General features: G+C 66.7%; 53 protein-coding genes and 2 pseudogenes (1 of these 55 running past the window's edge). 29 read left to right on the top strand and 26 right to left on the bottom strand.

The features are described 5' to 3' along the window. Positions 1–400: the start of a chromosomal replication initiator protein DnaA gene (gene dnaA / locus ASF89_RS01030; protein WP_055799026.1), read on the bottom strand. 1016 nt of this gene lie to the left of the window's left edge; 400 of the gene's 1416 nt are visible here — the first part of the coding sequence; it begins with the start codon at positions 398–400; the stop codon falls past the left edge of the window. 367 nt (positions 401–767) lie between these two features. Between dnaA and rpmH the strand changes: the two genes are divergently transcribed. The 8 genes from rpmH (at position 768) to ASF89_RS00990 (ending at position 6095) form a co-directional block, all read left to right on the top strand. Further along, positions 768–905, top strand: coding sequence for a 50S ribosomal protein L34 (rpmH, locus tag ASF89_RS01025; RefSeq protein ID WP_043595303.1), 138 nt, complete (start codon positions 768–770; stop codon positions 903–905). A 9-nt stretch (positions 906–914) separates the two neighbouring features. Next, positions 915–1250, top strand: coding sequence for a ribonuclease P protein component (gene rnpA / locus ASF89_RS01020; protein ID WP_055799022.1), 336 nt, complete (start codon positions 915–917; stop codon positions 1248–1250). Beyond that, positions 1247–1609 carry a membrane protein insertion efficiency factor YidD gene (gene yidD, locus ASF89_RS01015; protein WP_055799019.1) on the top strand — a complete coding sequence of 121 codons (363 nt, stop codon included), beginning with the start codon at positions 1247–1249 and terminating at the stop codon, positions 1607–1609. The genes rnpA and yidD overlap by 4 nt, the downstream gene beginning before the upstream one ends. Before the next feature lie 10 nt (positions 1610–1619). After that, on the top strand, positions 1620–2576 hold the full coding sequence (gene yidC, locus ASF89_RS01010) for a membrane protein insertase YidC (RefSeq protein WP_055799017.1): 957 nt from the start codon (positions 1620–1622) through the stop codon (positions 2574–2576). 23 nt (positions 2577–2599) lie between these two features. Beyond that, a complete protein-coding gene (locus tag ASF89_RS01005; RefSeq protein WP_235476524.1) occupies positions 2600–3208 on the top strand; it encodes a R3H domain-containing nucleic acid-binding protein in 609 nt (202 codons plus the stop codon). Positions 3209–3229: 21 nt separating this feature from the next. Next, positions 3230–3871, top strand: coding sequence for a 16S rRNA (guanine(527)-N(7))-methyltransferase RsmG (rsmG, locus tag ASF89_RS01000; RefSeq protein WP_055811290.1), 642 nt, complete (start codon positions 3230–3232; stop codon positions 3869–3871). Positions 3872–4218: 347 nt separating this feature from the next. Continuing rightward, positions 4219–5145, top strand: coding sequence for a ParA family protein (locus tag ASF89_RS00995; protein WP_055811286.1), 927 nt, complete (start codon positions 4219–4221; stop codon positions 5143–5145). Next, complete coding sequence (locus ASF89_RS00990; protein WP_055811282.1) at positions 5145–6095, top strand: ParB/RepB/Spo0J family partition protein; 951 nt, start codon at positions 5145–5147, stop codon at positions 6093–6095. Before ASF89_RS00995 ends, ASF89_RS00990 begins: the two co-directional genes overlap by 1 nt. 1476 nt (positions 6096–7571) lie before the next feature. Here ASF89_RS00990 and ASF89_RS00985 read toward each other — a convergent pair. The 6 genes from ASF89_RS00985 to ASF89_RS00960 form a co-directional block, all read right to left on the bottom strand. Continuing rightward, a complete protein-coding gene (locus tag ASF89_RS00985) occupies positions 7572–8531 on the bottom strand; it encodes a D-alanine--D-alanine ligase (RefSeq protein WP_055811278.1) in 960 nt (319 codons plus the stop codon). A 58-nt stretch (positions 8532–8589) separates the two neighbouring features. Continuing rightward, positions 8590–9897: a PLP-dependent aminotransferase family protein gene (locus ASF89_RS00980; RefSeq protein WP_055799004.1), complete on the bottom strand. Its 1308-nt coding sequence runs from the start codon at positions 9895–9897 to the stop codon at positions 8590–8592. A 115-nt stretch (positions 9898–10012) separates the two neighbouring features. After that, positions 10013–10339 carry a thioredoxin gene (trxA, locus tag ASF89_RS00975; RefSeq protein WP_055799001.1) on the bottom strand — a complete coding sequence of 109 codons (327 nt, stop codon included), beginning with the start codon at positions 10337–10339 and terminating at the stop codon, positions 10013–10015. 68 nt (positions 10340–10407) lie between these two features. Further along, on the bottom strand, positions 10408–11406 hold the full coding sequence (trxB, locus tag ASF89_RS00970; protein ID WP_055800628.1) for a thioredoxin-disulfide reductase: 999 nt from the start codon (positions 11404–11406) through the stop codon (positions 10408–10410). Between the two features lie 184 nt (positions 11407–11590). Continuing rightward, positions 11591–13342 (bottom strand): murein biosynthesis integral membrane protein MurJ, encoded by a 1752-nt coding sequence (murJ, locus tag ASF89_RS00965; RefSeq protein ID WP_235483948.1) that lies wholly within the window; start codon positions 13340–13342, stop codon positions 11591–11593. Further along, positions 13339–15687 carry a DUF6049 family protein gene (locus ASF89_RS00960; protein ID WP_055811275.1) on the bottom strand — a complete coding sequence of 783 codons (2349 nt, stop codon included), beginning with the start codon at positions 15685–15687 and terminating at the stop codon, positions 13339–13341. Before ASF89_RS00960 ends, murJ begins: the two co-directional genes overlap by 4 nt. Before the next feature lie 172 nt (positions 15688–15859). On the opposite strand from ASF89_RS00960, the gene ASF89_RS00955 reads away from it, so the two are divergent. The 7 genes and pseudogenes from ASF89_RS00955 to dnaB all read left to right on the top strand — a co-directional run bounded on the left by ASF89_RS00955 (position 15860) and on the right by dnaB (position 22716). Then, positions 15860–17290 carry a CCA tRNA nucleotidyltransferase gene (locus ASF89_RS00955; RefSeq protein WP_055811272.1) on the top strand — a complete coding sequence of 477 codons (1431 nt, stop codon included), beginning with the start codon at positions 15860–15862 and terminating at the stop codon, positions 17288–17290. Positions 17291–17365: 75 nt separating this feature from the next. Further along, positions 17366–18805, top strand: coding sequence for a sugar ABC transporter substrate-binding protein (locus ASF89_RS00950; RefSeq protein WP_082489689.1), 1440 nt, complete (start codon positions 17366–17368; stop codon positions 18803–18805). A 116-nt stretch (positions 18806–18921) separates the two neighbouring features. After that, a pseudogene (rpsF, locus tag ASF89_RS00945) lies at positions 18922–19284 on the top strand (30S ribosomal protein S6); the annotation flags it as partial. Positions 19285–19386: 102 nt separating this feature from the next. Beyond that, positions 19387–19944 (top strand): single-stranded DNA-binding protein, encoded by a 558-nt coding sequence (locus ASF89_RS00940; RefSeq protein WP_055798988.1) that lies wholly within the window; start codon positions 19387–19389, stop codon positions 19942–19944. Positions 19945–20011: 67 nt separating this feature from the next. Beyond that, positions 20012–20272 (top strand): 30S ribosomal protein S18, encoded by a 261-nt coding sequence (gene rpsR, locus ASF89_RS00935; RefSeq protein WP_043595327.1) that lies wholly within the window; start codon positions 20012–20014, stop codon positions 20270–20272. A gap of 25 nt (positions 20273–20297) precedes the next feature. Beyond that, complete coding sequence (rplI, locus tag ASF89_RS00930) at positions 20298–20750, top strand: 50S ribosomal protein L9 (RefSeq protein ID WP_055798983.1); 453 nt, start codon at positions 20298–20300, stop codon at positions 20748–20750. A 580-nt stretch (positions 20751–21330) separates the two neighbouring features. Next, positions 21331–22716, top strand: a complete 1386-nt coding sequence (gene dnaB / locus ASF89_RS00925; protein ID WP_055798980.1) for a replicative DNA helicase — start codon at positions 21331–21333, stop codon at positions 22714–22716. A gap of 234 nt (positions 22717–22950) precedes the next feature. Here dnaB and ASF89_RS15250 read toward each other — a convergent pair. Beyond that, a pseudogene (locus tag ASF89_RS15250) lies at positions 22951–23350 on the bottom strand (recombinase family protein); the annotation flags it as partial. 325 nt (positions 23351–23675) lie between these two features. Here ASF89_RS15250 and ASF89_RS00920 point away from each other — a divergent pair. Continuing rightward, positions 23676–24164, top strand: coding sequence for a DUF1269 domain-containing protein (locus ASF89_RS00920; RefSeq protein WP_055811265.1), 489 nt, complete (start codon positions 23676–23678; stop codon positions 24162–24164). Between the two features lie 378 nt (positions 24165–24542). On the opposite strand, the gene ASF89_RS00915 is transcribed toward ASF89_RS00920, so the two are convergent. Then, entirely contained in the window at positions 24543–24950 is a 408-nt protein-coding gene (locus ASF89_RS00915; protein ID WP_055811262.1) for a pyridoxamine 5'-phosphate oxidase family protein, read from the bottom strand. A gap of 618 nt (positions 24951–25568) precedes the next feature. Here ASF89_RS00915 and ASF89_RS00910 point away from each other — a divergent pair. Both ASF89_RS00910 and ASF89_RS16260 read left to right on the top strand, forming a co-directional pair. Then, positions 25569–26138 (top strand): recombinase family protein, encoded by a 570-nt coding sequence (locus tag ASF89_RS00910; RefSeq protein ID WP_055811259.1) that lies wholly within the window; start codon positions 25569–25571, stop codon positions 26136–26138. Further along, positions 26138–26617, top strand: coding sequence for an HIT family protein (locus tag ASF89_RS16260; protein WP_369814531.1), 480 nt, complete (start codon positions 26138–26140; stop codon positions 26615–26617). The genes ASF89_RS00910 and ASF89_RS16260 overlap by 1 nt, the downstream gene beginning before the upstream one ends. Before the next feature lie 145 nt (positions 26618–26762). Here the strand turns inward: ASF89_RS16260 and ASF89_RS15560 are convergent, their stop codons facing one another. The 3 genes from ASF89_RS15560 to ASF89_RS00890 form a co-directional block, all read right to left on the bottom strand. Further along, the gene (locus tag ASF89_RS15560) at positions 26763–27557 is read right to left on the bottom strand and encodes a hypothetical protein (RefSeq protein WP_156463285.1); all 795 of its coding nucleotides are present in this window, start codon (positions 27555–27557) and stop codon (positions 26763–26765) included. A gap of 951 nt (positions 27558–28508) precedes the next feature. Continuing rightward, positions 28509–28940 (bottom strand): hypothetical protein, encoded by a 432-nt coding sequence (locus tag ASF89_RS00895; RefSeq protein ID WP_235483947.1) that lies wholly within the window; start codon positions 28938–28940, stop codon positions 28509–28511. Between the two features lie 221 nt (positions 28941–29161). Beyond that, a complete protein-coding gene (locus ASF89_RS00890; RefSeq protein WP_055811249.1) occupies positions 29162–29725 on the bottom strand; it encodes a TetR/AcrR family transcriptional regulator in 564 nt (187 codons plus the stop codon). Between the two features lie 164 nt (positions 29726–29889). On the opposite strand from ASF89_RS00890, the gene ASF89_RS00885 reads away from it, so the two are divergent. Together ASF89_RS00885 and ASF89_RS00880 are read left to right on the top strand one after the other, a co-directional pair. Further along, positions 29890–31044 (top strand): FAD-dependent monooxygenase, encoded by a 1155-nt coding sequence (locus ASF89_RS00885; protein ID WP_235483946.1) that lies wholly within the window; start codon positions 29890–29892, stop codon positions 31042–31044. A gap of 313 nt (positions 31045–31357) precedes the next feature. Further along, complete coding sequence (locus ASF89_RS00880) at positions 31358–31855, top strand: helix-turn-helix transcriptional regulator (RefSeq protein WP_055812942.1); 498 nt, start codon at positions 31358–31360, stop codon at positions 31853–31855. Positions 31856–32033: 178 nt separating this feature from the next. Here ASF89_RS00880 and ASF89_RS00875 read toward each other — a convergent pair whose 3' ends face one another. Next, on the bottom strand, positions 32034–32435 hold the full coding sequence (locus ASF89_RS00875) for a MarR family winged helix-turn-helix transcriptional regulator (RefSeq protein ID WP_162240674.1): 402 nt from the start codon (positions 32433–32435) through the stop codon (positions 32034–32036). 184 nt (positions 32436–32619) lie between these two features. On the opposite strand from ASF89_RS00875, the gene ASF89_RS00870 reads away from it, so the two are divergent. Continuing rightward, positions 32620–34446, top strand: a complete 1827-nt coding sequence (locus ASF89_RS00870; RefSeq protein WP_156463284.1) for an NAD(P)/FAD-dependent oxidoreductase — start codon at positions 32620–32622, stop codon at positions 34444–34446. Between the two features lie 177 nt (positions 34447–34623). Beyond that, positions 34624–34866, top strand: coding sequence for a hypothetical protein (locus tag ASF89_RS15555; RefSeq protein WP_156463283.1), 243 nt, complete (start codon positions 34624–34626; stop codon positions 34864–34866). Between the two features lie 136 nt (positions 34867–35002). On the opposite strand, the gene ASF89_RS00865 is transcribed toward ASF89_RS15555, so the two are convergent. Genes ASF89_RS00865 through ASF89_RS00845 form a run of 5 tightly spaced genes read right to left on the bottom strand, consistent with a single transcriptional unit; the run spans position 35003 to position 40399 of the window. After that, complete coding sequence (locus tag ASF89_RS00865; RefSeq protein WP_200913506.1) at positions 35003–35944, bottom strand: DMT family transporter; 942 nt, start codon at positions 35942–35944, stop codon at positions 35003–35005. A gap of 48 nt (positions 35945–35992) precedes the next feature. Next, positions 35993–36955, bottom strand: coding sequence for an N-acetylglucosamine kinase (locus tag ASF89_RS00860; RefSeq protein ID WP_156463282.1), 963 nt, complete (start codon positions 36953–36955; stop codon positions 35993–35995). Between the two features lie 2 nt (positions 36956–36957). Then, entirely contained in the window at positions 36958–38121 is a 1164-nt protein-coding gene (locus ASF89_RS00855; protein ID WP_055811239.1) for an SIS domain-containing protein, read from the bottom strand. Next, positions 38114–39442 carry a D-tagatose-bisphosphate aldolase, class II, non-catalytic subunit gene (locus ASF89_RS00850; protein WP_055801531.1) on the bottom strand — a complete coding sequence of 443 codons (1329 nt, stop codon included), beginning with the start codon at positions 39440–39442 and terminating at the stop codon, positions 38114–38116. The genes ASF89_RS00855 and ASF89_RS00850 overlap by 8 nt, the downstream gene beginning before the upstream one ends. A 54-nt stretch (positions 39443–39496) precedes the next feature. Further along, positions 39497–40399: a class II fructose-bisphosphate aldolase gene (locus ASF89_RS00845; RefSeq protein WP_055811236.1), complete on the bottom strand. Its 903-nt coding sequence runs from the start codon at positions 40397–40399 to the stop codon at positions 39497–39499. 104 nt (positions 40400–40503) lie between these two features. On the opposite strand from ASF89_RS00845, the gene ASF89_RS00840 reads away from it, so the two are divergent. Beyond that, positions 40504–41328: a DeoR/GlpR family DNA-binding transcription regulator gene (locus tag ASF89_RS00840; protein WP_235483945.1), complete on the top strand. Its 825-nt coding sequence runs from the start codon at positions 40504–40506 to the stop codon at positions 41326–41328. A 211-nt stretch (positions 41329–41539) separates the two neighbouring features. On the opposite strand, the gene ASF89_RS00835 is transcribed toward ASF89_RS00840, so the two are convergent. Next, entirely contained in the window at positions 41540–43990 is a 2451-nt protein-coding gene (locus ASF89_RS00835; protein ID WP_055812930.1) for a beta-glucosidase, read from the bottom strand. A gap of 205 nt (positions 43991–44195) precedes the next feature. Here ASF89_RS00835 and ASF89_RS00830 point away from each other — a divergent pair, with 205 nt between their 5' ends. Beyond that, a complete protein-coding gene (locus tag ASF89_RS00830; RefSeq protein WP_055811231.1) occupies positions 44196–44789 on the top strand; it encodes a TetR/AcrR family transcriptional regulator in 594 nt (197 codons plus the stop codon). A gap of 111 nt (positions 44790–44900) precedes the next feature. On the opposite strand, the gene ASF89_RS00825 is transcribed toward ASF89_RS00830, so the two are convergent. Next, the gene (locus tag ASF89_RS00825; RefSeq protein ID WP_156463281.1) at positions 44901–46178 is read right to left on the bottom strand and encodes an MFS transporter; all 1278 of its coding nucleotides are present in this window, start codon (positions 46176–46178) and stop codon (positions 44901–44903) included. 333 nt (positions 46179–46511) lie between these two features. Here ASF89_RS00825 and ASF89_RS00820 point away from each other — a divergent pair, with 333 nt between their 5' ends. The 3 genes from ASF89_RS00820 to ASF89_RS00810 are packed head-to-tail and all read left to right on the top strand — an operon-like array spanning position 46512 to position 50011. Continuing rightward, positions 46512–47933, top strand: a complete 1422-nt coding sequence (locus ASF89_RS00820) for an MFS transporter (RefSeq protein ID WP_200937084.1) — start codon at positions 46512–46514, stop codon at positions 47931–47933. Positions 47934–47975: 42 nt separating this feature from the next. Beyond that, on the top strand, positions 47976–48671 hold the full coding sequence (locus ASF89_RS00815) for a TetR/AcrR family transcriptional regulator (RefSeq protein WP_055801516.1): 696 nt from the start codon (positions 47976–47978) through the stop codon (positions 48669–48671). After that, positions 48668–50011: an NtaA/DmoA family FMN-dependent monooxygenase gene (locus ASF89_RS00810; RefSeq protein WP_055811225.1), complete on the top strand. Its 1344-nt coding sequence runs from the start codon at positions 48668–48670 to the stop codon at positions 50009–50011. Before ASF89_RS00815 ends, ASF89_RS00810 begins: the two co-directional genes overlap by 4 nt. 137 nt (positions 50012–50148) lie before the next feature. On the opposite strand, the gene ASF89_RS00805 is transcribed toward ASF89_RS00810, so the two are convergent. The 5 genes from ASF89_RS00805 to ASF89_RS00785 form a co-directional block, all read right to left on the bottom strand. Further along, on the bottom strand, positions 50149–50490 hold the full coding sequence (locus ASF89_RS00805) for a cupin domain-containing protein (RefSeq protein ID WP_055811222.1): 342 nt from the start codon (positions 50488–50490) through the stop codon (positions 50149–50151). A gap of 46 nt (positions 50491–50536) precedes the next feature. After that, entirely contained in the window at positions 50537–51391 is an 855-nt protein-coding gene (locus tag ASF89_RS00800; RefSeq protein WP_055811219.1) for a helix-turn-helix transcriptional regulator, read from the bottom strand. 80 nt (positions 51392–51471) lie between these two features. Beyond that, positions 51472–52215, bottom strand: a complete 744-nt coding sequence (locus ASF89_RS00795) for an SDR family oxidoreductase (protein ID WP_055801504.1) — start codon at positions 52213–52215, stop codon at positions 51472–51474. A gap of 226 nt (positions 52216–52441) precedes the next feature. Next, positions 52442–53278, bottom strand: a complete 837-nt coding sequence (locus ASF89_RS00790) for an alpha/beta fold hydrolase (RefSeq protein WP_055801500.1) — start codon at positions 53276–53278, stop codon at positions 52442–52444. 342 nt (positions 53279–53620) lie between these two features. Further along, positions 53621–54106: a DUF2254 family protein gene (locus ASF89_RS00785; protein ID WP_055801497.1), complete on the bottom strand. Its 486-nt coding sequence runs from the start codon at positions 54104–54106 to the stop codon at positions 53621–53623. A 355-nt stretch (positions 54107–54461) separates the two neighbouring features. Here ASF89_RS00785 and ASF89_RS00780 point away from each other — a divergent pair, with 355 nt between their 5' ends. Beyond that, positions 54462–54734 carry a hypothetical protein gene (locus tag ASF89_RS00780; RefSeq protein ID WP_055801493.1) on the top strand — a complete coding sequence of 91 codons (273 nt, stop codon included), beginning with the start codon at positions 54462–54464 and terminating at the stop codon, positions 54732–54734. Positions 54735–55175: 441 nt separating this feature from the next. Here ASF89_RS00780 and ASF89_RS00775 read toward each other — a convergent pair whose 3' ends face one another. Beyond that, positions 55176–55454, bottom strand: coding sequence for a hypothetical protein (locus ASF89_RS00775; RefSeq protein ID WP_055811217.1), 279 nt, complete (start codon positions 55452–55454; stop codon positions 55176–55178). A 1096-nt stretch (positions 55455–56550) separates the two neighbouring features. Here ASF89_RS00775 and ASF89_RS00770 point away from each other — a divergent pair. Continuing rightward, positions 56551–56772, top strand: a complete 222-nt coding sequence (locus tag ASF89_RS00770; protein ID WP_055801486.1) for a hypothetical protein — start codon at positions 56551–56553, stop codon at positions 56770–56772. Positions 56773–57186: the final 414 nt, after the last annotated feature.

Raw genomic sequence — 57186 nt, 5'->3', positions numbered from 1 at the left:
ACTTCGGGTTCAGCCGCGAGTCGTTGCGCTTGCCCGTCGTCGGCGACTCGACGGGCGTCGGGACGAAGGGGGCCTCGATGTAGTGGGCCGGCTCGGTCTGCTCGGGCTGCTGCGTGAGGGTGTCGGGGGTGATGTCGGGGTTGACCGTGATCGCGAAGCTGGCGACCGAGTCGTCGCCGAGGGCGGCGATGGACTCGAGCAGAGGACCGCGGATGCGCTGCTCGAGCATCCCGCGGGTCAGGTCGTTGGGCACCTCGAGGTAGAGGGTGCCGCCGAGCACGCCCTTCGGCTCGACGAGGCTGATGAAGCCGTGCAGCTGAGGCGTGATGCGGTCGTCGGTGGTCAGGCTCGCGAGCACGGACCGCCAGAGGTCCTGGACCGGATCGACGGTGTTCGCCACGGGGGTTTCTCTTTCTGCCGGTGATCTGCGTGCTGGGCGCGCCTTGCCCGGTGGGGGGCCTCGGCATCTCGGCGGACCGACTTATGCACAGCTTTCTCCACGGGTCGGCGGTGGCCGGATCGTCCGTGAGTGGTGCTCGTTCCCCGGATTTACGCGGATCTTGAGCGGGAGGTACCCACCCTAGTTCGGATGAGTATGTCTGCCGCAATCGGAGTTTTCAACACTGTGGATAAACTCCTCCGAGGCTGCCGTTTGACCGCAGGGCGGATGCCGCGTACTTTTAATCAGTTGATTTCAGCCAGTTGGGCTGTACAAGACTTCTCGGATCATGGCAGCAGGCCAGGTCCGCATCCCTGGAGAAAACACCATGAGCAAGAGAACGTTCCAGCCGAACAACCGCCGCCGCGCCAAGAAGCACGGTTTCCGTGCCCGCATGCGCACCCGTGCGGGTCGCGCCATCCTCGCCGCCCGTCGTGGCAAGGGTCGCACCGAACTCTCCGCGTAGTCGCACCCGGTGTTGGCCAGAGCCAACCGGATCGTCCGCGCAGACGACTACCGAAACACCGTGCGCCGTGGCCGCAAGTCGGCCACGGCGCACTCGGTCGTCTACGTGCGTCGTCATGACGACGCCGGAGTCCGGTTCGGGTTCATCGTGGCCAAGACCGTCGGCAACGCCGTCGTCCGCAACACGGTCCGTAGGCGGTTGAAGCACGTCTGCCATGAGCTGCTGCCGTCGATGCCCCCGGGGACCGACATCGTCATCCGCTCTTTGCCAGGCAGCGACTCCGTTCCGTGGTCTACCCTGCTGAAGGACATCTCAGGGGTCGTCGACAAGGTCGTGAAAGCGTGAGAGAACTCGTACTGTTCGTGGCGTTGCTTCCCCGCAACGCGGCGATCGTCGTGCTCCGCGCCTATCGGGCGGTCATCTCGCCTCTGTACGGCGAGGTCTGCCGATACCATCCCTCCTGCTCGCGATACGCGCTCGAGGCGATCCAGCGGTACGGCGTCGTAGCCGGCTCCGCGCGGGGCGCCTGGCGCATCGCCCGCTGCAACCCCTGGTCGGCGGGCGGGATCGACGACGTCCCCGAACGACCGGCCCAGAACATCACGATCACGGGCTTCGGCTTCGTGATCCCCCGTCGCCCGGCTCGAGCCTCCGCTCCCGTCGGTTCGAACGGTCTCCTCGTACAGAGCCACGGAAAGGGCTGACCCGAACACCATGGGCTTCATCGACACCATCCTCTGGCCCCTCAAGTGGGTCGTCGAGGCGATCCTCGTCGGATTCCACGAGCTGCTGACCAGCGCCGGGATGGGCTTCGACTGGGGTGGAACCTGGGTGCTGTCGATCGTGGGTCTCGTGCTCGTGGTCCGGGCCCTGCTGATCCCCATCTTCGTCCGGCAGATCAAGAGCCAGCGACGCATGATGGAGATCGCTCCCAAGCTCAAGAAGATCCAGGACAAGTACAAGGGCAAGCGCGACCAGTTCAGCCGCGAGGCCATGTCGCGCGAGACCATGGCGCTCTACAAAGACACGGGCACCAACCCGCTGAGCTCGTGCCTGCCGCTGCTCATCCAGATGCCGATCTTCTTCAGCCTGTTCTCGGTGCTGCAGAACGCCCAGCGCGAGGGCGTCGGCGTCGGCCTGCTCAACCAGGCGCTGTCCACCTCGTTCGGCGAGGCCACGCTGTGGGGCGCACCGCTGAAGGAGACCTTCCTCAGCGCCACCACCTGGGAGGTCCGGCTCATCGCCGCCGGCATGGTCGTCGTCATGACCGCGTCGCAGTTCATCACCCAGCTGCAGATCGTCTCGAAGAACATGTCGCCCGAGACCAAGGCGAGCCCCATGTTCAAGCAGCAGCGCATGCTCCTCTACGTGCTGCCCCTCGTCTTCGTCTTCTCGGGTCTGTCGTTCCCGCTCGGCGTCATGTTCTACTGGCTGACCTCGAACATCTGGACGATGGCGCAGCAGTTCATCGTCATCCGGAACATGCCCACCCCGGGCAGCGAGGCGGCACTCGCCCGTGAGGAGCGCCTCGCCCGCAAGCAGCAGCGCAAGGGTCTGCCGACCATCACGGTGACCGAGATCGAGTCGGCCCCTCCCGTTCCGAAGACCACGCAGCGCACGCAGCCGGTGGGGAAGAACCGGGCGAAGAAGCAGAACGGCAACAAGAAGTGACGAGCGAGACGGATGACCACGACGTGACGAACCCGCAGCCCATCGACAGCGAGACGGCGACCACGCGGGACGCGGCGGCCGAGCCCGCAGCACCCGCAGACGCCTCCCCCGAGGAGGCGCGGGTCGAGCCGACCGGTGCCGTCACCTCCGACGACGACGCGACCGGCGCCTCCTCGACCACCGATCTCGACGAGGGCGAGATCGCCGCGGACTACATCGAGGAGCTCCTCGACATCTGCGACTTCGACGGCGACATCGACATCGAGGTGCGGGCCGGCCGGTCGTACATCTCGGTCGACTCGACCGGTGAGGGCAACCTCCGCGTGCTGTCGAAGCCGGACACGGTCAACGCCCTGCAGGAGCTCACGCGCATCGCGGTGCAGACCAAGACGGGCGAGTTCTCGCGCCTGATCCTCGACATCGGCGGGTCGAGGGCGATCCGCGAGGCCGAGCTCGGCGCGCTCGTCGACCGTGCCGTCGAGAAGCTCGAGGAGGGCGGCACCGCAGCGTCGCTGCCTCCCATGTCGTCGTACGAGCGCAAGCTCGTGCATGACATCGTGGCCGCTCGCGGCTTCACCTCGGAGTCCGAGGGCGAAGGCCGCGACCGCCACACCGTCATCACCCGGGCCTAGCCCGCACACCCCGAGCCGCCGATGCCTGACCTGAGCACCCTCGAGCCCGAGCCCGCCGTCGCGGCCGACATCTTCGGCGACCGTCTCGACGTGGTGCGGCAGTACGCCGCAGACCTCGCGCAGTACGGCGAGGAGCTCGGTCTCATCGGCCCGCTCGAACTCCCCCGCCTGTGGACTCGGCACATCGTCAACTCGGGATTGCTGGCGCCGCTGCTCGTCGACGGTCGCGTGGGCGACGTCGGCTCGGGCGCCGGACTGCCGGGTCTCGTCCTCGCCGCGGCACGACCCGGGGCCACGCTCGTCCTCATCGAGCCCATGGAGCGTCGCACCGACTGGCTCCGGGCCGAGGCCGATCGCATGGGCCTCACCAACGTCGAGGTCGTGCGCGCTCGCGCCGAGGAGGTCGAGCTCGACGGCTGGCTCGATCAGGTCACGGCGCGTGCAGTGTCGGCGCTGTCGAAGCTGATCCCCCTGACGGCTCCCCTGGTGAAGACCGGCGGACAGCTGCTGCTGATGAAGGGCGCCCGAGTCGACGCCGAGGTGGACGCGGCTCGGAAGGTCATCGCCAAGAACCACCTGGTCGATGTCGAGGTGCTCGAGCTCGGGGTCGGCGTCGTCGACCCGGCCGAGACCACCCGCGTCTTCCGCGCCACCTTGGGTTGACGACTCGTCGCCGGTACGTCTCGTGGCCGGCTCGTCTCGACGCCGGTGGTGACCGCCGAGGAGGCGCGATCCGGCTCCACAGGAGCCGATCTGAGTGAGATGGTCGCCGTCCGGCCTATCCTGTCGTGATCTGGGCCCCTCAGCTCGCAGCCTGACCAGACGACACTCGAGCAGGTCCGCATCCAGGGCGTGATCAGGGGTTATGAGAGAACGTCGGCTCGAGTCGCTGTTCTCCCGGCATTGTCGGTGCTGCAAGCTAAAGTTGAGCCAGTGCTCGACCGGTCGCCGCGCCTCCTCGGCGTGCGACCTCGCTCGTCGGGCTGCATCCACGTTGTTCCACGTGAAACATGGCGATTCGGAGAATCCATCCGGTGAGTTCCTCCACTGACTACGACGGCACCACTCCCCTGGCCCGGGAGCTCGCCGACCTGAATCGGCGCAAGCGTGCGCTGTCGCGGGAGCCCCTGCCGCCGCCGGCGCAGACACGCGTGCTCACAGTGTCGAACCAGAAGGGCGGCGTCGGCAAGACGACGACCACCGTCAACCTGGCTGCAGCCCTGGCGCGCAGCGGAACACGGGTGCTGGTCATCGATCTCGACCCGCAGGGCAATGCCTCGACGGCATTGGGGGTCGACCACCGCGCCGATACACCGAGCGTGTACGACGTCATCGTCAACGACGGGAACATGGACGATGTCGTCCAGCAGAGTCCGGAGTTCGAAACCCTCTTCTGCATCCCGGCCACCATCCATCTCGCCGGCGCCGAGATCGAGCTGGTCTCGCTGGTCGCTCGCGAGCAGCGACTGCGGACGGCGCTCGAAGCGCACCTCGAACGGACTGAGGCTGCTGGTGAGCGGTACGACTACGTGTTCATCGACTGCCCGCCGTCGTTGGGGCTGCTGACCATCAACGCGTTCGTCGCTGCAGGAGAAGTGCTGATCCCGATCCAGTGCGAGTACTACGCGCTTGAGGGCCTCAGCCAGCTCCTGCGCAACATCCAGCTGATCGAGAAGCACCTCAACCCCCGTCTGGCCGTCTCGAGCATCCTGTTGACGATGTACGACGGCCGGACGAACCTCGCTCAGCAGGTCGTCGCCGATGTCCGCGAGCACTTCCCCAAGGAGGCGCTGCAAACGTTGATCCCGCGGTCCGTACGGATCAGCGAGGCTCCCGGTTACGGGCAGACCGTGATCAGCTATGACCAGAACTCGCCCGGGTCGATCTCGTACCTCGAGGCGGCCGCCGAACTTGCACGTCGAGGAGCACCCCAGTAGTGGCTACGAAGAGAACCGGACTCGGGCGCGGCATCGGCGCCCTCATCCCCGTCAATGACGAGACGCAGGGTCGCCCTGTCGACGTGTTCTTCCCGACGGCGCAGCAGACGGCCGAGGATCTCGTCGCGGTCCCGGGTGCGCGACTGGCGAACCTGAACCCCCTCGATGTCGTCCCCAATGCGAAGCAGCCGCGCACGGAGTTCCGCGATGAGGAGCTCGCCGAGCTCGTCTCGTCGATCCGTGAGGTGGGCGTGCTGCAGCCGATCGTCGTTCGGCCTCTCCCCTCGAAGGGCAAGAAGGCGTCGACGCCTGTGCAGTACGAACTCGTCATGGGAGAGCGTCGACTGCGGGCCACCAAGGAGTTGGGGCTGGCCACGATTCCGGCCATAGTCAAAGACACGGCCGATGACGCCATGCTGCGCGACGCCCTTCTCGAGAACCTGCACCGTGCGGAGCTCAACCCTCTCGAAGAAGCGTCGGCCTATCAGCAACTTCTCGCCGACTTCGGCATTACGCAGGATGAGCTGGCGACTCGCATCGGTCGAAGCCGTCCTCAGATCACGAACACGCTTCGTCTGCTCCGGCTGCCGGCGAGCGTGCAGCGGCGGGTCGCCGCCGGCGTGCTGTCGGCCGGACATGCTCGTGCAATCCTGTCGACCGGTGATCCCGTCCTCATGGAGCGCCTGGCCGACAAGATCGTCAACGAAGATCTGTCCGTGCGTCAGGCGGAGGCCATCGCGGCGGGCTCCCCTGCCAAGGCGAAGACCACGAAGGCTGCTGGTCGTCACCAGGCGCATCTCGATGAGATCGCCGAGGGTCTCGGTGACCGGCTCGAGACGCGGGTCAAGGTGAACCTCGGAGCGCGGAAGGGCTCGATCACGATCGACTTCGCATCGATCGATGATCTCAACCGCATTCTCGGGGAGTTGGGCCAGGATCCCGTCGGCTGATCGTCTGCGGTCATGTCGACTGTTGTTTCACGTGAAACGCCCCCACTCACGGGGCGTTTCGTCGTTCTCCGTCAGATAGGTGTCTTGGAACATCTTTGTACCCGGTGGAGATGGATTCTCCGGGTTGGTGAGGATGCGACGTCTCTTGGTTGCCTTCCCGCGGATACAGGTCTGGAGCGAAGAATCGGGGCGACACGTGGTCCACGTGGCCTAGACGGTGGCGTAAGGACGACTTCCGGCTATGGGATCATGTCGCAGGTACGGCGGCGCGTTCATCGAGTCAACCGCGGCTGTTTCACGTGAAACGTGTCCCCCTGTCGCGTAAGTGTGATTTGACCGTGGCAGCGTGGCAGCGTGGCACAGCGTGGCAGCGTGGCAGCGTGGCAGCGTGGCAGCGTGGCAGCGTGGCAGCGTGGCAGCGTGGCAGCGTGGCAGCGTGGCAGCGTGGCAGCGTGGCACTGGGGTACCTCAGCACATCGGTGCCTTGACGCATTGCAACGTGAGACTCTGAGGATGCCGGTGTGCCGAGTTCGACCTGACTCCTTGTAGATACTTCCTGCTGAGCAGGTAATACGTCCTGCAAGTCGACTTCGCCAGGTTGTAATCGCCAGGAGCTAATGCATTAGCGGACCCCGGAAGGGCGGGGTGGCCGGTGCAGCTACTCATCCCATCGCGACCGTTCCCGCACTGGGTGTGTTTCACGTGAAACGAAGAGAGAGAGCCTGTCCCTGCCCCCGAGAGCTTCGACGTCGTGCTGCATTTGGCCTGTCGTCCTCCGAGGGCAGGTCTGAGTCCGTGCGCCTCGCTGTACCTGCCGTCATCGGGCGATCGATGTCGAGAGGATCTTCTCAATCGGCTGCAGACTCCGGGTGGTCAGGTCTCGCCGGGTGGGGCGGATCACGAGTCCGTGAGTCCGATCGCACAGCTCGCCGTGATCGGAGCGACGACGAAGAAGCCCATGACCGCGCCATATGTCGCGCCGGTACGGGCGGCAAGTCGTCCGCGACGCTCTCGGACCTCACGCGATCTTTCACTGCGACTCTGCGATACGGCATCGCCTGCGCTGCCGAGTTACGACACCGCCTGCCCTGTCTCGTTACGACACCGCCTGCGCTCCCGCGATACGACACCGCCTGCCCTGCAGCAATATGGCGCTACTCGCGATGCTTCCCGGCTGGACTTCTCGAGACTTCGTCTCCCTCGACTGGCAGTTCTGGCCACGCACCATGAGCAGGCAGGAAGGCGACACTCCCCTCGAGAGGAGCACCTCCTGACGAAATCGAGCGATCGCAGTCGGTGTCTCATCACTGGTGACTGCAGGGCATGCCGAGGCCGGATAGACCGACCGAGCACGAGCCTCGATGAGGCCGGCACCGGTCACGGGGTGGGGGCAGCCTCAGTCCGTCGCGACCAAGGCATCCTCCACAGCATGCGGGCGAGGTTTCACGTGAAACGTGGGCCCGGAGGCCGGTGGGTCTACTGGTGGTCGCGGACGGCCTTCTCGGCCAGGGCTGCATAGACCAAGCCGAGCTCGTAACCGGCGGCATCGAGGGCCATCGGTACGAGCGAGGTCTCCGTCAGCCCCGGCAGCACGTTCACCTCGAGGAACCAGGCCTTGCCGGTGGCATCGACGATCAGGTCGACACGTGACAAGTGCCGCAGCCCCAAGGCCTCGTGAACCGCGACCGCCGCCTGGGCGGCTGACGCCGCTGCCTCATCCGACAACCGAGCCGGCGTGAAGAACGTCGTCTCACCAGCGTTGTACCGCGCGTCGAATCCGTAGATCCCACTGCGCGGCACGATCTCGACGGCCGGCAGGGCGGTGGGCCCGTCGCCCGTGTCGATGACACCCACGGCGATCTCGGTGCCGGTGATCTTCTGCTCGACGATGACATCGTCGCAGTACGTGTACGCGTCGACCATCGCCCGGGGGAGGCCGTCTGCGGTCTCGACGACCGTGACTCCCTGCGCCGAGCCTCCTCGGGCGGGTTTCACCACGACGGGCACCGGGTGCTCGTCGGCGATGGCCGCGAGGACGCCGGCTGCTCCGAGCTCGCGGAACGCATCGTGCGACAGCGTCAGGCCCCGGGGCGTCGAGACGCCGGCACGACGGGCGAGCTCCTTCGCCGTCGGCTTGTCCCATGCGAGACGCGCCGCGGCCGAGGTGCTGCCCACGAACGGGATGTCGAGTGCCTCGAGCAGGCCTCGCAGCGCGCCGTCCTCACCGCTGGCGCCGTGCAGCACCGGCCAGACGACGTCGGGGTGCGTCTCGGTGAGGTGCGCCAGCAGCGTCGCATCCGGGTCGCGGAGTTCGACGGCGATGCCGTGCGACGTCAGGCTGTCCACGACGCGTCGGCCCGACCGGAGCGACACGTCGCGCTCGTGCGAGATGCCGCCGGCGAGGACGGTGACGTTGCGCAGGGCGCTCGAGTTCATGACGGATGATCCTTCGAGATGATGGCGAGAAGAAGACGCGAGAGACGATAAACGCTGATCAGGACATGTTCGGCGGCGGCATGGTGACGCCTTCGCGCTGCGTCGCCGGCTTGCCCAAACGAGCACCGGAGAACGTGTTCAGCAGGTCGAGCTCGCCGTTGATCACCGTCGCGAGGCGCGCCACGCCGACCTTGATCATCTCGGACGTGGGGTAGCAGAACGACAGACGGATGTTCTGCCGCCCCCCTCCGTCGGCGTAGAAGGCCGTTCCGGGCGTGTAGGCCACCAGCTCCTTCACCGCACGCGGCAGCATGGCCTTCGAGTCGAGCTCGTCGGGCAGCGACAGCCAGACGAAGAAGCCGCCCTCGGGTCGCGTCCACGTCAGTGAGGGCAGGTACTCCCCCAGGGCCGACAGCATCGCATCGCGTCGTTCGCGGTAGAGGTCGCGGAAGATGTCGATCTGGCCGCGCCAGTCCGCCTGGTCGAGGTACTCGGTGATCACGAACTGACCGAAGGAGTTGGGCGACAGGGTGGCCGACTCGTTCGCGAGGATCAGTTTCTCGCGGATGGCGTGCGGGGCCAGGGCCCAGCCGACGCGGAACCCGGGGGCGAGGGTCTTCGAGAACGAACCGAGATAGATGACGCCCTCGTCGTCGACCGAGCGCATCGCCTGCGGAGCCGGCTCGTCGAACGACAGGAGGCCGTAGGGGTTGTCCTCGAGCACGAGGATTCCGGCGCTGCGGCAGATCTCGAGGATCTCGAGCCGGCGGGCCCACGACAGCGTGACTCCGGCCGGGTTGTGGAAGTTGGGGATCGTGTACAGGAACTTGATCGTGCCGCCCCGGGAGGTGACGGCCGTGATCGCCTCTCTCAGCGCCTCCGGGACCAGCCCCTCGTCGTCCATAGCGACGTGCTGGACGTCCGCCTGGTAGGCCTTGAAGACCCCCAGAGCCCCCACGTAGCTCGGCGACTCGGCCAGGACGACGTCGCCGGGGTTGATGAACAGCCGCGTGACGAGATCGAGGGCCTGCTGCGAGCCGGTCGTGACCACCACGTCGTCGGCGCTGCCGCGGATGCCCTCCATCGCCATGATCTGCATGATGTGCTCGCGGATCGCGGGGGTGCCCTGACCCGAGCCGTACTGCAGGGCCATCGCTCCCCCGCCCTTCGACATGACGCGGTCGATCGACCCCGTCACGAGCTCGCGCGGCAGAGCCGAGACGTAGGGCATGCCCCCGGCCAGGGAGACGACCTCGGGACGCGAGGCGACGGCGAACAGGGCTCGGACCTCGGAGGCGCTGAGTCCGGCCGTACGGTCGGCGTACGAGTCGTACCACGGATCGAGGTTGGTGCCCTTGTCGGTCATCTGCTTCCCTGTCTGTCTGAGGGTGAATCGTCCAAGACTATGCCTGGTGCGGCGGTGAGACCACGAAAGCCCGCCCAGCGGGGTGCTGGGCGGGCTTTCGACGTGGTCGGATCGACTACGCGAGGAACTCCGCCAGGTCGGCCTCGAGGGCCTGCTTGGGCTTCGCGCCGATGACGGTCTTGACGACCTCGCCACCGCGGTAGACCTTCATGGCGGGGATCGACGTGATCTGGTACTTCGCCGCGGTCTGCGGGTTGTCGTCGACGTTGAGCTTGACGATCTCGATCTTGTCGGAGTGCTCGGCCGCGATCTGGTCGAGGATCGGCGAGACGGCGCGGCACGGGCCGCACCACTCGGCCCAGAAGTCGACGAGGATCGTCTTGTCGGAGGTGATGACGTCGCTCTCGAAGGACGCGTCGGTGACTGCCTTGGCGGTGCTCATGGTGGTTCCTTTCGTCGTGGGGACTGTTAGGGCTGTGGGGTTCGCGAGGCGGAGACCGGGGGCGCCGGTCAGACGCCCACGGCGACGGACTCGGCCGTGTCGATGCCCTCGGCCGCGCCCTCGGTGTTCTCGGCTAGAAACGTCTGGTCGAGGCTCGCCAGGAAGTGCTCGGCGTCGAGCGCCGCGACGACACCCGAGCCGGCTGCCGTGGCCGCCTGGCGGTACGTCGCGTCGATGACGTCGCCGGCGGCGAACACGCCGCGGAGGTTCGTCTTCGAGCTGCGGCCCTCGACGGCGATCGTGCCGTCGACCGTGAGGTCGAGCTGGTTGTGGACGAGGTGCACGCGCGGGTCGTTGCCGATCGCGATGAAGAGGCCGTCGAGGTCGAGGTCCGAGGTGCTGCCGTCGACCGTGTCGGTCAGCTGCACGCCCGTGGCCTTCTCGTCGCCATTGATCTTCGTGACGGTCTTGTTCCAGAGGAACTCGATCTTGTCGTTGGCGAAGGCCCGCTCCTGCATGATCTTCGACGCACGCAGCGAGTCGCCGCGGTGGATGACGTAGACCTTGCTGGCGAAGCGCGTGAGGAACGTCGCCTCCTCCATCGCCGAGTCGCCGCCGCCGACGACCGCGATCTCCTTCTGCTTGAAGAAGAAGCCGTCGCACGTCGCGCACCAGCTGACGCCGCGGCCGCTGAGGCGCTCCTCGTCGGCGAGGCCGAGCTTGCGGTAGGCGCTGCCCGTGGCGAAGATCACCGTGACGGCCTCTTCGACGGTGCCGCTGCCGAGGGTGACCTTCTTGACGTCGCCGGTCAGGTCGACGCTGGTCACGTCGTCGAGGAGGACCTCGGCGCCGAACTTCTCTGCCTGCTCTTGCAGCTTGAACATGAGGTCGGGGCCCATGATGCCGTCGGGGAAGCCGGGGAAGTTCTCGACCTCGGTGGTCTTCATGAGCTCGCCGCCGGCCTCGACCGAGCTGGCCACGATGAGCGGCTCGAGCCCGGCGCGGGCGGCGTAGATGCCGGCCGTGTAGCCGGCGGGACCGGAGCCGATGATGATGATCTGGCGCATGAGCACCTCTCTGAGGAACGGGGCGGATGTCGTGCCAGATGCGTTCGAGCCGTGATGCCCGATCGACGTTCTCGCCCGACCGTCTGAGTGAACACATCCTATCGACGGGCTATTCCGAGCGACCCGGGAGGCGCGGGTCGACCCCTCGGAGCGGCCCAGGGAGCCCCTGGGGAGGAGGCGCGGGTCAGCGCCTGAGGACGCGCGCGACCAGCGGCCGGGCCCGGGCCACCACCGGACCGGTCAGCGCCAGCAGCTCGGGCAGCCGGATCAGGGCGAGCAGACCGAGGTAGACGACGGCCATCACCGCGGCGGCGACCATGACGGTCAGCAGCCCGGGGATCCGGCCGCTGTGCGCGAAGCCATCAGAAACGAAACCACCCATGATGGTCACGACGACGAGTCCGACGGCACCGGCGACGAGCGAGAAGAACAGGAACTGCACGTAGCGGCGCAGCACCCAGCGGCCGTCCATCCCGCCGAGGCGGCGGCGGATGAGCACCAGGGCGACGACCGTCTGGGTCGAGCCGGCGATCGAGGTCGTGACGGCGATCGCGACGGCGACCTGGTCGTCGGGCACGACGGCGGAGGCGATCAGCGTGCCGACGACGAAGATGCTCGACTGGACGACCTGCATGAAGAACGGCGTGCGCTGATCGTGCAGCGCGTAGAAGACCCGCTGGACGACGAACAGCACGCTGAAGAGGATCAGCCCGGGCATGAACCCGAGGATGACCTGCGCCATCTGGCTGGCGCCCTCGAAGGTCCGCTCGAAGAAGCTCGCGAACGGGTACGCGACGACGCACATGGCCACGGTGGCGAAGACCATGAACATGCCGATGGTGCGGAGCGACTGCGACAGGTCGGTGCGCACGGCGCGGAGATCGCCGCGCGAGGCGTGGCCGCTCATGCGGGTGAAGTAGGCCGTCGCGATCGACACGGCCACGATCCCGTGCGGCAGCATGAACAGCAGCCACGAGTTGGCGAGCACGGCGTTCGAGGCCCCGGCGCCGCTGCCCTGCGACGCCACCCGGCTCTGCACGAGCCCGGCGACCTGGGTCACGAGCACCATGCCGAAGAGCCAGCCGGCCGCCTTGCCGGTCGCACCGAGTCCGACGCCGCGCCAGCGGAAGTCGGGGCGGAAGGTGAGCCCCGCGCGACGCCAGAAGAGCAGCAGGAACGCCGCCTGTGCCAGCACGCCGAGCGACGCCGTGCCGGCGATCACGGCGATGCGGTCGGCCGACCAGACGTCGACGGTCGAGTTCGCCTCGGCTCCCCCGAAGACCACCATGAAGGCGACGAGACCGGCGATCGCGACGACGTTGTTGAGCACCGGGGCCCAGGTGAACGGGCCGAAGACCTGGCGGGCGTTGAGCACCTCGCTGAGCAGCGAGTACATGGCGTAGAAGAAGATCTGGGGCAGGCACCAGTACGCGAACGCCGTGGCCAGCGCCAGGGACTCGGAGGTGTAACCCCCTTGACCGGATGCATCGGCCTGCTGGGCGTAGATCGAGACGAGCACCGGCGCCAGCAGGGTGCCGAGCAGACCGACCACCGCGAAGACGAGCGTGCCGAGGGTGACGATCTTGTTGATGAAGCGCTGGCCGCCGTCGTCGTCGTGCGTCGCCGCCCGGACGATCTGCGGCACGAGCACGGCGCTCAGCAGGCCGCCCGCGATGAGCGCGTAGATGTTGTTCGGCAGCTGGTTCGCCAGGGCGAACGAGTCGGCCGCACGGCTGGCGGACTGGCCGATGGCCGCGGCGAGGACGGCCGTCTTGACGAAGCCGAGCACGCGGGACACCATCGTGCCGGACGCGAGGAGGATGCTCGCGCGGCCGAGACCGCCGCGGCCCGCGGAGCCGGCGGGAGGGATCGGACCGGAGCCTCCCTGGTCGCCTCCCGCGCCTCCTGCGTTCCCCGTGCCCGTCGCGCCGCTCACGCGGCCGCGCCCGGGGAGGCGACGGGGCCGTCGGTCGGGCCGTCGGGGTCTCCCCCGGCGCTGCCGCCGCCGTCGGCGTCGCGACGGCGCTTGCGGATGGTGCGGTAGATGCCGCCGCCGAAGAGCAGGGCGAAGCCGATGCCGAACGCCCAGGTGATGGCGGTCTCCCACCCGGCCTGCACGTTGATCGAGACGACGGCCGGGGTGGCGATGGTGACCCCGGTGGAGCTGACGAGGGACATCGAGACGTCGACCGTTCCGTTGGCGATGGACTGCACGGGCACCCGCACGCGCGCCTGCGACTGCGCCTGCACGGTCACGGGGATGCGGTCCTCCTCGACGAGGAGGCGCGAGCTGGAGGGGGCGAGGGTGAGGAACACCGTCGCCGCCGAGTCGGAGGTGTTCTGCACGTAGAGCGGCAGCGACGACCGGTCGCCGAGGATCAGCTGGTCGCTGCCCTGCACGATCGAGACGAGTCGCGACGTGTCGGTGGCCGCCACGGCCGCGTCGGCGACCTCGGACGACAGACCGCCGGGGTTCGCCCGCCAGGCGTGCGAGGACAGCGCCAGCGTGCGGAGGCGGGCCGGGCCGGTCACGGTCTGCGGCTCTTCGAGGGCGGTCGAGAAGTCGGCGACCTGGCGGTCGGACCGGACGAGCGAGCGCAGGTCGCGGAGGCGCTCGGCCGACTCGGGTTCGTCGACGACCGTCGCGTCGGTCGCGTCGACCGCGAGGGTGTCGCCGAGGGCCGAGGGCGCCGACCAGGGCAGGTCGTCGAGGGCGCCGAGGGTCTGACGCAGCCGCTCGCCGTCGGTCGACCACGAGCGGCCGAGGGTGGCGAGCATGGTGCGGCCGTCGCTGGGGCGCTCCTTCGCGATGGTGGCGACGCTCGCGGACAGCTCGGCCATCGCGGACTTCCGGGAGGCGGTGCTGGTGGCCGCGGCCGCCTCGCGGACGAGACCCGACAGCGTGTCGTCCGAGACGAGACCGGTCGAGCCGCCGAGGTCGACGGGCGCGTTCTCGGTCGACTCGGACGCCACGTCGACGTTCGAGCTCGAGAGGATCGTCGAGGTGTAGTCGCGCTCGGTGATGGTGGCGATGTCGGAGGCCACCACGGTGTCGTCGACCGGCCAGGCGATCGACGACAGCGACCAGGGGAACGCCAGCAGCGACTCGGTGGTCGGCAGCGGAGGCGCCGTCGGCTCGTCGGTGGGTGTCGGGGTGGGCTCGTCGGCCGGCGGGGCGGTCGAGCCCGAGCCGCCGCCCGTGCCGACGCCCGGCGAGTCGGACGGACCCGCGCCGGGCGACGACTCCGACGAGGTCGACGAGCCCGACGACGAGCTCGTGCTCGAGTCCGACCCGTCGCTCGTCTCGTCGGTCGGCGCCGGGGTCGGCGCGTCGGTGGCCGAGGTCGAGGTGTCGAACCGCGACTCGTCGACCAGCGAGTCGAACGAGGTCGGTCCGGGCACCGAGGGGGCGCCCGCCTGGCTGAGCCCGGCGACGTCGGCGTCGGCGTAGGCGAGGGGGAACGTCTCGACGCCCGCCGCCGACAGGTCGTCGAGCCACTCGACCGCCGACTCGGGGGCCTCGCTGCCGAGCAGCCGGATCGACGCGATGATCATCGGGTCGACGGCCACCGTCGCCGACGTGCCGACCACCTGGCGCAGCTGCCGCGTGAGGGTGCCGTCGGGTGAGGTGTAGGCCTCGAGGGCGGCGGCGTCGAGCACGCCGTTCTCGGTCTCGGGGGTGGTGATCGGCACGGCGACCGACAGGCGCGTCGGCTGGAAGCTCTCGCTCGGGTACCAGACGACGCTGCTGCGGGCCTGCGCGACCTGCAGTCCGTCGGGGCCGAGGAGGCGCACCCCGAGCGCCCGCGCACCCCACGTCCACCCGTCGAGGGCCGTGCGGTCGGCGGGGATCGAGACGTCGTCGACGGTCACGGTCTCGCCGGCGGACACCGCGGGCACGTCGACCCGCGCCATGTAGAGGCCGAGGTAGTCGTCGCCCGTGGTCGTCTCGGGGGTGAGCCAGTCGGCGAGCTTCGACCGGGCGACGAACGAGTCGCGGTCGAGGTAGATGCGGGCGCTGCCCTCGTCGAGGTCGCTCTCCGTGCCGTTCGTCACGGTGAGCGTCAGATCGAGGTCGTCGCCCGAGCGCAGCACCCCGTCGGCCTCGGGCGAGACGGTGAGCGTGACGGAGTCGCCGTCGGCCTCGGCGGCCGACGACGCGGCGGACGCCGACGCCGACACGGTGCCCGCCGGTGCGGCCGACGCGGCGTCCGCGGGCAGCGCGGCGCCTGCGACGCCGAGCGTCGTCACGAGGGCCAGGAAGGCGGGAAGGAGTCTCATAGTGGTGTCGCTCGTCGGCGCCGGGGTCGCACGAGCATGCCGAGTCTAGGGAATCGTCCCCAGCCGTTCGAGGTGAGCGGCCCCCGACGGCCCCGTCGAGGCCCGGAACCAGCCCTGGGGAGGAGGCGCGGGTCGGCGATCCGCACCGCCCCGTATGGCAAAGTGGTCGCCCATGGACACCGTCGCCTCCGCCGTCGAGCGCCTGGATCGACTGGCCTCCACCCCCCGCATCGCCCGCCTCTCGGCCGCCTTCGCCGCCGCGGGTCACGAGTTCGCCCTGGTCGGCGGTCCGGTGCGCGACGCGTTCCTCGGGCACCGGGTGAACGACCTCGACTTCACGACCAGCGCCTCCCCCGACGAGATCCTCGAGATCGTCGTGCCCCTGGCCGAGGCCCACTGGGACGTCGGGCGCCAGTTCGGCACGATCGCGGCCCGCGTCGACGGCGAGGTCGTCGAGATCACGACGTACCGCAGCGACGTCTACGACGGCGAGACCCGCAAGCCCGTCGTCGAGTTCGGCGACACCCTCGAGGGCGATCTCGTGCGTCGCGACTTCACCGTCAACGCGATGGCGCTGCGGCTGCCCGAGAAGGTGCTGGTCGACCCGTCCGGCGGGGTCGACGATCTGCTGGCGCAGCGGCTCGCGACCCCCGGCGCGGCCGTCGACAGCTTCCGGGACGACCCGCTGCGGATGATGCGGGCGGCGCGGTTCACCGCTCAGCTCGGATTCGAGGTGTCGGACGAGGTGCGCGAGGCGATGACGACCCGCGCCTCCACCCTGTCCATCGTGTCGGTCGAGCGCGTCGCCGACGAGCTCTCGAAGCTGCTGCGCACCGCGACCCCGACCCCCGGGATCCGCCTGCTGGTCGACACGGGCCTCGCCGACCACGTGATGCCCGAGCTCGCCGCCATGCGCCTCGAGATCGACGAGCACCACCACCACAAAGACGTCTACGAGCACAGCCTCACCGTGATCGAGCAGGCGATCGGCTACGAGGCCGAGCGTCACCCCGGCGAGGCCCCCGATCTCACCCTGCGCCTCGCGGCCCTGCTGCACGACTGCGGCAAGCCGGCCACCCGCCGCCTCGAGCCGGGCGGGGTCGTGACGTTCCACCACCACGACGTCGTCGGCGCGAAGCTCGCCAAGAAGCGGCTGAAGGCGCTGCGCTTCGACAACGACACCATCGCCGCGGTTTACCGTCTGATCGAGCTGCACCTGCGGTTCTTCGGCTACACCGAGGGCGCCTGGACCGACTCGGCCGTCCGCCGCTACGTGCGCGACGCCGGCGACCAGCTCGAACGTCTGCACATGCTCACCCGGGCCGACGTCACGACCCGCAACCGCCGCAAGGCCGACCGCCTCGGCTTCGCCTACGACGACCTCGAGGCCCGCATCGCCGATCTCCGCGCCCGCGAGGAGATCGACTCGCTGCGCCCCGACCTCGACGGCGACGCGATCCAGCGCGTGCTCGGCATCGGCCCGAGCCGCGAGGTCGGCGAGGCGTATCGGTTCCTGCTCGAGCTGCGCACCGAAGAGGGCCCGCTCGGCGAGGACGAGGCGACCGCCCGCCTGCTGGCCTGGTGGGGCGCGCGCAGCCAGTAGCCGCTTCACGACGGCGGCGTCGAGCACAGGACGGTGCCGACCCGCGCCTCCTCGGAGTCCGGGTACTCTGCACCGGTGCCCAAGCCCTTGAACTCCGCGCTCGTCGCCGGGTCCGTCTGCGTCGCGATCGTCGCCGCATCGGCCCTCGGCATCACCGCGTTCGGTCTGTCGACCTCGGGTCAGACCGGGCCCACGCGTCCGGAACCCGAGGCGGATCAGACGACGGTCACCGTCCGCGTCTGGGACGACACCGTCGCCGCCGGTTACGAGAAGTCGTTCGCGACGTTCGAGCGCGACAACCCCGACATCGAGGTCGAGGTCGACGTCGTGCCCTACGACGAGTACTTCACGACCCTGGCCGACGACGTCGAGGCGGGCGAGGCCGACGACATCTTCTGGCTGAACAGCTCGAACTACACCGACTACGCCGATGAGGGCGCGCTGTTCGACATCGACCGCGTGCTCGGTCGCACCTCGCGCGCGGCGTGGTCCCCCGCGGTCGTCGACCAGTTCACGACCGACGACGGCCACCTCTGGGGCGTGCCGCAGCTCTCGGACGGCGGCATCGCGCTCTACTACAACGCGGATCTGCTGAAGCAGGCCGGCATCGATCCGGCGACGCTCGACGAGCTCGCCTGGGCGCCCGGCGGCGGCGAGGGCGACACGCTGCTGCCGGTGCTGAAGAAGCTCACCCGCGACGCGTCGGGGCGCACGGCCGACGACCCCGCCTTCGACGGCACCCCGGTGCAGTACGGCTACAACGCCGGCGACGACCTGCAGGCCATCTGGTACGACTACCTGGCCTCGGCCGGCGGCGCGTTCGAGAACGACGACTCGACGGCGTTCGCCTTCGACACCGAGGAGGCGCGGGTCGCCTTCCAGTACGTGGTCGACCTCGTGCAGCAGGCGCGGGTCGCGCCTCCCGCCGTCCTGACGAACGAGAACGCGGACTACAGCCGCGAGCAGTTCGTGGCCGGGAACATGGCGCTGTTCCAGTCGGGGCTGTACAGCCTCGCGCCCGTCGACGCGGGAGCCGACTTCGAGTGGGGCGTCGCGCCGATGCCCGCCGGGCCCGCCGGCCGCATCAGCGTGACGAACGGCATCGTCGCCGCGGGCAACGCGAACACCCCGCACCGCGACGACACCGCGAAGGTGCTCGCGTGGCTCGGCTCGACGGACGGCGCGAAGCACATCGGGGCCGACGGCGCCGCCGTGCCGGCCGTGCTCGGCGCTCAAGAGGGGTACTACGACCACTGGACGACGCAGGGCGTCGACGTCAGGCCGTTCTTCGACGTCATCGACGACGGGCCGACCATCGCCGCGCCGACCGGCATCTACGGACGCACGCAGAGCATCATCGAGCCGATCTTCGACCGGATGTTCACCGGCGAGCTCTCGGTGGCCGACGCGCTCGCGCAGGCGCAGAGCGAGGCGAACGCGGCGCTGACCGGGGTTCCGGTCGCCCGTGGCGGCGTCACTCCCCCGCCGGCCGACGATGACGAGGCATTGAACTAGGAGGCGCGAGCGGCTACCCTTACAAGGTTGCGTGCGCCTCACGGCGCCCGTGACCATGAATACCCTCCTGTCGCAGACCGTCTGCGACCGTTAAGTCCGAAGGAGGTGGGTTAGTCATGAACCAGTACGAACTGATGGTCATCCTGGACCCCGAGATCGATGAGCGCACCGTCGCCCCGAGCTTGGACAAGTTCCTCAACGTCATCCGCAACGATGGCGGCACGATCGACAACGTCGACATCTGGGGCCGCCGTCGTCTCGCCTACGAGATCAACAAGAAGACCGAGGGCATCTACGCCGTCGTCAACCTGACCTCGAACCCGGCCGCCACGGTCGAGCTCGACCGTCAGCTGGGTCTCTCCGAGGCCGTGCTGCGCACGAAGGTCCTCCGCGCCGAGGAGGCCATCGCGATGGTCGCCGCCGCCAAGAAGGTCTCCGACGAGAAGGCGGCCCGCAAGGCCGCCAACGCCGCCGCCGCACCCGCCGCCGCTCCTGCCTCCGCCTCGGCTCCCGCCGCGTCGGTCGCCGCCGCGTCGTCGGAGAAGCCCGCACCCGCCGCACCGAAGGCCTCCGAGTAGCCGATGGCTGGCGAGACCGTCATCACAGTGGTGGGAAACCTCACCAGTGACCCCGAGCTGCGTTACACGCAGAACGGGCTCGCGGTCGCGAACTTCACCATCGCGTCGACCCCCCGCACGTTCGACCGCGCGTCGAACGAGTGGAAGGACGGCGAAGCGCTCTTCCTCCGTGCCAGCGTCTGGCGCGAGTTCGCCGAGCACGTGGCCAGCAGCCTCACCAAGGGCAGCCGTGTCATGGCTCAGGGGCGGCTCAAGCAGCGCTCGTACGAGACCAAAGAGGGCGAGAAGCGCACCAGCATGGAGCTCGAGATCGACGAGATCGGCCCCTCGCTGCGTTACGCGACCGCTCAGGTGACCCGCGCCTCCTCGTCCCGCGACGGCGCTGCCGGAGGCTCCTTCGGGGGCAACCGCGGCGGCGGCCAGCAGGGTCAGGTCGGCGGCGGTCAGGCGCAGGAGCCGTGGGGTCAGCCCGCAGCCGCACCGCAGGGTGGCAGCACCTCGGGCGGCGACGTGTGGAACACCCCCGGCGGCGGCACCTACAACGACGAGACGCCCTTCTAGGCACCCTGCCTCAGGGCACGTCGTCCCCCTTCAGTACTTCTTCTTACTCATCTGAAAGCAGACCACAATGGCTGGAAAGAGCAGCGGCGACCGCCGCAAGCCCCTCCGCGGCAAGGGCGGCAAGAACGCCGCTCCCGCGAAGTCGATCCGCGTCGGCGTCATCGACTACAAAGACGTCGCGACCCTTCGCAAGTTCATCTCGGAGCGTGGAAAGATCCGCGCCCGTCGCATCACCGGCGTCTCCGTCCAGGAGCAGCGCCTCATCGCCCGTGCCGTGAAGAACGCCCGCGAGATGGCGCTTCTCCCCTACGCCGGCTCCGGCCGCTGATCAGCGCCGACTTAGGAGAGAACGCATGTCGAAAGTAATCCTCACGCACGAGGTCTCCGGCCTCGGCTCGGCCGGTGACGTCGTCGACGTCAAGAACGGCTACGCCCGCAACTACCTCGTCCCCCAGGGCTTCGCCGTGGCGTGGTCGCGTGGTGGCGAGAAGCAGGTCGCTCAGATCCGCACGGCCCGCGAGACCCGCGAGCTGAAGACGATCGAAGAGGCGCACGACCTCAAGGCCCGCCTCGAGGCCCAGAAGATCCGTCTCACGGTCAAGACCGGTGCCGACGGTCGTCTGTTCGGTTCGGTCCGCCCCGGCGACATCGCCGACGCGGTCACCAAGCAGGGTGTCGCCACCATCGACAAGCGGAAGGTCGAGATCCCCTCGGCCATCAAGCTCGTCGGTGAGCACGAGGCCACGCTGCGTCTTCGCGAAGACGTCATCGCCACGATCACCCTCACGGTGGTCTCGGCCAAGTAGCTCTCTGAGCTCAGTCGAGCGGCGCTCCTCCTCCGGGAGGGGCGCCGCTTTTCCGTGCGCCGGGGCCCGTTGGTCGTCCGCTCGCGCGTCGCCCGTCAGAGGGGCGCACAGGGGCTGCTGAGGGGCCGAGGAGGCGCGGGCCGGGGGAGTCGGACCGGGTTACGAGAAGCTGAACGAGAGCCGAGTCCGTATCGGGCGCCGTGACCCGTTGTCAAGTTCTCTGTGCACAGGCAGAAGTCAAATCGGGAGTCTCGACCCCGGGTTGAGACTAGTTTTTACACACAGGGTGAGTAAATCGAAATGCCTGGTCAGAGGCGGGTCTGGATGGTGAAGTATCTCTTTTTCCACAGGTTGATCCACAGTTCTCCCCAAGCGACCCCGGCGTTTCGCACGGGTTCTCCCCAGAGTTATCCACAGGCTCGTTTGCTGTGGAGAACTAGGTGTCCATATGGTGTACACGCGCTCGGAGGGGATGGGTCGCGGCGGTTCGGGCAGCGATGTCGGGGGTCCGCTGTAGAACAGTCCCGAGTGTCGTCCGTGCCCGTCGGCACGCGCCCGATCAGCTCTTGCAGGAGGCCCCATGTCGCTCGCCCAACTCGGTATCGCCAGCGATTCGCCGCGTGACCGCGATCGCCCGGCGATGGGTTCGGGCATGGACCGCGTCCCGCCTCACGATCTGCTGGCCGAGCAGAGCACGATCGGCGGCATGCTGCTGAGCAAGGACGCCGTCGCCGATGTCATCGAGACGGTGCGCGGCATGGACTTCTACGTGCCGAAGCACGAGGTCATCTACGACGCGATCCTCGGGTTGTACTCGCACGGTGAGCCCACCGACGTCATCACGGTCAGCGACGAGCTGATGAAGTCGGGCGATCTGTCACGTGCCGGGGGAGCGGAGTACCTGCACACGCTGACCGGTGTCGTGCCGACCGCGGCGAACGCCGGCTACTACGCGTCGATCGTGGCCGAGAAGGCGGTGCTGCGTCGTCTGGTCGAGGCCGGCACGCGGATCGTGCAGATGGGTTACGCCAGCGAGGGCGAGGTCGTCGACCTGGTCAACAACGCGCAGGCCGAGGTGTACAACGTGGCCGGGGGAGTCCAGACCGAGGACTACGTGCCGCTGAACGAGGCTGTGACGGTCGCGATCGACGAGATCGAGGCGGCCAAGGGTCGTGACGGTCAGATGACGGGTGTGCCGACCGGGTTCGCGCAGCTCGATGCGTTGACGAACGGGTTCCACCCCGGGCAGCTGATCATCGTGGCGGCGCGACCGGCGCTCGGTAAGTCGACGTTGGCGCTCGACCTGGCGCGGGCGGCGTCGATCAAGCACGGGCAGGCGTCGGTGTTCTTCTCGCTCGAGATGGGGCGAAGCGAGATCGCAATGCGTCTGATGTCGGCCGAGTCGAGTGTGCCGCTGCAGAACATGCGCAAGGGAACGGTGGATGCGCGTGACTGGACGAACATCGCGCAGGTGCGTGGTCGGATCAACGATGCGCCGCTGTTCATCGACGACAGCCCGAACATGACGCTGGTCGAGATCCGTGCGAAGTGCCGGCGGCTGAAGCAGCAGCACAACCTGAAGCTCGTGGTGATCGACTATCTGCAGCTGATGACGTCGGGCAAGCGCGTCGAGAGCCGTCAGCAGGAGGTGTCGGAGTTCTCGCGTGCGCTGAAGCTGATGGCGAAGGAGCTGCAGGTGCCCGTGATCGCGCTGTCGCAGCTGAACCGTGGCCCCGAGCAGCGTGCCGACAAGAAGCCGGCGATCAGCGACCTGCGAGAGTCCGGTTCGCTCGAGCAGGACGCCGACATGGTCATCCTGCTGCACCGCGAGTCCGCCTACGAGAAGGACAACCCCCGCCAGGGCGAGGCCGACTTCATCGTCGCCAAGCACCGCAACGGGCCGACGGACACCATCACGGTGGCGTTCCACGGGATGTTCTCGCGGTTCGTGGATATGCCTAGCTAGGGCTTGGTTGTTGTAGGGTCCGAGAATTGGTTGCAGTAAGAAATCTAGGTTGCAGTACCAGTGCAGTTTGCCCACACGGCATTGCAGTGGCGTTGCATCCGGGCCCGGACAGACTGCATCATCCGGTTTCGAAGCGAGTTAGCCGGCCCCGTCGGCGGATCTTCATTGCAGTTATCGCCCGCCGCAGTGATCCCTCCCTGAACGTTTCAACTGTCGAGCCCCAAACTATTCGTAGACGGAGTCGCGGACGCGTTTGTGTTTGATCTCGAGCTCCATCTGCGCGAGAGCTGCCATGACGAAGATCACCATTGCTCTCGTAGGGGTGGATAAGTTGACGTCCTCGCCGCCGAGGTTTAGCACGCGGAGGCTGGCGCCGCGGTTTCGGAGCTGTCATGCAAAGCTGAGCATGTCGATAGTGGAACGGCCTAGGGGTCGAGGGTCGTCACGACGAGGGTTTCCTCTTCTTGGAGAGCGGCGAGAGCTTGGTCGAACGACGGTGCGATGCGCGCGCACCGGACACGCCCTCGTCGACATACAGGTCATCTCGCCTTACCCCCGCCGCAAGCAGATCCTGCTCTTGCAGGTCGGTGTCCTGCTGAAGTGTCGAGACCGGGGCGTAGCCGATCAACCTCACCGCAGTACCAAATGTGTCTCGCAACCAACCCTTGATGACACTAGATCTCGACCAAGGTTGCGATACATGGTTACGAGACTCACCGTGCCCGGAAAATGCGGGCCCCGATTGCCCGTTGGTCGGAGTCGCCGAGACGTCTCGCAACCGTAGGGATGCGAGATGGCCCCTTCAGCTCGTTGTAACGGTCTGCCTTAGGCGCTGCGGCTCTTTGGCGACAGACTGTGCGCGCCTGCGCCGACGAGCGGCGCCAGCGTGGGTTCCGGCGTCCGCTGTTCTCGATCAGAGCGGTCAGGGGGTCGGTTCTCTTCCGCTCGAGGAGCCCGAAATGGCCGCCACCCTGTCTGTCTGGGAGTTCGACACCTCTGCGGGGGCCGATGAGGCCCATGTGAAGGTGGACCGTCTGCACGCCGAGGAGGTGTTCACGGTGAGCGACGGGGCGATCGTGAGCTGGGAGCCGGGGACGCGGAAGCCCCGCACGGCCCAGTTCCCCTCGGCGGATCCAGAGGGGGCCCTGGGCGGTTCGTTCTGGGGGTTCCTCTTCGGGGTGATGTTCTTCGTCCCGTTGATCGGGATGACTCTCGGTGCGGCGACGGGCATCATCGCGGGCGCCCTGACCGATGTGGGCATCGACGACAACTTCATCCGTCGTATCCGGCGCGACCTCCGACCCGGCACGTCGGCGCTGTTCGTCCTGACGAGCAGCACCGAGGTCGATCGGCTCACCCAGGCGTTCCGGGGGGCGAACGCGAGACTCCTGCAGGCGGACCTGAGTGACAAGCAGGAGGCGGCCATCCGGACCGCGTTCGCCGACTGACGTCGCGGGTCCCGTTCGCGGTGACGATAGGCCGCCGCACCCGACAGCAGCGGCCTACCCGCGGCCGTGCCGCGGCCTCGGTCCGTCGGACTCGAGGCGGCCCTGAGGCTACGCCTGATGAGGGCCGGCGGCGATAGCCGTGTGGCGGACATTTCCTCGGTCGTCACCGTTGAGGAGATGTCCGCTAATCGGTACCCACCAGGCGGGTCTGATGTGATCGCATCGGTTCCTGCGGGGGTCAGGACTAGGGTTCCTGACCGCCTCGTCAGGCCTCCTGCCGAATCGATCGGGGCCAACTGGTTGGACGCTATACCCGAAGGGCCTCGAGAACCAGACCTATGCTCACATTCGCTCACGCCGGATCGCCGGCCTGGCGGGCTAGAGATCGGGGAACGTGGCCCAGCCGGTCACCTCGGTCGGATCGAGCCGCACGAAACGCACCAGGGGTCCGCGTCTCACGGGATGGCTCCGCAGGGAGTCGATCACGTCATCGTCTGCTTGCGAGACCACCTGATGGGTGTGCCCCTTGACCAGGACGCTCCACCGCGCATCCTCGCCGAGACCATCGATCTCGAACGCGACCCACGGCGAGGTGCCCGTCATGACCGTCCGGGTGCTCACGTCGGTCGGGATGTAGATGGTCTGGCCGTCGGCGAGATAGCTCGTCGGTGTGACGTCGATGCTGGGCCCGTAGCCCCAGGCGATGCGGCCTTTGCGACTGCGGCGGATGTGCCCCCAGCACTCGTCCCAGCTCAGCAGTTGCTCGACGCCGTCGTTCTCGTGCATGTGTCGTCGCTGACTGTGCTGTCGTGAGGCCGGGGATGCTGCGCCTCGAGGTGCGTGCGAGAAGGCCTGTCGGCCGAGGTGGTCTGGAACGGCGTGCGGGCCGACTCTGACCCTAAGTCGTCATGCCGTCAAGCGGTCCGTCTGAAATGGTGGCGCGAGAGAGGCGAGGCGTCGCCTGGAGGGTTGGTGGAGCGAACATCTCCTCCGTCGTCACCGTTTGAAGAGATGTCCGCTAATCGGTACCCAACCAGGCGGGTCTGATGTGATCTAAGCGATGCCTGACGTCGGGATCAGGGCTAGACCGACAGACGTCATCGTCTGGTGCCATTACCGAGTAAATCGGGGCCAACTGCTGCGGACGCTATACCCCAACACGTGCGCCGAACAAGACGCAACCTCAAGTTCATCCCAGGGTGACCGAGTGGGAGCGTGCGCTGAATCACAGACAGTGGTCCCTGCCGGGGCTTCGGGTGCTGCCCGATAGCCGGTCGTTCATCGGGACACCTTCGCGAGGCCTTGTTGGCTGGTCGAGTCCAACTGGCGCCTGGCCTGCGGATTCGCGTATGCCTGTCCCGCAAAAATGCCCGGTGACGGGGGTCTAAACGCTACAGTCGGCAGATGCTCATTGGATACGCCCGCGTCTCGACCTCTGGCCAAGACCTCGCAGCACAACGTGACGGTCTGGCAGCACTCGGTGTTGACGATCAACACGTGTTTGTTGACCACGGCCTCTCGGGGACGACTCGAGCCCGGCCTGGGCTCCGCGAGGCACTAGCTGCGTGCCGTGCCGGCGACGTGCTGGTCGTCACCAAGCTCGACCGTCTCGCCCGGTCGCTGCGCGACGCGACCGACATCGCGGACGAGCTGACGAAGAAGGGCGTCGCGCTGAACCTCGGGGGAGCGGTCTACGACCCCACCGACCCGGTCGGCCGGCTGCTGTTCAATGTCCTCGGCATGGTGGCCGAGTTCGAGGCGGACCTCATCCGCGCCCGTACCCGGGAGGGCATGGCGATCGCGAAGGCAGCAGGCAAGCTCCGCGGCCGCAAGCCCAAGCTCACCCCCTCGCAAGAGAAGCACCTCGTGCAGCTGCACCGCACCGGCGCCCATACCACGAGTGAGATCGCCGAGCTCTTCGGCGTCGCCCGTTCGACGGTCTATCGCGCGATCCAGCGAGGGGAGCAGGCGTGATGGCCATGGGTTCACCAGAGGTGCAAGTTCAGGTGGCCGCGGCGCCACACGAGGCTGAGCAGTTGGAACCCTGCCCGTTCTGCCGCATCATCGACGGTTCGTCTCCGGCCGTGTGGATAGAACGTGAACACGACGCCGTGGCCTTCGCGCCTCTGCCCGATTCGGCACTCGCTCCCGGTCACACTCTGGTCGTACCCGTCGAACACGCCACGGACCTTCGCACGGCATCGCCTAGCTCGCTGGCGGCGACGATTGCCCTGGTACAGCGCGTCGCGCGAGCGATGCGAGGCGGGCTCGGTGCCACGGGCAGCGTCCTTCTCCAAGCCTCAGGCCAGGACGCTGGTCAGAGCGTCCCGCACCTGCATTTCCATGTCGTCCCGTGCTGGCCTGACGACGAGACCACCCATTGGCCACCACGGCCCTCTATTCACCACTTCGACGGAGACCCCCACGCGGCCCTGGCGGAGATGTTCGAGTAGCGCCCGATAGCCGATCCTCACCTGCAACTGTTCGGATGCCGCTGCTACCGCTGCCCGATGCGCTCGATCGCGTCGGCGTCAGCTGTGGTCACCGCATCAACAACAGTGAGTCACTGGGCGACAACGCCTTCCAGTGCTCCGGTGGTCAACCCTGACGGAGGCTACGAGGCGCGATGATGAACACCTTGCGCAGCTGTGCAACGGACGCATCCGAGGCCCCGGCTTCGTGTTCCTCGATCCAAATTCGTTCATGTGTCTGCCGAGACCGGTACCACTGGCGGCGCCAGTGACCACGAACGCTCCAACGTCCGATGCGCGCACCACCACCTTCTTCTGGCGGCCCCTCGCTTCCCAGAGCGGAACGTGTCGGGTAGATGAGGCGCACACCCCGATCCGTCCGAGATTTAGCCTCGGAGGTCGCAGGAGATGGCGTCGACGTCGGGTTCTGCCGGGTACTCACCGGTTCTCGCACGGGTACGAGCTCAAGCATTCCCGCGAGGCATGCCCCCAGCCCGTCCAACGCTCCGGACCCGTCCGAGAAGCTGTCGTCCGGCGCACAGCGCAGCTTTTCAACGGCAGTCTCAAGCACCTCCAGGGCGGAACCATCCTCAGTGAGATGCACCGTGAAATCGACGGACATTAGACGCAGATACTCGGCCTCTTCGCGCCAGGAAATCAAGCGCCAGGTCGCACCCGTAGCGGTGGGAGCTGCGAGTGGCTGCAAACCCACTCCGGTAGGACACGGCAGGTCATCGCTCGCCAACCCCGAAACGGTCCGAGTTGCGGCAGCCAACGCACGTGAATGTTTCAACGGCACGTAGAACAGCGACCCGTCTGCAATTGACTCTCGCAGCAGCACCTCCGCCTCGCTCACCACGGGGTCCTCACCCGCGGCGAGGAGATCAACGAAGGCCGGCATCGATCGCGGTAGTTGTTGCATGAGGTCGCCTGCGCTGCCTGCGCGAGTTCCCGATAGCCCGAACATCCGTCGCGATGAGCGGACGTGGCCGTGCGCCTCAAGCGCCGCGACCAAGCGGCGCTCGACCCCGGGCGGTAAGGAGCTGTGGGGCCCTCTCACGAACTCGCCGAGCAGCTTAAGAACCCGCAGAGCCTCCACCGCTGGGACACCGAAGTCTCCCGCCACTTCGAAGACCCGCCTGCGCGCATCTCGATTTGCCTCCGGCACCACGCGTTCTCCCGCGAACAAGCGCTGACGTCGGGATTCCGGCGCGCGTGCCTGACGGGCTAGGGGCCTGTCAGGGACGGCCAACTGCTCAGACCCGCGACAGGCGGGCTGCCCTGTAGTCGGTCCGCTACCCCTCGCTAGGATCCGGTGAGGTGCTAGCCGCTCGTTCGTCATTACCGGCACCATGAACCGGCACACGACGCAGCGCGATGTCCTATCCGTCAGTGGCGGATGGTCACTGCTGAGCTGGAGCGAAGGGCCGCTGGCGTGTTGATCCGGTCGAGCGCTTACCGTGCGGATAGTCCGCTTCCGCTCCGCTGCCCTGTTCGCCGCGGCTGTTCGATCCGGGAACCCAACGGACCCAGCGCAACGCTTCCCGGACGAGTTGTAATGCACACTCATCGTCCGAACAGAAGTCAGCAGGTGATCTTCACCGCACACATCACAGCGAGCTGAAAGCATGCCGCATCATTTCATGCAGCACCGACAACGGGGATGCGGAGACTCGTCTCAATAGCCGATCGGCATGCGAACGTCGCCACGACCTGAGGTGTCTGACTTGTGCGGTGCTCCGGAGTCGCGGTCAATGTGGTCGCTGAGACGTGTGCGGTCGGCAATTCACGTGCCTTCTTGAGGCGCTCGCGCCCTTCACTGGCCGGGTGGCTCATTCGACCAGTTGATACGACGCGGAAACTTCTGAGGGCCTCAGTACTCGAGCTTTGGCCATTCCTGCAGGCGTGAGAACTTGGGCTGGGCTGGTGCCGGTTCCTCGTTGTCCAGGACACGAACTTCGGTGAGCACGGTGGTGTGGCTCTGACTGTACGAGCGGTGAGCGATTCCATCGCGTTCGTCGACGACCAGTGTCACGCGCTGTGCTGGATCGAGCTCGTGCTCGAAAGTGAACAGCAACCAGTGTGTTTTGATCCGTTGAACGAGCATGGGTGAGTAACTCGCTGGAGATCCCCAGAGGGGGAGCAGCTCCGGCGTGAGCAGACGTACGGGAGGAGCAACATTGCCGCTGCGCTCGAAGCTGACCTCGAACGACCCGTCCTCGCTGTGCAGGTGGCCCTTTGAGTAGTGGGCACGATGACTGCTCCCCTGACGGTCAAACGTCCAACTTCGCTCCTGTTCATCCACGACGGCCTGAAACTGGTACGGCTGGTCACTCCCGCTCGGACCTGTGCTCACACCTCTGACGAGACGTCGTTGTCGACGCCGAAGCCTAGCGACCTCGGTTTGCAGGTTGGAAGCATCGGCTGGGCCGAGGACAGTGTCGAATCGCACCTCACCAGTGTGAGGGCGCACCGCCCGGCCGGGTGCAACCTTGTCCCGATAGACGATTGTCTACCGAGACGCGTTCAGCTGGCGTACTCCCTGTGCCACCAGGTCGACAAGTGGTCAAGGGTCGCCGTGGCTGCGCCGTCCAGACGCTCGCGGGTGTCTCCCCGATGAGCATCCGACAGGACCGCATCGCCGATGCTCGCGGTGGTTTGCTGCACCACCGAGACGAGCGCGGCCGCGTACGCCCGCTCGGACATCGCGTTCGGTCCCGTGCCTGCGAGTTCAGCTGCCACCGCGGTCGTGACGTCGTCGTAGAACTCCAGGGCCCGACGTCGGAGCGGCGCACTGAGCCGACACTGCGCGGGGAACTCGCCCTTGGCCAATCCCTCGTCGTCCTCGACGTACCTGTCGATGTCCTCGAGGACGAGGGCGCGCATCGCATCGGCCGGTGACTGCCGAGAGTCTCGCCCGGAGATCGCACCCCGGATCTTCTCGAGCACTTCGTCTGCTCGGTCGAAGACGAGGTCCGGCTTGGTCGGGAAGTAGTTGTAGACCGTCGGTTCCGAGACGCCCGCGGCGCCCGCGATGTCCGCGATGGACACCTCGTCGTACCCGTGCTCCGCGAAGAGCCGAGCCGCCACATCGCCCAGACGCTCGCGGGTCTCTCGCTTCTTACGTTCTCGGAGCCCTAATCTCGCACCCACGCTCGCTTGCTCCATTCCACCAGTCTGCCACGAAACATAAAGTGACCCAAAGTTTCTGCTACTGTCGGCCTCACCAGAATGTTTGGGTCACTATAAGTTCGGTGGGAGCCGGGAAAAGGGGACGATCAATGAACACGCGCACACAGGAACAGGTGCTTATCTCGGGAGCGAGCTTCGCGGGTCTCGCGACAGCACTGTGGATGCGTCGGCTCGGCTACGAGGTCACGATCGTCGAGAGCGGATCCGGGTTGAAGCGCGGCGGCACCCCCGTCGACATCCGCGACGACACCATCGCGATCGTCGAACGGATGGGCCTGCTCGAGAAGATCCAAGCGAAGGCCCTTGCTCCTCGCGTGACCGAGTTCACGACGCCGGAGGGAGAGCTCATCACGCGGATGGAACCGGAACCGCCTACGGACGACTCGGCCGGCGACGGCTACGAGATCCACCGAGACGATCTGCTCGACATCCTCGCCGCCACGACGGCGGGGGAGGTCGAGATGTTGTGGGGTAACTCCATCAAGTCGTTGACCGAGCCCGACGAGGACAGTGTCCACGTGGTCTTCCGCGACGGCACAGAGCGGAACTTCTCGATGGTGTTCGGCTGCGACGGCAACCACTCGGCGGTGCGGCGACTGCGCTTCGGTCAGGAAGCACTCCACACCCACTTCCTGCAGACGTACTTCTCCGTCGCCACCCTCGACCACCTCATCATCGACCGGCAGACGACCCAGATCACCAACGCGCCCGGCGTGACGATGCTGGTGAACTCCTACGACACCACGACCGACCTCGTGCTCGGCTTCCGATCCGAGCAGGAAATCCCGTACGACCACCACGACCTCGACCAGCAGAAGCGCATCCTCCGAGAGCACCTGCTGCAGGCTGGCGCACCGTTCTCAGACCACATCGACGAGGCAGTCGCCGTCGACACCTTCTACTTCGACAAGCTCAGTCAGATCAAGATGCCGGCGTGGACGTCCGGACGCATCGCGCTCGTTGGCGACGCCGGCTACTGCGCATCACCTGCCGCGGGCATGGGTGGATCGCTCGCCATCATCGGCGCCACTGCCCTCCACGACGCTTTCCGAGCTGCTGACGGCGACGTTGAGCAGGCGTTCGTCGAGTACGAACGCGCGCTCCGGCCGATCGTTGAGGAAATCCAGCACAACGCCGAACACTTCGGCGTCAGCAGCTACTTCCCCGCTACCGATGAACAGATCCGGTCCCGCAACAACATGCTGCTCGGGCACTGACCAACGATCACCCGCTAAGGAGCATTCCGCGTCCGCCAGCGACGCGGTGCCCGATAGCCGATCGTTCACCGAGATCAGTTCCGGACCGACCTATCGAGACAGCCGGCGCCCCGTAAATGCGGGGGGGTGGCTAGCCTCCACCGGTGATCGGTGACCGATCGCTAATCGGACGCGATCTGAGACCGCAGACTGCGGCTGCGGTGAAGGAGATAGTCGCGTCGGGGTGCCCCGAGGTGCTGCGTCGCCTAGATGTCGGGTGCTTGTCGGGTCCGTGTCGTGGACCTTGGGGCTGCTCGTTCTTAGTGTGAGATACATGAACGAGACACGGATCGTCGATCTCCGGACCCAGATGGGTTGGACCCAGGAACGCCTCGCTGACGAGAGCGGCGTGACCGTGCGCACCGTCCAGAGGCTCGAGGCGGGCAACGAGGGGAGCCTTGACACGCTGTCGCGAGTTGCGAAGGCGTTCGGTGTCCCGGTTCGTGATCTCTTCATCACCGTCCCTACGGACGACTACGGTCGCTCAGTCACCGCCCTCGACGAAAGGGCGAGTCGACAGCAGGAACGGCGGGGCCGTGTCGAGGAGGGCTTCCGAGCCCTGTACTACGGGGTGGGCGTGCTCTTCACGATCGCCGTGGTCGTCGCAGTCGCCATCGACGTCGTGCCGAACGTCGCGATCTTCTTGATTCCTGCCTACTGGGTAGCCGGGTGGCTGTTGTCGATGTTCTTGTTCCTCGTCGTCCTCAGCCCTCGCCTGGACCGCGCCTACCCCCTCTCCCATGCCGCCACGGACGAGGCGACGAGCAGATAGATACAGCGTCCCGATAGCCGATCGGCGTCCGGACAGTTTGGTCGTCTCATATCTCCACGGCCACGCAACGACGACTTCGAGACTGACGTGTCTTCATTGCGCGGGCGTCTCGCCCCGGCCACGAGACACCAATGCGCCAAGCCGGAATCCGATCCTGACGAGATCGATGGTGACGGCCTCATGCTGAGGTGCCCGCGGCTCCCAGGTGCCGTGCGATGGCCGACATGCCTCGCTCGAGCCCCGCCAGCTCGTCGTCGGTGAGTGCGGCGAGCACCTCGTCGTCGAACTCGGGGCGTCGCGCCACGAGCCCCCGCACGACGGTGCGGCCGAGGGGCGTCGCCCGGACCTGTCTGACGCGGTGGTCGTCGGGGTCGTTCGTCCGGGCGGCGACTTCCTGCCCGACCAGTCGGTCGAGCACGCCCGACATCGTGGCCAGCGACACGTCGAAGGTCTGAGCCAGCCGGCTGGCGGTCGTGCCGCCGTCGGTGGTGACGAGCACCGTCAGGACCTTGAGTTGTCGCGCGGTGAGTTCCAGTGAGAGCAAGGGGGTGACCGACGAGGGCAGGACTACGGACTCCATGCTCGCGGTGGCCTCGCGGAGCCGCTCAAGGATCGCACTCCGCCCAACGCCCTCCTCCATCATCAGGCCACAGTAGGGCGTCTCGTAGTCAGCGCCCAGCCAAAGTGCTTAGTGCAAAGCTAACCTTTGTCGATGCCAGACGACGACGTGCCGGCCCACCCGCTCGACGAGATGAGGGACGACCATGACCACGAAGCAGCCCGATATGCACACCATCGGAACGGACGAAATCGATCTCGAGGCGCTGCGTGACAAGTACGCGGCCGAGCGTGAGCGGCGGATCCGCCCCGAGGGATCGGGTCAGTACCGCAGAGCCGCCGGCGAGTTCGGCTACTACGCCAAGGACCCCTACACCCCCCGGGTCGAGCGTCAGCCGCTCACCGACCGGGTGGAGGTCCTGGTGATCGGCGGAGGGTTCGGTGGCCTCGTGACCGGGGCGCGCCTCCGGCAGGCCGGTGTCGAGTCGATCCGCCTGATGGACGAGGCAGGCGACTTCGGTGGCACCTGGTACTGGAACCGCTACCCGGGTGTGCGCTGCGACATCGAGTCGTACGTCTACATGCCCCTCCTCGAGGAGGTCGGGACGATCCCCGGATGGCGGTACGCCCCCGGAGAGGAGATCCGGAGGCACGCCGTGGCGATCGCCGAACGGTTCGATCTCTACCGCGACACGGCCTTCCAGACCCGTGTCACCGGGCTGACCTGGGACGAGGACGCGGCCGAGTGGGTCGTCGAGACCGACCGGGGGGACCGGATGCGCTCCCGATTCGTCGTGACGTCCTCGGGCACGCTGACAACACCGAAGCTGCCGGGCATCCCGGGCATCGAGACGTTCCGGGGTCACACCTTCCACACCAGTCGCTGGGACTACGCCTACACGGGCGGCGACGCCGCAGGGGGCTTGGAGGGACTCGCCGACAAGCGGGTCGCCGTGGTCGGCACCGGCGCCACGGGTCTGCAGGTCATCCCTCACCTGGGTCGAGACGCCGAGAGTCTCGTCGTGTTCCAGCGCACGCCCTCGACCGTCGACGTCCGCGACAACCGACCGACGGATCCCGAGTGGGCGGCGTCGCTCCGCCCGGGGTGGCAGCGGGAGCGGCAGGATAACTTCCTCGCGGTGATCTCCGGTGAGGATCATGACGTCGATCTCGTCGGCGACGGCTGGACCAGCGTCCCGCAGCTGCAGCGCGCCATGATCACCGGTCGCGTCGACCCCGACCTGAGCCCGGAGGAGCGCGAGCTCGCCGATGAGCTGCTCGACGCCCGGAAGATGACAGCGATCCGCGTGCGGGTCGACGAGCTCGTCGACGATCCAGCCACAGCGGACGCGCTCAAGCCCTGGTATCGCTACATGTGCAAGCGCCCTGGGTTCAGCGACGAGTACCTGCAGACGTTCAACCGCCCGAACGTGACTCTGGTCGACACCGCCGATCACGGAGGCATCACTCGCATGACCGAGACCGGAGTCATCGTCGGCGACACGGAGTACGAGGTCGACTGCGTCGTCTTCGCCACGGGATTCGAGGTCGGTGTCTCCGGTGTCCTGAGCGGGACATTGCCGGTCACCGGTCGCGGGGGAGCGACCCTGCTGGATACGTGGGGGCGGGGCCCGGCGACGCTTCACGGCTTCTACACGCACGGGTTCCCGAACCTGTTCCACCTCGGCTCCCTGCAGAACGCGAACTCGGTCAACTTCGTGCACATCCTCCAAGACCAGGCCGAGCACATCGCCGCCGTCATCGGCGCGGCGCGCGTCGCCGGTGCCCGCACCGTCGAGCCCGCGAAGGAGGCGCAGGACGACTGGGGGCGCATCGTCCGGACGACCGCGATCGACAACGCGACCTTCCAGGCCGAGTGCACCCCGGGCTACTACAACGCCGAGGGCCGCGGCAGGCCGAACACCTCCTCTTACGGCCCCGGCCCGGTCGCGTTCCACGACGTGCTCGAGGAATGGCGTCGGATGTCCCTGGGCGATGTGCTCGGCGGGGTCCCCTCCCAGGCGACGACGTGAGCTGGCCCCGGCTCGTCACCGCGGGCACTGCCGTGGCACTGATCACGCTCCGCCCGCACCGGCCGCATCGAACTCCCCAGCCCGCAAGCCGACTTTCTCTTCAGCCTCAGTCTTCGCGCCTACGTCGGTCAGCCCCAGAACTCGACCACGGAGGTGCCCCTGGCCAGAGTGGCAGACATGCTCGCACACGTCACAACAGCGTTCCCGCCTGCCTTCATCGCGGACGGAAACGATGGCACCTTCCCTGATCAGGCCAAGGATCTAGGCGTCCGGCTGACGACCCTCGGAGTTCGGAACGTCGTGGACACACCAGCCATGAGCAACGGTCTCTTCGGTCACGGGTATATGGCGGGGCCGTCCCGTGAAACCGACCGATACAACAGCCGGAAGGTGGCTTTCCTAGCCGAAGCCGTCGGCTGAGGACGGGGACTGTATCGAACGGGGGACACGTGCGGCGCCGCTGATGCCTTCCGTTGTCTGGGTGCCGCCGCAAAAGCCCGCTCACGTCCCCTGAGGGACTTGAGCGGGCCTTCCACTTTCCGTCTAAGCGTTGTGGCTACCGAGGCGACGGCGTGGTTTCGCGGGTGAGCTCGTCGTTCAGGAGTGCTTCTGGGACAGCTTCGCCGCGTTTCTCGTCGCTGTAGACCATGAGGGTTGATCCGACCAGTGCCAGAACGATGGCGACTGCGCCGAAGGGCGAGGGCAGGGTCTGGTAGATGATCAGAGACACGACGATCGTGAGGACTGGGGCGAGGGCGTTGGTCGTGGGCGCCACGATGGATGCCTTGCCTCGGCTGAGGGCCATGACGAGGAAGAGCGCTCCGATTGCGTTCAGCAGCTGGGTTACTGCGGTGAGCGCCGGCGCCTGCCAGGGGACATCGAGCGGGAGCCCGCCCATGGCGAGGATCGCGAAGGGGACGAGTGCGAGTCCGCTGATGGCCATCCAGCCGAAGGTGGTGCCGTCGTTCACGCCGATCGTGGCGGCCTTGCGCATAAAGAAGGCCTGCACACCCCAGGCGATGCTGACGAAGATTGCGATGAGCAGCCACGGGCCAGCCGTTGCCTCACCGGAGGAGCCGGCGACGCTGAACAAGACGATGGCTGCGAGGGCGGCGAAGAGGCCAATGATGGCGACTTTCCGCAGGCGTTCGCGGAGGAAGATCACGGCCATGAGCACGGTGATCGCCGGGGATACGGAGATGATCGGGAAGATGAGGTACGCGGGACCGGTGGAGAGGGCGTTGAACAGCAGCAGCTGTCCGCCCGCGCCGGTCAGGCCGATGAGCAGGCCGTACATGGCGGCTTTGGGTCGGCGGTCGAATTTCTGACCTCGCAGTGCGAACACGGCCGGGATGATCATGGTGAACGCCCAGATGACGTAGATCATCTCATCGGGGTATCCGTAGAGGTTGATGGGAAGGGAAGAAAGAGCCCCCCACACTCCCCAGAAGAGCACTAGGAGTGCTGCGTAGAAGATCCAGCTGCGTGTTCTGTTCACAATGACCTCATCTTTGACATCGGGTTGCGGGGTGGGGAGGGGTGTCGGTTAGTGCGTGCGAAGGCGCTGCAGAGCAGCGTCGGAGAGGGGGGTGCCGGCCTTTTTCGCGGCGTAGAGGGCGCCTCCGACTCCGGGGCCGAACATTGGTTCGTGCAACTCGTACGGGGCCGGTAGGGCGGTGAGGGCGTCGGCGAAGCCGTCACGGATGATGGCGGTCGTGAACATGCCGCCGGAGTAGGAGACAGGCACGGTGTCGTTGCCGAAGCCGAGTTGGAGCCGGGTGGTCTCGACGATCTCGACGAGTTCGTCGCAGGCGTTGATGAGGATCTGGATGGCGACGGTGTCGCCCTGTTCGGCAGCTTCGACGACGGTTTTGGAGAGGTCGCCGATGTTGACTCGGAGGCCCTTCCACTGGTTCACGACGACGTCGATCAGATCCAGGTCGTTGGTGATGCCGACGCGTGTCTTGATGATGTTGTAAAGAGGTCCGCGGGGGAGGCGTCCGTCGCTCATGCGGCTGAATGCGTTGAGGCCTTGTTCGGCGATCCAGTAGCCGGATCCTTCGTCGCCGAAGAGTTCGCTCCAGCCGCCGACTCGGTGGTTGCGACCGTGGTATTCGCCGTAGGTCATGGACCCGGTACCGCTGATGACGTTGATGCCGTCTCGGGCGCCGAGTGAACCGGCCCAGCCGCAGACCATGTCGTTGTCGCTGGTGAATCGATCGTGTCCGAGGACTTCGCCCGGAATCGTGTCGAGTCGGTCGATGTCGGCACTGACTTCGCCGTATCCGGGCAGTCCGAAGAAGGCTTGGTCGATCTGTCCGGTGGTGATGCCCGCTTGGGATGTGACGCCGCTGATCCCCGTGGCCAGGATGCGGCTGACGAGTTCGATGCCGTCGTTGAAGTAGTAGCAGCTGGCCGTCGTCATCTCGGACACGATCCGGCCGGTGTCGTCGAGGAGGACGAAGTTGGTCTTGGACCCGCCGCCGTCGACTCCGAGGAACAGAGCCATCGTCACCGACCGCCGTTCGTGTGCTTGTGGTCCGAGGGAGCGAGGGGGTGGATCGTGACTCCCTTGACGACGCGGTTGACGGTCCCGTTCGGGAACGGGTTGTCGGGAGTGAACCCGAGTTTGACGGAGAACGAGAGACCGAGCAGCTGCGCGATGACGATGTAGGCGACGGCGAGGAACGCATCGTTCACACCCGTCAGTTCATCGAGAACCCAGTTCCGGCCGTCCTCGTCGGGCATTGGCTCGGAGGAGATGGCGATGACGTGATCTGCCCCGAGGGCGGAACGAAGTTCCGTGACGATGTCCTGGTCGTATCGACGGGTGTAGGTGTCGGAGGACATGTAGACCAGCGCGAGAGTCCTGTCGTTGAGGACGGCTTTCGGGCCGTGACGGAATCCGAGAGCCGAGTCGTAGTAGGTGACGATCCGGCCGGCTGTCAGCTCGAGCAGCTTCAGGGCCGATTCGCGTGCCAGACCGGTGAGGGGGCCGCTACCGAGATAGATGACTCGCTCGTATGAGGCGCCGGCGAGCTGGCGGATCTCGTCCTGTCGGTGGGTCACGATGTTCTCGACAGTGCGTCCCAGGGCGGTCACGGCGCGGTCGTCGTCTCCGCCGAAAATCAGCAGGGTAGAAAGCAGCATCGAGGTGAAGCTCGACGTCATGGCGAAGCCCTCGTCGTTGGCCCTGGTGGGCATCAGAACGATCTTCGACTTAGGGTCGTCCTGGTGCTGCTTGTAGAGGTTGCCCTCTTGGTCGCAGGTGATGATGAGGTGGTGAACCTCGGTGAGGACGTCGTCAGCTAAGACTGTCGCGGCCGTGCTTTCAGGGCTGTTGCCGGATCGGGCGTAGGAGACCAGGAGCGTGGGAAGGTCCTCGCCGAGATACTCGCGAGGGTTGGAAACGATGTCTGTGGTCGCGACGGAGTCGACCCGCCTTCCGAGGAGCTGAGTGAGCGCCGGCGCGGCGGTGTCGCCGACGAACGCCGACGTTCCAGCCCCGGTCAGGATGATGCGCAGTCGCGGGTTGGCCAGAAGAGGCGTGAGGAACGCGTCGATGTCTTGACGCTGGCCGGTGATTTTCTGCGCTGCTTCGAGCCAGACATCCGGCTGCCTTGAGATCTCGCGAGCTGTGGCGGAGGCGTGAAGAGGGGTGATCGTGTCAGACATGGAGTGCTCCAGTGAGGGTGGGGGAGACGTCGTTGTTCTCGGCCGGGAAGCAGGCCTGGGCGTACGGGCGGAGGGAGTCGCGGATGGCGTCCAGGATGAGGTCCCGGGGGTGCGGGCGGAGTTCGCCGGCGCGAACGCGGGCGTACTGGTCAGGCATGTACTGACTGATGAGCGGCAGGGGGATCTCGAGGTGTGACAGGTTGTCGTACAGTCGCGTTTCGGCGGCTTCGACTTCTTCGTCTGGCCAGTAGTAGCGCATGCGGTCGCTGTAGCTGAAGCGGCGAGCGATGCGTTGCTGGTCGGGCGTGCCCTCGTAGTAGCCCTCCCAGTAGCCGGGCTTTTCGAGCATCCGACGTTCAAGAACCTCGATCAGGTTCGAACGGTCTGCAGCCGGGACGAGCTCGTCTTCGATGTTCGCCAGAGCGAACAGGCCCTGTCGCATCGCGAAGGTGAGGCCTGGTCCGACCTTGAGGATCGCCCAGTGGTCCTCGACCAGCTCGGTCAGACGGGCGGTTTCTTGGTAGTCGGTGGAGTGGGCCTCGAAGACCAGTCCCGGTTCATCGTCCAGCACCCTCCGAAGATCCACTGTGCCGGCACGGTGGTAGTCGATGACTCGCAGGTGGTCGAACTCGACGGCGGGCTGCACGACGAGAGCGATGATGCGGGGCCAGATGTCGTCGAGCCCGACGTCGGCGAAGGCTCGACGGTGCCGTTCGAGAGTGGCCCGGGCAGCCGCAGGGGATGTGGGGACCAGATCTCCGAGAGTTTCGTGAGCCCCACCAGGCACGGGCACTTCTGTGCCGATGACGTAGAGGATGTCGTCGGCTCGCCCGGACGCCCGGGCGGCGTCCTCGGCGACACGGAGAAGACGGGCGGTGCGTTCCGCGACCAGGTCGTCACCGAGCGGTGCCGGGTCTCCCTTGCACGACATGCTGCAGTCGAGGTGGATCTTGGTGTATCCGGCTTCGACGTAGGCGCGGACGAGGCCCTCAGCGTTGAGCATGGCTTCTTCCGCATCGAGCTTCTGCCAGCGGTTGGGCCCCAGATGGTCGCCGCCCAGAACGAGACGGTCGCGAGCGAAGCCCAGATCGTCAGCGAGAGCGAACACGAGTTCGCGGAAGTCAGCGGGACGCATGCCGGTGTACCCGCCGAACTGATCGACCTGGTTGGACGTGGCTTCGATCAGAAGATAGGAGCCATCCTCGCGTGCCTGCAGGATCGACGCTTCGAGAACTGCTGGGTGGGCAGAGCAGACCGCGTAGATGCCTACTGCTTTACCTGCCTTGTGTTCGCGGATGGTGTTCCACAAGTGATTGACCACGGTGCTCCTTACTGACATCGCGCGGGGCGCCTTGGGGCGCCGCCGGCAGATTCGCTAAAAACGGTTTGCGTTGCTGACGACCGGCAGAGCTGGTCGATGTTCATCGGCCGACTCGGCGACGAGGCGGCAAATTCGAGTAACGGTCCGGGAGATGGCGTCGCGCCCGTCCGCGATGTAGATGCGCGGGTCGTGGACGTCTGACTCATCGAAGAGTCGTTGGCGTACAGCGTCGGTGAACGCCACATTCAGGGCTGTCCCGATGTTGATCTTTCGGATGCCTGCTGACACGGCTGCTCGTAGGGTCGTGTCCGAGACACCGGATGACCCGTGAAGGACCAGGGGGACACCCACGGCCTCTTCCAAGCGGCCGATGAGGTCGACGTCGATGGAGGCGCTGGCGGACGTCATGGCGTGAGAACTGCCAACGGCCACGGCAAGCGCATCGATGGAGGTGCCCGCGACGTACTCGCGAGCTTCGCCAGGATCGGTGCGAACCAAGGGGGAATGAGCCCCGTTCTTACCCCCGATCTCGCCCAGCTCGCCCTCGACCCAGAGCCCGTGACTGTGCGCCCGCTGGGCCGCATCCAGGGTCAGCTCGATGTTCGACACGTACGGGTGGTGGGCGGCATCGATCATGATGGAACTGACACCGAGACCGGCCGCTTCATCGATACCTTGCGAGATGAGTGACGAGTCCTGAAAGTGGTCCAGATGCAGCGAGATCGGCGCGGAGGATGACGACGCGATGCTGGCGCATGCCAGAAGAAGCGGTCGCATGTCCCCTTTGTGGAAGCCGATCGCGTTCTCGCTGACCTGCAGGATCGCTCCGGAGCCTGCCTGCTCGACACCTTCCGTGATGGCCTCGATGTGCTCCAACGTGACGACGTTGAAGCTCGCGATCGCGCTACGGCGAGTGATCGCGCCTTCGATGAGCCCACGAGTGGTGACGAGTGTCATAGGCAGATACTGCGATTAAGTGAGCGAAGTAATCAATCTGTAGGCCATAATTCGATTGAAGTGATCACTTTTATTGAGCGGTTGACGAGTATGGAGTGATGGGCGTGAGCAAGCAGTACCTGGACCAGTCATCGCCGAGAGCTGTCTCGAGCAAGCGCAGCGAACGGATGCGACGCATCTTGTCTCTCCTGCACGAGCACACGAGTCGAAGCCTTGGGGACCTCGCGCGTGACCTCAGCGTGTCCGAGGCCACACTTCGTCGAGACCTGGCCGAACTGGACGAGCAGGGCCAACTCGTGCGGACGCACGGCGGAGCCAGAGAGAGGAACTCTCAGCCGGAGATCCCCGTCCGGCTCCGCAACACGAGCTACAGGCGAGAGAAGCAGTACATCGCACGACGAACCGTGGATCTCATTCCGACGGGCCCTTACGCGCTGGCCCTCAGCGGCGGCACGACGACTGCAGAAGTCGCTCGTGGACTCCGGCATCGATCGGGCCTGACGATCATCACGAATTCTCTGACGATCGCAATGGAATGCGCCACCTGGCCTCGGCTCAAAGTCATCATGACCGGGGGCGTCGTCCGCCAGAGTTCCTTCGAGGCAGTCGGATCCCTCTCCGAGAGCGCCTTTCGCGGCATCAACGTCGGGACCTGCATTCTCGGGACAGACGGCATCAGCGCTACTGGAGGCGTCACCACACACGACGAGACGGAAGCCCGGACGAACCACGCCATGGTGGCGAACGCGGATCGAGTCATCGTCGTGGCAGATGGCTCGAAGATTGGCCGAGCCACCCTGGCCAAAATGGCGGACATCTCCGAGGTGGACGATCTTGTGACGGACTCTTCGGCGGACCCTCACGCGTTGGAACTGATCGCTGCCGCCGGAGTCACCGTGCACGTCGTGGCCCCTGCCAGCGAACACTGATCTGTCCCTGGTGCTTCCAGTCAAGCAGCTGACCCGTCCAAGCCACAGTCTCGCCGCATGTGCGGCACCCGAAACGATGGAGTCCGGGCGGTAGGGAGTCTGACGGGCGGGAGCCGGCGATTAGCCAGTGACGATTTTGCGGGCAAGGAAGCCCCTGGCGACGACCGTGATTTTCGCGTCAGAAGGGGCTCCTCGGGAAATCGAAAAGGACCTAACTTACGAACTTCGTCGTGGCCGTGAGAGGCAACTCGGCCACCGAGGTGCCGACGTGCAGCGTGAACTCGCCGGGCTCGTGCGCCCACGCGCCATCACGCCAGTCGGCGAAGGCGCGCGCGGGCACCGTCACCTCGACCGTGGACGAGGTGCCGACTTCAAGAGACACGGGCGCGAAGCCAACGAGCCAGAGGGCCGGACGGTCCACGACGGAGACAGCGCGCGACGCGTAGACCTGCACCACGTGCTTGCCGGCGCGGGCGCCGGTGTTGGCGACGTCGACGGCGACCGTGACCGCGCCTCCCTCGCTGACGGTGTCGGAGACGACGAGGTCCGACTGCTGGCAGGTCGTATAGCCGAGGCCGTGGCCGAAGGGCCATGCGGGTGCGGTACCCGCGCGGAGCCAGGCCCGGTAGCCGATGTGGATCCCTTCGTCGTAACGGACCACGCCGTTTCGGGGTGTCACGTCGATCACGGGCACGTCGTGTGTCGCGGCGGGCCAGGTCGTGGGCAGGCGCCCGCCGGGTTCGGTGACACCGGTGAGCAGGTCGGCCAGAGCGTGACCGTACTCTTGCCCCCCGAACCAGGTGAGCAGCACGGCGGCTGCGTCGTCGCGCCACGGTAGCTCGACCGGCGAACCGGCGTTGACGACCGCGACGGTTCGCGGGTTGGCGGCCAGCACGGCGCGTGCGAGGTCGTCCTGCCGGCCGGGTAGGGCGAGGCTGGCTCGGTCGAAGCCCTCGGACTCGACCTTGCTGTTGGTGCCGACGACCATCACGACGAGGTCGGCTTCCGCTGCCTCGGCCGCTGCCGAGTCGATGAGCGCCTGCGGGTCGGAGTCGTCGGCGTCGAGGCCGAACGTGAACATCATCGCGCCGTCGAACGACTCTCCGCTGGCCTTCGCTTTGCGGAAGCGGACCGTCAGGTCGACCGGTCGGCCGGCCTCGACGTCGAGCGCGTGCGACTCGCTCGGGGGAGCGAGCAACGCGGCGCCGAGCTCGTCGCCCTCGGCTTCCACCGCGGCGGTGAAGAGCTCGTCGCCGTCGACGACGAAAGTCGCCTCGCCGATCGAGGCGAAGCCGAGCCGCACGCGGCCTGTGGTCGACGGGGTCCAGGTCGTCGTCGCGACGAACTCCCCGAGGCTCGTCACGGGGGCGTCGCCGCCGATGTAGACGAACGAGGTCGCGCGCCGCTCTTCGGTGAATATCTCGGCCCCGTGAGTGTCGAGGAACGACACGTGCACGCCGGCGTCGCCCGTGACGGGGTTCGTCAGCTCGGACAGGGGAATCTCGGCGACGCCCTCCTGCACGACTGCGCCGACCGACCAGGTCACCTCGGCGTCGGGGAACGCTTCGCGGATGCCCTCGATCGGGCTGACGACCGACTCGGGCACGACCGTGGCGCTGCCGCCGCCCTGCGTCCGGGCGCGGTCGGCGTTGTCGCCGATCACGGCGACTCTGCGCACCGAGCTGGCCTCGACCGGCAGGATGCCGTCGTTCGCGACGAGCACCGCACCGGCTGACTCGGCCTCGCGGGCGAAGGCGACGCCGTCTTCGATGAAGACGGGCTCCACGCCGTCGAAGCCATCGAGCGCGCCGACGCGGGCGGCCAAGGTCAGGATCCGCAGCACCTTGCGATCGATCGCCGCCTCGGGAACGTCGCCCGACTGGACGGCCGCGACGAGTGCGTCGCCCCAGGCACCCACCGGCCCGGGCATGGCCATGTCCTGAGATGCCTTGGCGCTGTCGACCGAGCGGACGCCGGTCCAGTCGCTGATGACGACGCCATCGAAGCCCCACTCGCTGTTCAGCGGCGTCTCGAGCAGATCGTTCTCGGAGGCGGTGGTGCCGTTGATCGAGTTGTAGGCGCTCATGACCAGCCAGGCCCGCGCCTCCACGACGCTCTTCTCGAACGCTGCGAGGTAGAGCTCGCGCAGGGCGCGGTCGCTCACGACGACGTCCGCGGTGAAGCGTTCGGTCTCGAAGTCGTTGGCGACGTAGTGCTTCGGCGTGGCCCCCACACCGTTCTCCTGCACGCCGGTGACGTATGCGGCTGCGAGGTCGGCTGTGAGCAGCGGGTCCTCGCTGAAGCCCTCGAAGTGGCGGCCACCGAGGGGGGAGCGGTGCAGGTTGATGGTCGGGCCGAGCACGACGTCGACGCCCTTGCGACGAGCCTCGACGGCGGAGGCATGACCGTAGCGACGTGCGATCGAGGTGTCCCAGGCAGCTGAGAGGGCGGTGCCGCTCGGCAGGTTCAGCGACGGGCTGCGTTCGTCCCAGGTCTCCCCTCGGACGCCGGAGGGTCCGTCCGAGAACAGCATCCTGCGCAGGCCGATGTCCTCGATCGGCCAGCTGGTCCAGAAGTCGCGGCCGGTGAGCAGCTGCACCTTCTGCTCGAGCGACAAGCGCTGCATGAGGCTGAGGAGGCGCGGGTCGGTCGGCGACACCATCTGCGTCCTGTCGGCGGAGCCAGTGTCGTCGCTCGAGTGCAGGCGGTCGGTCGGGGTGGTGGTGTCTTCAGCCACGTTGCCTCCAAGATCAGGGCGGGCCCTCGTCGGCGCCGCGTTCTGACGCTAGCACTCACTACTGAACGCGACTAGGTTTTCGTCGTGTTGTGAACCGTGTGGGTGGTCGGCACCGGATAGCCTGGCCAGCATGGCACGTCGGGGTTCGTATGCGAAGGGTGTGGCCAAGCGGGGAGAGATCCTCCGCGTGGCCCTCGAGGTCGTCGACCGGAACGGGATGCGCGGCACCTCGGTGCGTGAGCTCGCCGACGCCGTCGACCTCACCCAGGCCGGCCTCTTGCACCACTTCGGCAGCAAGGAGGAGTTGTTCCTCGCGATCCTCACCGCGCGCGACGAGGACAGCGGCGATGACACGGCCGGGCTCGACATCATCGACCAGTTCCTGGCCGTCATCGAGCGCAACGCACAGACGCCCGGGATGGTGCAGCTGTTCACGAGCATGGCCGCCGCCGCAACCAGCGATCCGTCCCACCCCGCGCACGCATGGTTCGCCGAGCGTTACGTGCGCTTTCGGGCGAATCTCACTGAGTCCCTGCGCCTGCGCCAGTTGACCGGAGAAGTGCCTGAGGACGTCGACGTGGCGAAGCTCGCCGCGGTGATGGTGGCCGTCAGTGACGGTATGCAGCTGCAGTGGATGCTCGACCCGGCTACTGACATGGCTGCACATGTGCGGCTCGTGTGGGATCTCGCGCTCCGGAGCGCGCCGAAGGCTGACGTGGGTTGAGGACCTGGCGAAGGGGTGGCTCCTGATGGAGCAGAACTGCCTCGACGATCGGGCTCCTGACGTTGACGGCGCGCACCCCGACGGGTGCGCGCCGTCATGTCTCGTGCCCGGTCAGCGCACGCGCTTGATCGGGATGATCGCGACTGCCCCGATCAGTGTGACGATCCCCGCGCCCCAGAGCATCAGCATGTAGTTCTGGTTGTCGGCGCTGCCGACGCCCAGCAGGGCGAGGGCCAGGGCAGGGGCGAGAGATTGGGGCAGGGCGTTGGCGATGTTGATGACGCCGAGGTCCTTTCCGGGTCGGTCTGCGTTCGGCAGCACGTCCACGATCAAGGCGGTGTCGACGGCGGCGTAGATGCCGAAGGCGAAGCCCATGATGATCTCGGCGACATAGAAGCCCGTGACGGTCTCGGCATGCGCGAGCAGCACCAGGCCGACGGCGAATACGACAGTGGAACTTGCGACGAAGATCTTGCGGCGACCGGTGCGGTCGCTCAGATAGCCCGACACGGCGGCGCTGACGAGCAAGGCGATCGTGTAGAGCAGCACGCCGAAAGCCACCGCGGCGGTGGCCTCGGCGACGTCATCGATGCCCAGGTGGTCCTGCATGTAGAGGAGTCGGTACGTCGTGAACATGAACGTGCCGAGCGTGATCAGGAACCGCGACCACCAGGCGAGGCCGAAGTCGGGGTTCTTGAAGGGGTTGGTCCAGAACGAGCTGACGAGGTTGATGAAGGTGAACTTCTTGATCTGGTACTCGGGCAGGTCGTCGCGGGCGATGAACGCGTAGACGAGCACCAGTGCCACGGCCAGGACGCCGGGGAGGATGAACAGCAGCGGCAGGTTACCGACCAGGAAGACGGCCAGGTAGAGGCCGGCGAGGATGGCGATGTTCTGTGCGAGGGCGATGATGCTCGACGCGCGGCCGCGCTGGAACTCGGGCACGTTGTCGGCGAAGCTCGCGATCAGGGTGGCGAGCACGGCGTTGGCGGCAACCTGGGCCAGCAGCCACGACAGCGTCAGGCTCAGCTGGTTCGGCGAGAAGGCGACGAGCGCCAGCGCCACGGTGAGGAGGATGACGCCGCCGACGAGGTAGGGGCGGCGTCGGCCCCAGCGCGTGCGGGTCCGGTCGCTGAGGGCGCCGATGAGCGGGTTCGCGATCAGGGCGCCGAGGGCACCGAGCGGGAGAACCTGCCCGATGAGCGTTTCAGGGCTGTCGGGGGCGAGCTGCTGAGCTTTGAGCTGCATGCTCACGAACACCGGCGCCAGCAGGGCCACGAACAACCCGAACTGGGCGAAGCCGAGTGCGGCCAGGTAGCCCTTGCCCACTCGGATGGTGCTGACGGGTTGGGTGAGCATGGTCTCACCTGCGGGACCGGTCGCGGTCATGACGCCTCCTCGAGTCAAAACCTAGCTGCACTAGGTGTTCAGGAGCGTACATCAGTCAGGACGGCTGTCAAGGGCGCTACGTAGCCGGGGTCGCGAGGGGGCGGAGGTCGACCACGCGGCACGGGCGGTCTTCCTGATGTCGCGCGGGAGCCGAACGCGCCCGCTAGGACGCCCCGATCTCGCTCACATGCGCCGATCACAAGCGGAGCCTGTACTCCGCTTTGTGTTACGGTCTTAAGCGGAATGAACATTCCTTTTACAGGTAGGAGACTCGTGACCACGTCCACGAAGCGCACGCACCATCAGGTGACGTTCCTCGTCCTCGCATTGGGAGTGGCGGCGTTCGCGCTGCTGCAGTCCCTCGTGATTCCGGCCTTGCCGACGATCCGTGAGGCGTTGGGCACGTCACAGACGAACGTGACGTGGGTGTTGACGGCTTACCTGTTGTCCGCGTCGATCTTCACCCCGATCATGGGCCGTCTCGGCGACATGTCGGGCAAGAAGCGCGTCTTCGTGGTGGCGCTGGTCGCCCTGGCGCTCGGATCTCTGCTGGCGGCCTTGGCACCGTCTCTCGGGGTCATGATCGTCGCTCGGGTGATCCAGGGGGTCGGTGGGGGAGTGCTGCCGCTCGCCTTCGGCATCATCCGCGATGAGTTCCCCGGTGAGAAGGTCGGTGGCGCTGTCGGTCTGATCGCCGCACTCTCCGCCATAGGCGCCGGATTCGGTATCGTCCTCGCCGGGCCGATCGTGTCGGCCTTCAGCTACCACTGGCTGTTCTGGTTCCCGATGATGATGGTCGTCGTCGCAGCGGTCGCGGCTCTGCTTCTCGTCCCCGAGAGTTCCGAGCGCAGTCCGGGCAGGATCAACTGGGGCGCCGCCACGCTGATGTCCGGCTGGCTGGTTGCTCTCCTCCTCGCTGTCAGCCAGGCCCCTGTGCAGGGCTGGATCTCGCTTCCCGTTCTCGGGCTTCTCGCGGCGGCCGTCGTGATCGGCGTCGTGTGGGTGGTCGTCGAGAAGCGCAGCCCGAATCCGTTGATCGACATGCGGATGATGGGGGTCCGCTCTGTGTGGACCACCAATCTCGTCGCCCTCCTCTTCGGTATCGCGATGTACGCGATGCTCGGCTTCCTCCCGACCTTCCTGCAGACCCCGTCGAGCGCCGGATACGGGTTCGGAGCGACCGTCACCCTGTCTGGCGTGATGCTGCTCCCCAATGCGTTGATGATGTTCCTGGTCGGCCTGGTCGCTGGACGCCTGGCTCAGCGGTTCGGCTCACGCCTCATCCTCGTCTTCGGAACGGTCATCTCTCTCGTCGGCCTCCTGATGCTGGCCCTGGCGCACACGGAGGTATGGGAGATCGTCGTCGCGACCGCGCTCACCGGAATCGGCTTCGGGTTGGCGTTCTCGTCGATGTCGAACATCATCGTGAGCGCCGTCCCCCGGGAGCAGACCGGCGTCGCGAGCGGCATGAACGCCAACATCCGTACGATCGGCGGTTCGCTCGGCGCGGCGGTCATGGCGAGCATCGTCGCGTCAGGTGGTGAGACCGCAGGCTTCCCCGCCGAGTCCGGCTACACCGCTGGCTTCCTCGTTCTGGCCGGTGCCATGCTCCTGGCCGGCGTCGCGGGCTTCTTCATTCCCCGCATCACGCGCCACGTCGTCGGCTCGCACCTCGAGGAGCACCCGGTGCCGCTGCGGCATGCGGAGATGGCGATGGTCGCCGGCGGTACCGTCATCGGGGACGAGTCCGAATAGTGGCGCCGAGCGTGCCTCACCATCACCCGCCAGGGAGCAGAGATGACCACTCAGACCAGCGCCGGCGGCGAACACGAGCACGTCGAGCCCCGAGCTCTACGCCGCGACGCGGCGAAGAATCGCCAGCGTCTCCTCGACGCCGCACGTGAAGTCTTCGCGGACCACGGGCTCGACGCCGGAGTCGAGGAGATCGCCCAGATGGCGGGAGTGGGGGTCGGCACGCTGTACCGGCGGTTCCCCACGAAAGATGCACTGATCGCGGAACTCGTACACGAGTTCATGAAGCAGGTCATCACTCTCGCAAGCACAGCGAAGACGGTTCGGGAGGGCCGCGGACTCGAGCAGTTCGTCTACGCGCTCGGCGAAGTCCAGTCGGCGAACCGGGGCTGCCTGGCGAGGATCTGGAGCGATGAGAGCACCGCCGCCCTGCGCCGGCAGTATCGGGTCCTGATCGCGGACCTGCTCGAGGACGCCGCCACCCAGGGGACCATCCGTGCTGACGCCTCGGTGACCGACCTGGACCTGCTCTTCTGGGCGCTCCGCGGCATCATCGAGACCGCCGGAGACCATGCGCCTGAGGCCTGGCGGCGGCACGCGGCGATCCACCTCGCTGGTCTTCGCCCCTCCGCCGGCAAACTGCCACTTCCGCCCGTCGACGAGGACGTGGTCGCCCGCTCGCGCGAATCCCTGCTGCAGCGCGGCGGGGACCCCGACCGTCGAACCGAAGGAGACGCATGACCACCGGTAAGCAGATGATCCTCGGAATGCACTTGGGCAACGGTTACGGGTCGCAGACCTCGGCCTGGCGTGCCCCCGGTGTGGATCCGGCGAACTACACGAGCTTCGACGCCCAGGTGCGCTATGCCCAGGCCGCGGAGCGGGGCAAGTTCGCGTTCTTGTTTCTCCCCGATTTCCTCGGTGAACAGCGCGACCTCAGTCGCGAATCGCTCATGATCACGCTCGACCCGATGCTGACCCTCGCCGCCATCGCCCGTGAGACGTCGCGTATCGGGCTCGTCGCAACCGGCTCCACCACCTTCATGGAGCCGTTCAATCTCGCCCGGCAATTCAAAGCCCTCGACATCATGAGTCACGGCCGAGCCGGGTGGAACGCAGTCACCACGAGCGATCCCGCCGCCGCTGCGAACTACGGCAAGACGATCGCCCCGCGTCCCGAGAGGTATCAGCGCGCCCATGAGACGATCCAGATCGTTCAGGCGCTCTGGGGCAGCTGGGAACAGGGCGCATGGCTGAAAGACACGGCCAGCGGTCGCTTCGCCGACAACGCGAAGATCCGGCCGATTAACCTGCGGGGCGAGTACGTCGCCTCGCGGGGGCCGCTGCCCCTTCCTCCCTCCGAGCAGGGTCAGCCCGTGATCTTCTCAGCCGGCGGGGGAGCGAACGGGGCGGAGATCGCGGGGCGGTACGCCAGTGGCGTCGTCGGTGCCGTCTTCACGATTGACGACGCCAGAGAGCAGCGCGAGGCCCTAAGAGAGGCTGCGCGCCGGGCGGGACGGAACCCCGACGAGGTGAAGTTCTTCGCCGGTGTGATGCCTGCGATCGCCGCCACGAAACGCGAGGCTCTTGACCGTCGGGTGGCGCTGGGCGAGCTGACCGTCGCCGACCGAGTGCCGTATCTCAGTGCGATGCTCAGCCTGCCGGTTCCCCTGACCCTCGAACAGCTCGACCTGCCTCTCACAGCGGAGCAACTCGCCTCAGCGCGTCCCAACCCTTACGACCCGAGGTCGGTCCGTGCGCTCGAGGTGGCTAGCGAAGGATGGACGATTCGCGATGTCCTCGCGCACGGGGTCATCGACTACCACCCGACCCCGGTCGGGCCGGCCTCCGTCACCGCTGACCATCTGCAGGAGTGGTTCGAGGCAGGCGCCTGCGACGGTTTCTGGATCTCGATCGACGTCAACGAGGACGGCATAGACACCTTCGTCGACGAGGTCGTTCCGATCCTGCAGGCGCGCGGCCTGTACCACGACGACTATGAGGGAAGCACGCTGCGGGAGAACCTGGGCGCGCCTGACCAGTACGGCCTCGATCCGCGGCTGATGTCGGCGGACAGCTGAGCGAGGAGCGCCGGTCGGGGAGACGTGACCGGATCCTCGACGAGATGGCGGCCACGACGCGCAGCGCCTACCCCTCGAACGTCGACCGCGAAGGTTCCCGGTCGCGCTTCGAGTGCTGACCGGTGGGACGGTGGGTGTCACTCGTCGTCGATGAGTTCGTACTGCTCGTAGTGCCAGTCCGGCCGGGTGATGGTCATGTAGGTCAGCCCCGTGGTCTTGATGGAATGTGCGGCCAGGGGTTCGACGACGACGATGTCCCGTTCACCGACTTCGTGCTCTTCGTCACCGACTGTGAATGTGGCGTTGCCTTCGATGATGAAGTAGATCTCGTGGACTTCCCGGTTCAGGTGCCGGCCGGTTGCAGGGGTGTCTGCGGTGAGGGTCTGGTACGAGATGCCGACCGCGTCGTTGACGGAGTACTTCCAGATCGTCCCGTCCGGGGTGGGTATCTCTCGAGCAGCGTTCGCGGGGATGTGCATGCTGGGGTCCTTCGACGGTGGGTGGTGGGGGATCGGTCGGCGGTGGTCATTCCGGGGTGATGGGGAGTCCGAGGTCCTGCCGGCCGATGACGGTGAGGAGATCGAGTTTGCTGCGGCTGTCGCTTCCTGGGCTGGGGTTGAGAACGAGGAGGGTCTGGGAGCGGTTCTCGGTGAAGAGCATCTGGGCGTCGATCTCGATCCTGCCGAGTTCGGGGTGGAGCAGGACCTTGCAGTCGTCGTAGCGGAGCGCCACCTCGTGGAAGTTCCACAGGCGGACGAACTCCACGCTCAAATGGGAGAGCTCGGCGGCGAGGTGTTCGGCTCGGGCGGTGTCGCTTCCGGTCGTGGTCGCCATCCGGAGGCGGGCGACGAGGAATCGTCCGTGTATCTCGTGTGCTTCCGGTGGGTAGAGGCGTCTTTCGGTGGGATCGGTGAACCAGCGGTAGAACCCGCTGCGGGCGAGACCGGTGTGGGTGGTTTCGTCGCCGAGCAGGGTCTCGGCGAGGGAGTTCATCGCTAGCGTGTCGTGCAGATCGTTCTGGACGAGGCAGGGGATCTCGTGGAGTCCGTCGAGCACGCTCATGAGCGCGGGGCTGACGTGGTCGGTTCGGTCGAAGCGGCTGGGCGCGTTGTGGCCGATGAGGGCGAAGAGATGGTCGCGCTCGTCGAGCGTCAGGCGGAGGGCGCGGGCCAGGGATGTGGCGACCTGCGTCGAGGGGGTGGGTGCTCGCTGCTGTTCGAGGCGCGCGTAGCAGTCCGTGGAGATGCCGGCGAGTTGAGCGAGCTCCTCCCGTCGGAGGCCGGGTGCACGCCTCCGCGGTCCGACTGAGAGGCCTACATCTCGCGGCTGCAGCAGCTCGCGCCGTGATCTCAGGAATTCGGCGAGGAGGCGTTTGTCCATGCCCTCATCATGGGGCGCGGGGCGTGTCTCAGCCAGAGACCGCCGGTCTCCCGTTCGGGAGCGGGGACCGGCGGATGCCGTCAGAGTGTGCTGAACATGGCGAGGAGACCGTCGTAGGTTCCGTCGGCCGTCGCATTGCGGATCCCCCGGGCGGGTTCGACGACCAGCTCGTGGGCGTCGGGGTCCTCTCGCCACTGGGTCATGACCTGGTCGAGGAAGTCCTCGAGCGGCATGGCGTCAGGGTTGTTCTTCTGGCCCAGCAGGTCCGTGCGCACGCCCGATGGCACGATCTCGACGACCTGGATGCCCGTGTCGGCGAGTCGGATCCTCTGGCTCTCCGTGAACGAATGCAGCGCCGCCTTCGTCGCGCTGTAGGTCGGGGTCGCGGGGAACGGGACGAAAGCGAGGGCCGAGGTGACGTTGACGATGGCCGCGCCCTTCCTGCCGGCGAGTAGGGAGGTGAAGGCGTACGAGGTTCGGATCGGTCCGAGGAGGTTCGTGGCGATCTGCTGCTCCGCGAGCCGTATGTCGGACGGGTCGAGGGGATCCTCTCGGAGTTGGGTGCCGGCGTTGTTGACCAGGATGTTCAGGTCGGGGTGGCTGATCTCGAGATTCGTGCGCGCCCGGGCGATGGAGTCCGGGTCGGTGACGTCGAGCTCGATGGCGGAGATGGCGGGGTGCTCGGCCGTGATCGCGTCCAGTAGTTCTGTGCGCCGTCCCGCGATGATGACCTTGTTGCCCGCTTCCGTCAGTCGCAGGGCCAGGCCGAGGCCGATGCCCGAGGTGCCTCCGGTAATGAGGATGGTGTTTCCGGCGATGTCCACGTGACGTGCTCCTAGGTTCGTGCCGTCCCTTCTGGGGCCGCTGAATCGACCGTAGGAGAATGCTCACGCACGAAGGAGAGTCCGCCTGTCCCTGGATCCCAGCATCCCCGCCTCCTCGTGCTGTCACCGCGGACTGATGCTGGGATCGGCCAGCTGGTTCAACGGCAGGAGAGCGCGGCTCTGGCTGTCTAGCCGGGGCCGCGCTCTCGGAGTCCGCGTCCTGGTCCTACTTCGCGAGGAACGCGAGGACGACGCGGTTGAACTCGTCGGCGTCGCTCACGTTCGCACCGTGCGGAGCGCCGGCGATGACGTGCAGCTCGGAACCGGCGATCGCGGCGTGCGTCCGCGCACCGGAGCCCTCGTAGGGGACGGTCGCGTCACCGTCGCCGTGGATGACCAGCGTCGGCACGGTGACCCGGGTCAGGTCGTCGCGGAAGTCGGTGTTCGCGAACGAGGCCATGGCCTCGAGGGCCGCGGTCTTGTCGGCCTGCTTGGCGAGACGGAGCGCGTCCTGACGGTCGGCCTCCGACACCTTCAGCACGCCGTCGACCGAGAAGAAGCCGGTGGTGAACTCGTCGTAGAACGAGTCTTCGTCCTTCGTGAGGCCCGCGGTCATGTCGGCGGCCGCCTCCTTGGTCAGAGGGCCGTCCGGGTTGTCGTCGGTCTTCATCAGGTACGGCGGGACGGCCGAGGCGAAGACGACGCTGTGCAGACGCTCCGTTCCGTACTTCGTGAAGTAGCGGGCGACCTCGCCGCCACCCATCGAGAAGCCGACGAGGGTGACGTCGTTCAGGTCGAGCTCGGTGAGGACCGTGTGGAGGTCCTCCGTGAGGTGGTCGTAGTCGTATCCGGTCTTGGGCTTGTCGCTCCGGCCGAAGCCCCGACGGTCGTAGGTCACGACCCGGTAGCCGGCCTCGACGAACGCGGGCACCTGCTTGCTCCACGACTCGCCCGAGAGAGGCCAGCCGTGGATGAGGACGACGGTGCGTCCCGTTCCACCGGTGTCGTCGACGTGGAGGTCGGTGTTCTTGAAGAGCCCGTGGTGGGCGGTGATCTCAGACATGAGTTCTTGCCTTTCCGGACCGCTGGCGCGGCCTTCCACGACTCTTCGTACTCGTCGCGGGCAGAGGATGGGTCCCGTGACGGGACCAGTGCGCCAGGCGGACAATCAGTCGCGACGACGCTTCGAAATTCGTCGTCCTTCTCGGCTAGGTGCCATGAACGGCCAGCTCGACGCGGGTGTTTGATAGCCGATCCTTGGCGGGGAACCTGAGCAAATCCGAGAACCCCACCTGGGTAGCAAGGTCTGGGCTGCTCTCGCAACCTAGTCGCATGCCAGCCCAGCGCCTAATACCGGGTGGGGCCTCGTCCCTGGTGAAAGTTGGTGTGCCGAAACAGGTGACGCTCAGTCCTCGTCTCGTGACTTTGCTGTCTTTTCTTCGTCGGGCCGGGCGTTCGAGGCGGGGGTGACGAGGTCGGCGGCTGAGCCGATGCCTGAGGGGTCGGGTATCTGAGCGACTCGAGCGTCGGAGACAGTCGCTGCCCGGGCGGTCGAGAGCTCGGTCAGGAGAGCGAGTTGTTCTTCAAGGGGTCCTGTGCGGTCGGGTGGGGCGATGCTGAGGAGGTCGAGCAGTGCTGCGCGGAGGCGGCGGGCGACCTGCGGGGAGCCGGCGCCGGCTGGGCGGATCTCGTCGAACGCGAGGCGGACGTAGCCGCCCCAGAGCATCGTGGGAGCGGTGAGCCGGAGGGTGCCGTCGGCGTCGTGGTGTTCCCCGGAGTGCAACGGCCGGTAGATCAGGTGCCGGAGGATGTCGTGCAGTCTGTCGATGGCCTGAACGGCAGTTGTTGGGTCATCGAACGGGCCGCCGACTCGGTAGGACGTGACTGTCATTTGGTTACGGCAGCTGGCGCCTCGCCGGAGGTGCGTCAAGCACAGGCCTGGTCTCCATTGGAACGATGGCTAAGTGGCCATATCCGGCCAGCCGATGCCGCTTTCGTGTGCAAGCTGTTGCCGCATCCGGATGAGTGGAGCCTCCGTGCCTCGTGGGCGACGTAAACGCGATGACGTGCAGGGGAGTTCGGGGACAACGAGCGCAGTCGCATGGGTGGGGCTGGCTGTTACTGGTGCGATCAGCGTGGGCCTCGTTGCCGTCGCTTTGTTGCGGTAGCTCCGCTCGGATCGATCAGGGCACCGCGCTAGGGCTTGCATGCTCGTCCCGTTTACCTGAAAGGGGTATCAAGATCTCATGACGAAGAAGATCGACACAGCCGCGAAAGATCTCATCCAGGCGGTTGAGGAGCACGCTCAGCTGTCTGGTTTGAAGCCGGTACCGCCGAAGAAGGTGGCACGTGCTGCTGTGGAGCTTCGTAAGGCGACTGCGGCGTATACCGCCGTGGTGGAACAGCGCACAGGTCAGATCAACCCGTTCATCGACGCCTTGGACGCGGGGACTGTCGACTCGCTCATCCGAGAGCGGGACAGGCTAGCGAAGAAGGCCCGTAAGGCTGACAATTCCTGAGCGCGGGTACCCGCTAGAGGATCGATCCCGCGGGTAGACAGTCGCGGGCCGGGAGTTGGACGCCCTTCCTCGGCGGGAAGGGCGTCCCCTTTGTTTAGCCCGAGGGGTTCTCGACGGGTGTTCCGTCGGGCTCGGTACCGTGGTCGGGATCGACCGTGTCGGGGTTGGCAGGTGTGGCCGGTCGCTTGGTGTCGCTCATGCGTGCTCCTCCAGCTCGGTCGTGCCACGAGGCGGGTGCCTTCGCTTCCCCAGCCTGCGCTCTCACCCCGCCGACCCGCTCAGGACGGCGGAGAGCAACCTGGCCCGTGGAGCCGTTCACGGAGGCGTGTCACGTGATCGCTCCACGTCGACGTTCCGTCGTCGTTCTCGATGCCCTCGAGACAGTCACGGACGGCCTGGAAGACTCCGGCGTCGATGTCAGCTGCTCGCTGGCTCTCCGAGTCAGTACCAGGGATGGTAATCATCAAAATTTGAGGTCTCGAACGGGGCGATGAGATCCTCGTCGCTTCGGTGGTCGATGTCGACGGTCTCGGACTGCAGGGTGATCTGCACGCCGGGCGCCACCAAAACACTCAGAGTGCGGTTACCGAAGATCGACACGGTGGCGAAGTCCGCTCCGTCACGGGCAGCGGCAGCGACGTCGCGTTTGATCTGTTCGAGGTCTTGCCCAGGTGTCAGCACGTAGAGGGCGCCGTTCACACTCATTGTGATTTGGTCCATCAGACCAGGGTGCCAACTGACGTCCGAAGAGTCCAAGGGTTGACCTTTGGCTAGACAGCGCCTAGCCGATACCTCTCATGGTGTGCGCTGGCTGAAATGCGAGTAGATCTCGAATGGGGGATGCATGGGATGCGTCACTGATGTGAACTGTGTCTAGGCAAGCGCGTTGGTAACGCGATGGGGTGGACCGATTCGGGTCGCCTATCCCGACTTGCTTCGAGCTCACGCGTCGAAGCCTTCATGAGCACCGCGTGAAGTTGGAGAAAAACTGGCGTACACGCCGGCAACAGCCGCCCCAAGTTTCCCTAAGGCTTGGGGCGGTTTTGGCGCTTTCATCGTGCTCGGGCAGGTGCGAGCTTCGCCGAATCGTGAACAGACATTTGCTTGACCCTCGACAGGGCGACGTCTAGGCCCCCTTAATGGGGTTTGGCACGCGCGATGGTTTACGTGCAGGGACAGTCGTTATCTGAGACCCGCGGCGTCCCGCCTCGGCCGGCTGCCGCGACGCACCTGATCCGCGTCGCGGCGGCTGTGTCATTCCAGGGGAGGCGGGGCCGGCATCGCGCACCCCTGCGCGGCGGCCCCACCAAGAAGTACGAGGACCCGAATCCTTGTACCCCGATGTCGGTGGGCCTGCGGCCTCCCGACGTGCCCGAGAAGGTACGCGGTTGCGAGGTTGGTCGCAGGGTTCTTGTTCGACCTCGAATGAAGGGTGTGGCGCCCTTCCGGTTCGGGCCAGAAGGGCACCCTGCCTCCCGAGCACGCTTCACATGCTCGATGGGTGGTCAGGGCTAGGGCCCCGGGGAAGCAGGGGTGAACGCTACGCCGGTGCCAGCGGTTGCGCGCTAGTGAGTTCGATTTGTGGACATGAGGCGTTTCGCCTTCTCGTCATGAACGAGGCCCCAGAGTTCCATTCGGTAGACGTCGGGTTGGTGTCGTATTACGGTTCGAGGACTCGAGTTTGGATCAGGATTCGGGTAGGCCCAGACCCCGCCGCCGTTGTGCCGGCATTCGGGTGCCTGGCCCGCGGCGGGGTCCGGGCCTCTAACAACGTCCAGGGGCGCGCTCGATGTTTGCTCGAAGAGCACTACGAGCCATGAACCAATACACCATGACTGTTGATGGAAACCTCTATCTTTTGGCCGAGGACGAAGATCCAGAACGCATCCAGCGAGACATCACCGCGGCCCGCACCAAGGCCGACTTCGTCACCGCCCGGCTCTCCGGCAACGGTTCCCTGGCGGTCTTGGTCACAGGGAAAGTGCCAAAGAAAATTCGCTTCGACATCAGCCGTGTCGACCCTTCCAGCGACGTCTAGTCCGAGCTTGCACCTCGTGCCGAACGTGTCGCTTCCGAGCCTGCCGACGCTGGCGAAGCCACCCGCTACAGGAGCTGCACGGGCACGTCGACCGATGTGTCATCGCCTCGATAGTCCCGAAGGCCGAGAGGAGCCCATCAGCGTCCACACCGAGCGTCGAGTCGGGGAACCCGGCGACGACGGAGGTGCCGCGGTTGTCGACATGGCCACACCCTAGGGCCGACCACTATCCAGATCGAGACTCTGCGCGGAGGCCTCACCCCGGGCCGTGTCGGTGGCTGATTCTACCGTCCAGCTCATGGGAGTTCGAGGATCAGGGGAGCAGGTGGCCGCCGTGCTGCGCCGGCGCCCCTACGAGCACCCTTACGCGGTCCCGCCGATTCCGGGCGGGCAGGGCATCTGGCAGATCCGGCA

This window comes from Frigoribacterium sp. Leaf172 (genome assembly GCF_001424285.1).
GTDB lineage: Bacteria > Actinomycetota > Actinomycetes > Actinomycetales > Microbacteriaceae > Frigoribacterium.
The sequence above is the reverse complement of the archived record's forward strand: the minus strand, read 5'-3'. Positions and strand labels throughout refer to the sequence as shown.

Bases quoted from the DNA above. Each gene is read 5' to 3' on its own strand.
- ASF89_RS00940 (WP_055798988.1), top strand. From the start codon at position 19,387: ATGGCTGGCGAGACCGTCATCACAGTGGTGGGAAACCTCACCAGTGAC.
- ASF89_RS16260 (WP_369814531.1), top strand. From the start codon at position 26,138: ATGGCCATGGGTTCACCAGAGGTGCAAGTTCAGGTGGCCGCGGCGCCA.
- ASF89_RS00770 (WP_055801486.1), top strand. From the start codon at position 56,551: ATGAACCAATACACCATGACTGTTGATGGAAACCTCTATCTTTTGGCC.
- ASF89_RS00880 (WP_055812942.1), top strand. From the start codon at position 31,358: ATGAACGAGACACGGATCGTCGATCTCCGGACCCAGATGGGTTGGACC.
- ASF89_RS00810 (WP_055811225.1), top strand. From the start codon at position 48,668: ATGACCACCGGTAAGCAGATGATCCTCGGAATGCACTTGGGCAACGGT.
- trxB (WP_055800628.1), bottom strand. From the start codon at position 11,406: ATGCGCCAGATCATCATCATCGGCTCCGGTCCCGCCGGCTACACGGCC.
- ASF89_RS00910 (WP_055811259.1), top strand. From the start codon at position 25,569: ATGCTCATTGGATACGCCCGCGTCTCGACCTCTGGCCAAGACCTCGCA.
- ASF89_RS00985 (WP_055811278.1), bottom strand. From the start codon at position 8,531: ATGAACTCGAGCGCCCTGCGCAACGTCACCGTCCTCGCCGGCGGCATC.
- ASF89_RS00790 (WP_055801500.1), bottom strand. From the start codon at position 53,278: ATGTCTGAGATCACCGCCCACCACGGGCTCTTCAAGAACACCGACCTC.
- ASF89_RS00830 (WP_055811231.1), top strand. From the start codon at position 44,196: ATGGCACGTCGGGGTTCGTATGCGAAGGGTGTGGCCAAGCGGGGAGAG.
- rplI (WP_055798983.1), top strand. From the start codon at position 20,298: ATGTCGAAAGTAATCCTCACGCACGAGGTCTCCGGCCTCGGCTCGGCC.
- ASF89_RS00920 (WP_055811265.1), top strand. From the start codon at position 23,676: ATGGCCGCCACCCTGTCTGTCTGGGAGTTCGACACCTCTGCGGGGGCC.
- rpmH (WP_043595303.1), top strand. From the start codon at position 768: ATGAGCAAGAGAACGTTCCAGCCGAACAACCGCCGCCGCGCCAAGAAG.
- ASF89_RS00860 (WP_156463282.1), bottom strand. From the start codon at position 36,955: ATGGCTCTGTTCCTCGGAGTCGACGGCGGCGGGTCCAAGACCAACTTC.
- ASF89_RS00780 (WP_055801493.1), top strand. From the start codon at position 54,462: ATGACGAAGAAGATCGACACAGCCGCGAAAGATCTCATCCAGGCGGTT.
- ASF89_RS15555 (WP_156463283.1), top strand. From the start codon at position 34,624: ATGCTCGCACACGTCACAACAGCGTTCCCGCCTGCCTTCATCGCGGAC.
- trxA (WP_055799001.1), bottom strand. From the start codon at position 10,339: ATGAGCACCGCCAAGGCAGTCACCGACGCGTCCTTCGAGAGCGACGTC.
- ASF89_RS00775 (WP_055811217.1), bottom strand. From the start codon at position 55,454: ATGGACCAAATCACAATGAGTGTGAACGGCGCCCTCTACGTGCTGACA.
- ASF89_RS00855 (WP_055811239.1), bottom strand. From the start codon at position 38,121: ATGTCTGACACGATCACCCCTCTTCACGCCTCCGCCACAGCTCGCGAG.
- ASF89_RS00955 (WP_055811272.1), top strand. From the start codon at position 15,860: ATGGACACCGTCGCCTCCGCCGTCGAGCGCCTGGATCGACTGGCCTCC.
- yidC (WP_055799017.1), top strand. From the start codon at position 1,620: ATGGGCTTCATCGACACCATCCTCTGGCCCCTCAAGTGGGTCGTCGAG.
- ASF89_RS00870 (WP_156463284.1), top strand. From the start codon at position 32,620: ATGACCACGAAGCAGCCCGATATGCACACCATCGGAACGGACGAAATC.
- ASF89_RS00915 (WP_055811262.1), bottom strand. From the start codon at position 24,950: ATGCACGAGAACGACGGCGTCGAGCAACTGCTGAGCTGGGACGAGTGC.
- ASF89_RS00995 (WP_055811286.1), top strand. From the start codon at position 4,219: ATGGCGATTCGGAGAATCCATCCGGTGAGTTCCTCCACTGACTACGAC.
- ASF89_RS00835 (WP_055812930.1), bottom strand. From the start codon at position 43,990: ATGGTGTCGCCGACCGACCCGCGCCTCCTCAGCCTCATGCAGCGCTTG.
- ASF89_RS00960 (WP_055811275.1), bottom strand. From the start codon at position 15,687: ATGAGACTCCTTCCCGCCTTCCTGGCCCTCGTGACGACGCTCGGCGTC.
- ASF89_RS00875 (WP_162240674.1), bottom strand. From the start codon at position 32,435: ATGGAGTCCGTAGTCCTGCCCTCGTCGGTCACCCCCTTGCTCTCACTG.
- rpsR (WP_043595327.1), top strand. From the start codon at position 20,012: ATGGCTGGAAAGAGCAGCGGCGACCGCCGCAAGCCCCTCCGCGGCAAG.
- ASF89_RS00815 (WP_055801516.1), top strand. From the start codon at position 47,976: ATGACCACTCAGACCAGCGCCGGCGGCGAACACGAGCACGTCGAGCCC.
- ASF89_RS00800 (WP_055811219.1), bottom strand. From the start codon at position 51,391: ATGGACAAACGCCTCCTCGCCGAATTCCTGAGATCACGGCGCGAGCTG.
- dnaB (WP_055798980.1), top strand. From the start codon at position 21,331: ATGTCGCTCGCCCAACTCGGTATCGCCAGCGATTCGCCGCGTGACCGC.
- ASF89_RS00805 (WP_055811222.1), bottom strand. From the start codon at position 50,490: ATGCACATCCCCGCGAACGCTGCTCGAGAGATACCCACCCCGGACGGG.
- ASF89_RS00825 (WP_156463281.1), bottom strand. From the start codon at position 46,178: ATGACCGCGACCGGTCCCGCAGGTGAGACCATGCTCACCCAACCCGTC.
- ASF89_RS15560 (WP_156463285.1), bottom strand. From the start codon at position 27,557: ATGCAACAACTACCGCGATCGATGCCGGCCTTCGTTGATCTCCTCGCC.
- ASF89_RS00785 (WP_055801497.1), bottom strand. From the start codon at position 54,106: ATGACAGTCACGTCCTACCGAGTCGGCGGCCCGTTCGATGACCCAACA.
- ASF89_RS00845 (WP_055811236.1), bottom strand. From the start codon at position 40,399: ATGACACTCGTCACCACTCGTGGGCTCATCGAAGGCGCGATCACTCGC.
- rsmG (WP_055811290.1), top strand. From the start codon at position 3,230: ATGCCTGACCTGAGCACCCTCGAGCCCGAGCCCGCCGTCGCGGCCGAC.
- ASF89_RS00980 (WP_055799004.1), bottom strand. From the start codon at position 9,897: ATGACCGACAAGGGCACCAACCTCGATCCGTGGTACGACTCGTACGCC.